The 57,671-nt window shown below is 60.0% G+C and carries 40 protein-coding genes and 1 pseudogene; 22 read left to right on the forward strand and 19 right to left on the reverse strand.

From position 1 onward, the window contains the following. The first annotated feature begins 224 nt into the window (after positions 1-224). The 6 genes from AAEO81_RS05460 to AAEO81_RS05485 all read left to right on the forward strand — a co-directional run bounded on the left by AAEO81_RS05460 (position 225) and on the right by AAEO81_RS05485 (position 6,625). The gene (locus AAEO81_RS05460; protein WP_341962143.1) at positions 225-560 is read left to right on the forward strand and encodes a DUF3649 domain-containing protein; all 336 of its coding nucleotides are present in this window, start codon (positions 225-227) and stop codon (positions 558-560) included. Continuing rightward, a complete protein-coding gene (locus tag AAEO81_RS05465; protein WP_341962144.1) occupies positions 557-2,143 on the forward strand; it encodes a PepSY-associated TM helix domain-containing protein in 1,587 nt (528 codons plus the stop codon). The genes AAEO81_RS05460 and AAEO81_RS05465 overlap by 4 nt, the downstream gene beginning before the upstream one ends. Continuing rightward, the gene (locus AAEO81_RS05470) at positions 2,143-2,475 is read left to right on the forward strand and encodes a DUF3325 domain-containing protein (RefSeq protein ID WP_341962145.1); all 333 of its coding nucleotides are present in this window, start codon (positions 2,143-2,145) and stop codon (positions 2,473-2,475) included. The genes AAEO81_RS05465 and AAEO81_RS05470 overlap by 1 nt, the downstream gene beginning before the upstream one ends. 7 nt (positions 2,476-2,482) lie before the next feature. Beyond that, positions 2,483-3,091 (forward strand): RNA polymerase sigma factor, encoded by a 609-nt coding sequence (locus AAEO81_RS05475; RefSeq protein ID WP_341962146.1) that lies wholly within the window; start codon positions 2,483-2,485, stop codon positions 3,089-3,091. Further along, a complete protein-coding gene (locus AAEO81_RS05480; RefSeq protein ID WP_341962147.1) occupies positions 3,088-4,089 on the forward strand; it encodes a FecR family protein in 1,002 nt (333 codons plus the stop codon). Before AAEO81_RS05475 ends, AAEO81_RS05480 begins: the two co-directional genes overlap by 4 nt. A 142-nt stretch (positions 4,090-4,231) precedes the next feature. Next, a complete protein-coding gene (locus AAEO81_RS05485; protein ID WP_341962149.1) occupies positions 4,232-6,625 on the forward strand; it encodes a TonB-dependent receptor in 2,394 nt (797 codons plus the stop codon). A 316-nt stretch (positions 6,626-6,941) separates the two neighbouring features. Here AAEO81_RS05485 and AAEO81_RS05490 read toward each other — a convergent pair whose 3' ends face one another. Next, positions 6,942-7,814 carry an AraC family transcriptional regulator gene (locus AAEO81_RS05490; RefSeq protein ID WP_341962150.1) on the reverse strand — a complete coding sequence of 291 codons (873 nt, stop codon included), beginning with the start codon at positions 7,812-7,814 and terminating at the stop codon, positions 6,942-6,944. Positions 7,815-7,959: 145 nt separating this feature from the next. Here AAEO81_RS05490 and AAEO81_RS05495 point away from each other — a divergent pair, with 145 nt between their 5' ends. Continuing rightward, the gene (locus AAEO81_RS05495) at positions 7,960-8,859 is read left to right on the forward strand and encodes a DMT family transporter (protein WP_341962152.1); all 900 of its coding nucleotides are present in this window, start codon (positions 7,960-7,962) and stop codon (positions 8,857-8,859) included. Between the two features lie 177 nt (positions 8,860-9,036). Here AAEO81_RS05495 and AAEO81_RS05500 read toward each other — a convergent pair whose 3' ends face one another. Together AAEO81_RS05500 and AAEO81_RS05505 are read right to left on the reverse strand one after the other, a co-directional pair. Then, entirely contained in the window at positions 9,037-10,011 is a 975-nt protein-coding gene (locus AAEO81_RS05500; protein ID WP_341962153.1) for a D-glycerate dehydrogenase, read from the reverse strand. Positions 10,012-10,224: 213 nt separating this feature from the next. Then, positions 10,225-11,172, reverse strand: a complete 948-nt coding sequence (locus AAEO81_RS05505; protein WP_166597163.1) for a LysR family transcriptional regulator — start codon at positions 11,170-11,172, stop codon at positions 10,225-10,227. Positions 11,173-11,353: 181 nt separating this feature from the next. On the opposite strand from AAEO81_RS05505, the gene AAEO81_RS05510 reads away from it, so the two are divergent. The 4 genes from AAEO81_RS05510 (at position 11,354) to AAEO81_RS05525 (ending at position 16,277) form a co-directional block, all read left to right on the forward strand. After that, complete coding sequence (locus tag AAEO81_RS05510) at positions 11,354-12,865, forward strand: efflux transporter outer membrane subunit (protein WP_341962155.1); 1,512 nt, start codon at positions 11,354-11,356, stop codon at positions 12,863-12,865. Between the two features lie 160 nt (positions 12,866-13,025). Further along, positions 13,026-15,212: an FUSC family protein gene (locus AAEO81_RS05515; protein ID WP_341962157.1), complete on the forward strand. Its 2,187-nt coding sequence runs from the start codon at positions 13,026-13,028 to the stop codon at positions 15,210-15,212. Next, positions 15,202-15,402: a DUF1656 domain-containing protein gene (locus tag AAEO81_RS05520; RefSeq protein ID WP_341962159.1), complete on the forward strand. Its 201-nt coding sequence runs from the start codon at positions 15,202-15,204 to the stop codon at positions 15,400-15,402. The genes AAEO81_RS05515 and AAEO81_RS05520 overlap by 11 nt, the downstream gene beginning before the upstream one ends. Before the next feature lie 17 nt (positions 15,403-15,419). Continuing rightward, positions 15,420-16,277, forward strand: coding sequence for an HlyD family secretion protein (locus AAEO81_RS05525; protein ID WP_341962160.1), 858 nt, complete (start codon positions 15,420-15,422; stop codon positions 16,275-16,277). 105 nt (positions 16,278-16,382) lie between these two features. Here the strand turns inward: AAEO81_RS05525 and AAEO81_RS05530 are convergent, their stop codons facing one another. Continuing rightward, complete coding sequence (locus AAEO81_RS05530; protein ID WP_341962161.1) at positions 16,383-17,207, reverse strand: SDR family oxidoreductase; 825 nt, start codon at positions 17,205-17,207, stop codon at positions 16,383-16,385. Positions 17,208-17,236: 29 nt separating this feature from the next. After that, on the reverse strand, positions 17,237-17,701 hold the full coding sequence (locus AAEO81_RS05535; protein ID WP_341962162.1) for a multidrug transporter: 465 nt from the start codon (positions 17,699-17,701) through the stop codon (positions 17,237-17,239). 158 nt (positions 17,702-17,859) lie between these two features. Here AAEO81_RS05535 and AAEO81_RS05540 point away from each other — a divergent pair, with 158 nt between their 5' ends. Together AAEO81_RS05540 and AAEO81_RS05545 are read left to right on the forward strand one after the other, a co-directional pair. Further along, entirely contained in the window at positions 17,860-20,640 is a 2,781-nt protein-coding gene (locus AAEO81_RS05540; RefSeq protein WP_341962164.1) for an RHS repeat-associated core domain-containing protein, read from the forward strand. 54 nt (positions 20,641-20,694) lie between these two features. Beyond that, a complete protein-coding gene (locus AAEO81_RS05545; RefSeq protein ID WP_341962166.1) occupies positions 20,695-23,451 on the forward strand; it encodes an RHS repeat-associated core domain-containing protein in 2,757 nt (918 codons plus the stop codon). 96 nt (positions 23,452-23,547) lie between these two features. On the opposite strand, the gene AAEO81_RS05550 is transcribed toward AAEO81_RS05545, so the two are convergent. The 12 genes from AAEO81_RS05550 to AAEO81_RS05605 form a co-directional block, all read right to left on the reverse strand. Continuing rightward, positions 23,548-25,002 (reverse strand): mannose-1-phosphate guanylyltransferase/mannose-6-phosphate isomerase, encoded by a 1,455-nt coding sequence (locus tag AAEO81_RS05550; RefSeq protein ID WP_166597156.1) that lies wholly within the window; start codon positions 25,000-25,002, stop codon positions 23,548-23,550. A 197-nt stretch (positions 25,003-25,199) separates the two neighbouring features. Continuing rightward, entirely contained in the window at positions 25,200-25,856 is a 657-nt protein-coding gene (locus AAEO81_RS05555; RefSeq protein ID WP_166597155.1) for an alginate O-acetyltransferase AlgF, read from the reverse strand. A 38-nt stretch (positions 25,857-25,894) separates the two neighbouring features. Then, a complete protein-coding gene (locus tag AAEO81_RS05560; RefSeq protein WP_341962168.1) occupies positions 25,895-27,088 on the reverse strand; it encodes an alginate O-acetyltransferase in 1,194 nt (397 codons plus the stop codon). Between the two features lie 10 nt (positions 27,089-27,098). After that, on the reverse strand, positions 27,099-28,664 hold the full coding sequence (locus tag AAEO81_RS05565) for an MBOAT family protein (protein ID WP_341962170.1): 1,566 nt from the start codon (positions 28,662-28,664) through the stop codon (positions 27,099-27,101). Positions 28,665-28,879: 215 nt separating this feature from the next. Then, positions 28,880-30,016, reverse strand: a complete 1,137-nt coding sequence (locus tag AAEO81_RS05570) for a mannuronate-specific alginate lyase (RefSeq protein ID WP_341962172.1) — start codon at positions 30,014-30,016, stop codon at positions 28,880-28,882. A gap of 7 nt (positions 30,017-30,023) precedes the next feature. Next, positions 30,024-31,463 carry an alginate O-acetyltransferase gene (locus tag AAEO81_RS05575; RefSeq protein ID WP_166597151.1) on the reverse strand — a complete coding sequence of 480 codons (1,440 nt, stop codon included), beginning with the start codon at positions 31,461-31,463 and terminating at the stop codon, positions 30,024-30,026. Positions 31,464-31,476: 13 nt separating this feature from the next. Further along, positions 31,477-33,108, reverse strand: a complete 1,632-nt coding sequence (algG, locus tag AAEO81_RS05580) for a mannuronan 5-epimerase AlgG (RefSeq protein WP_341962177.1) — start codon at positions 33,106-33,108, stop codon at positions 31,477-31,479. Positions 33,109-33,135: 27 nt separating this feature from the next. Then, positions 33,136-34,641 (reverse strand): alginate export family protein, encoded by a 1,506-nt coding sequence (locus AAEO81_RS05585; RefSeq protein WP_341962178.1) that lies wholly within the window; start codon positions 34,639-34,641, stop codon positions 33,136-33,138. Beyond that, positions 34,638-36,053 (reverse strand): alginate biosynthesis TPR repeat lipoprotein AlgK, encoded by a 1,416-nt coding sequence (algK, locus tag AAEO81_RS05590; RefSeq protein WP_341962179.1) that lies wholly within the window; start codon positions 36,051-36,053, stop codon positions 34,638-34,640. The genes AAEO81_RS05585 and algK overlap by 4 nt, the downstream gene beginning before the upstream one ends. Positions 36,054-36,055: 2 nt before the next feature. Next, a complete protein-coding gene (locus AAEO81_RS05595) occupies positions 36,056-37,228 on the reverse strand; it encodes a PilZ domain-containing protein (RefSeq protein WP_341964469.1) in 1,173 nt (390 codons plus the stop codon). Between the two features lie 53 nt (positions 37,229-37,281). Then, on the reverse strand, positions 37,282-38,763 hold the full coding sequence (alg8, locus tag AAEO81_RS05600) for a mannuronan synthase (RefSeq protein WP_166597147.1): 1,482 nt from the start codon (positions 38,761-38,763) through the stop codon (positions 37,282-37,284). A 127-nt stretch (positions 38,764-38,890) separates the two neighbouring features. Next, positions 38,891-40,207, reverse strand: coding sequence for a nucleotide sugar dehydrogenase (locus AAEO81_RS05605; protein WP_341962180.1), 1,317 nt, complete (start codon positions 40,205-40,207; stop codon positions 38,891-38,893). An 891-nt stretch (positions 40,208-41,098) separates the two neighbouring features. Here AAEO81_RS05605 and AAEO81_RS05610 point away from each other — a divergent pair. From AAEO81_RS05610 to AAEO81_RS05625, 4 genes are all read left to right on the forward strand, one after another. Then, a complete protein-coding gene (locus AAEO81_RS05610) occupies positions 41,099-42,802 on the forward strand; it encodes a ShlB/FhaC/HecB family hemolysin secretion/activation protein (RefSeq protein ID WP_341964470.1) in 1,704 nt (567 codons plus the stop codon). Positions 42,803-42,832: 30 nt separating this feature from the next. After that, positions 42,833-49,222, forward strand: a complete 6,390-nt coding sequence (locus tag AAEO81_RS05615; protein ID WP_341962181.1) for a DUF637 domain-containing protein — start codon at positions 42,833-42,835, stop codon at positions 49,220-49,222. 1 nt (position 49,223) lies between these two features. Further along, positions 49,224-49,649: a hypothetical protein gene (locus AAEO81_RS05620; RefSeq protein ID WP_341962182.1), complete on the forward strand. Its 426-nt coding sequence runs from the start codon at positions 49,224-49,226 to the stop codon at positions 49,647-49,649. Positions 49,650-49,961: 312 nt separating this feature from the next. Beyond that, a complete protein-coding gene (locus AAEO81_RS05625; protein WP_341962184.1) occupies positions 49,962-50,582 on the forward strand; it encodes a hypothetical protein in 621 nt (206 codons plus the stop codon). Between the two features lie 49 nt (positions 50,583-50,631). Here the strand turns inward: AAEO81_RS05625 and yaaA are convergent, their stop codons facing one another. After that, complete coding sequence (gene yaaA / locus AAEO81_RS05630) at positions 50,632-51,411, reverse strand: peroxide stress protein YaaA (RefSeq protein WP_341962185.1); 780 nt, start codon at positions 51,409-51,411, stop codon at positions 50,632-50,634. Between the two features lie 300 nt (positions 51,412-51,711). Here yaaA and AAEO81_RS05635 point away from each other — a divergent pair. From AAEO81_RS05635 to moaE, 5 genes and pseudogenes are all read left to right on the forward strand, one after another. Then, a pseudogene (locus tag AAEO81_RS05635) lies at positions 51,712-52,818 on the forward strand (polysaccharide deacetylase family protein); the annotation flags it as partial. A 470-nt stretch (positions 52,819-53,288) separates the two neighbouring features. Continuing rightward, on the forward strand, positions 53,289-54,683 hold the full coding sequence (locus AAEO81_RS05640) for a PhoH family protein (protein WP_166596385.1): 1,395 nt from the start codon (positions 53,289-53,291) through the stop codon (positions 54,681-54,683). 124 nt (positions 54,684-54,807) lie between these two features. After that, positions 54,808-55,290: a cyclic pyranopterin monophosphate synthase MoaC gene (gene moaC / locus AAEO81_RS05645; protein ID WP_341962187.1), complete on the forward strand. Its 483-nt coding sequence runs from the start codon at positions 54,808-54,810 to the stop codon at positions 55,288-55,290. A gap of 5 nt (positions 55,291-55,295) precedes the next feature. After that, complete coding sequence (locus AAEO81_RS05650; RefSeq protein WP_341964471.1) at positions 55,296-55,541, forward strand: MoaD/ThiS family protein; 246 nt, start codon at positions 55,296-55,298, stop codon at positions 55,539-55,541. Positions 55,542-55,543: 2 nt separating this feature from the next. Next, positions 55,544-55,999: a molybdopterin synthase catalytic subunit MoaE gene (moaE, locus tag AAEO81_RS05655; RefSeq protein WP_341962188.1), complete on the forward strand. Its 456-nt coding sequence runs from the start codon at positions 55,544-55,546 to the stop codon at positions 55,997-55,999. Between the two features lie 116 nt (positions 56,000-56,115). Here moaE and rhlB read toward each other — a convergent pair whose 3' ends face one another. Beyond that, complete coding sequence (rhlB, locus tag AAEO81_RS05660) at positions 56,116-57,585, reverse strand: ATP-dependent RNA helicase RhlB (RefSeq protein ID WP_341962189.1); 1,470 nt, start codon at positions 57,583-57,585, stop codon at positions 56,116-56,118. Between the last annotated feature and the right edge of the window lie 86 nt (positions 57,586-57,671).

Raw genomic sequence — 57,671 nt, forward strand, 5'->3', positions numbered from 1 at the left:
CAGAGCAAGGCTTTGGCTGTCGGTCGAAACCACCGGAAAAGCCCATTTTGTTAGAGTTCTTTGCACATGAGAATATTTATCATTAATATTGCGTTCTTTTAAGCGCGCCGGGTGTGTCAGGCCTGTGCGTCGCTTGGTTTCAGGATGATCCGGCTCATGTCGATTGCTTCAACGACCCCCTCCATTCCCGACCCATGCATCGCAGCGACCCTGTGATGGAGGCGATGTCGGTGACTGTGCCCGCGCCTGGAAAAAGGCCGAAAAAAAACCGTTCACATGGGGTATCGCTGAAAGGACGGCTAGCGGTGGCTTCTCGCGTGGTCGCGGCTTTGGTCGGCGGTTACCTAGTGACGGCGTTGTCGAGCATTTGTCTGGCGCAGTTTCTACCGCTGGCTCGCGCCGAGGCTGTGGTGCTGGCGATGACCCTTTCATTTTTGGTGTACCTGATCGCGGTGCTCTGGTGTTTCGCCTGTCGCTCGGCGTGGCGCGCCTGGTTCGGATTACTGCTGCCGAGTGCGGTTCTGGGCGCGATGTACGCCAGCGCGCGGTGGCTGTTGTGAAAGAGGGCTTTCGTCAAGCGATGGCCTGGTTGCACACCTGGGCGGGGTTGCTGTTCGGTTGGCTACTGTTCGCGATTTTCCTGACCGGCACGCTGTCCTACTTCAAGAACGAAATCACCCAGTGGACCCAGCCGGAAATCGTGCCTCATGAGGTGACGGCGGCGGATGGCGTCGCCCGCGCACAGGCGTGGCTGCAACTTAATGCGGCGGGTGCAAAACGCTGGTTCATTACCTTGCCGGACGAGCGCACGCCGGAGCTGAGCGTCGGTTGGAGCGATTCGGACGATCGCTATACGGAACGATCCCTGGACACCCTGAGCGGCACGCCGGTGCAGGCCCGCGAAAGCATGGGCGGCGAGTTTTTCTACCGCTTCCACTTTCAGTTGCAGATGCCTTACCCATGGGGCCGCTGGCTGGCGTCGCTGGCCGCGATGGTGATGTTCGTCGCATTGATCAGCGGCATCGTGACCCACAAGAAAATCTTCAAGGAGTTCTTCACCTTTCGTCCGCGCAAGGGCCAGCGCACATGGCTCGACGGCCATAACGCGGTTGCGGTGCTGGTGCTGCCGTTCCACCTGATGATCACCTACAGCAGCCTGGTGATTTTCATGACGATGATCATGCCGGTGAGCATTCTGACGACTTACGGCAAGGACACGCAGGCGTTTTTCAACGACCTGTTTCCGGCCTACAAAAACACCCCGGCAGCGACCGAAAAGGCGCCGATGGCCGCCATTGCACCGATGTTCGAGATCGCCGCCGACAAGTGGCCCGGCAGTCGCGTCGGCATGATCACGGTGAACAATCCGGGCAGCGCCAACGCCTCGGTGACGCTGACCCGGCACGTCGCCGATCACATTCCCCATGAGCCCGCGACCACGCTGGTGTTCGATGGCGTCAACGGCGCGTTGACGGACCAGAGCACGATGAGCGCGGCGTCGCTGATGTTGGCGGGCGGCCTTTATGGGCTGCACATGGGGCATTTCGCGGGGCCGTTGCTGCGCTGGCTGTATTTTCTGGCGGGCATCGGTGGCACGGCCATGATTGGCTCCGGCTTGGTGATCTGGCTCGGCAAACGCAAGCTCAAGCACGCCAAGGCCAGTGTGATGCCCTTTGGTCTGAGGCTGGTGGAGACGCTGAATGTCGCCAGCATGTCGGGGCTGATGCTGGCGGTGGTGAGTTTCTTCTGGGCAAACCGACTGCTCCCCGTGCGCCTTGCCGGGCGTGGCGACTGGGAAGTGAAGGTGTTCTTTTACGTCTGGGGCGCCGCCCTGTTGCACGCTTTTTTGCGCGTGTTTTTTCGCGACGGCCGCAGTGCGTGGCGGGAGCAACTGATACTGGGTGCGGCGTTGTATTGCGCCCTGCCGCTGTTGGACATGGCGACAGCGGGCGGCTATCTGCTGGCCTCGTTGAAACAGGGACACATGACCCTGGCCGCGTTGGATCTGACGGCGCTGGTGGCGGGGATTTTTCTGGTGTGGGGCGCCTACAGGTTCCGACGTGGCGCCAAACCCGTCATCGCGAATACGCCGCTCCCTGCGGTTTCCGGTCGTGAACCACGCACGGTCCGGGAGGCCAACTGATGCTCCTCGCGACCTTGCTCTGCTACCTCGGTTTCACGGCGCTGTGCCTGTCAATGAGCCGCCACTACTTGGACCTCGTCGGCGGTGTGCTGTCTCAGACCCGGAGCAGGGGATTGAAGCTGTTCGGCTGGGTCGCTTTGCTGGTGTCGCTGTGGGTAGCGCTGGTTTCAACCAGCATCGGCCAGGCCTTGGTGCAATGGTTCGCCGCGTTGATGAGCAGCGCATTTTTACTGATTTTCGTGATGTCTTACTGGCCAAGGCTGGCCTTGTCGTTGGCGGGGATCGGAGTGTTGCTGGCTCCGGTGGCCGCTTGCCTTCAACTGCTGGCCTGAGCCCGAGATGATAGACCTCACCCCACCGACGCCCGATGCGTCCTCACCCGATGGTGATCCGGACGCGCCCAAGGCCACCCGTGCGCATTTCCTCAAAGTGTTCCTGTCCCAGCGTCCACAGATGGAGGCGCTGGTGAACCGACGCGTCGGTTGTCGGGCGACGGCCGCGGACCTGGTTCAGGACCTGTTTTTGCGCTTCTGGCGGCGGCCGTTGGTGCAGGTCGAAGAACTCAACACGTACTTGCTCCGTTGCGCGGGCAACATCGCCATTGATCATCTGCGCAACGAAGGCGCCCGGGCACGGCTCAATGAAGGGCTGATGCCTGACGGAGCAACGCTGCACACCGACGAACCTCAAGCGGCGCTGGAAGCCAGCAACGACCTGCGTCACATCGAAGCGGCCCTGCGCGGGCTGCCAGAGAAGACGCGGCAGATCTTTCTGCTCAACCGCATCCACGGGCGTAAATACGGCGAGATCGCCAAGGCCGTGGGGCTTTCGCAAAGCGCGGTGGAAAAACATATGATGCGCGCCTTGCAAGCCTGCAAGGCGAGTCTGGATCAGGACGGTGCGCGGGTCATTCCCCTGCGTGCGAAGTCCGAGGACGCTCGTCGATGAAAGCGTCTCTGGATTCCACTCTGATGATCACCCCCGAACAACACGATGCCGCGTTGAGCTGGCTGAGCCTGCTGCACGACGCGCCGAGCGCGGCGGATCAGGTGCGCTTCAGCCAGTGGTTGCAAGCCGATCCTGCTCACGCCGAGGCGTACGCCCAGGCGCAGGTGATGTGGGAAATGAGCGAGGAACCGGCGGCGAAGCTCGCCGTAGAGGACGCTGTCGCGCTGCAAGCTTTGCTCGCGGCAATGGACGCACCGGTTTCCCGAAGGCGTTCGTTGCCGCGATGGAGCGTCGGGCTGGCGATGGCGGCGTGTCTGGTGATGATGGTCGGCGTTGGGCTGGGGTGGCAGCCGCAGCGTTGGCTGGATGATGTCGGCGCGGATTACGTGTCGGCACCGGGCCAGGTCCGCACGGTGACGCTGGTCGATGAGTCGCAGGTGACACTCGACGCTGACAGCGCGATCGCCGTGCATTTCGCCAAGGGCGAACGCCACGTGCAGCTGCGTCGCGGTGCGGCGTTCTTTCAGGTGACGCACACCGGCGAGCCATTTGTGGTTGATGGCGGGCGCGGCGAAACCCGCGTGCTTGGCACTCAGTTTGAAGTGCGTTTGCAGCCCCATGGGGCCCAGGTCACGGTGTTGTCAGGGCGCGTGGGCGTGAAGGCTGACGCCGACCTGCCGCAGCAGATTCTCACGGCGGGGCAGCAAGTCAGTTATGACCAGACCCGCACCACCGACCCTCGAACTGTCGACAGCGACAACCCGCTGGCGTGGCGTCAGGGCTGGCTCAATTACTACCGCACCCCACTTGCCGATGTAATCAACGACCTGAGCCGCTACTACCCCGGCCGCATCGTTGTGCTGAACGATCGACTGGCTGCGAAAACCGTCAGCGGCAGCTTCCCCAGCAAAGACCCGGTGGCGGTATTGGCGGCGTTGAAATCCGTGGTGGGGTTCGAGCAATACGAAGCGTTTGGACGGGTGATCGTGATTCGCTGAGTGAGTCCGCAGCCGGGGTGTATCCCTGTGGGAGCGAATGCATTCGCGATGCGGTGGTACAGCCGACCCATCTCTATGGTCTGCCCTATTTTTCGCGAATGAATTCGCTCCCACAGGCGAAAGTGCCAGTGCCCTACAAAGCATGCACATCAACAGGAGGCACATTGGGGTGAACGTCTGGCTCGGCCTATCCATCCTCACCGCCTGGACCTCATGCGTTCAGGCGGCGGAGCCTGCCTATGACTTTTCGATCCCTGCCAAACCCTTGCCCCAGGCCCTCAGCGATTTCAGTCGGGTCACCGGGCAAAGCGTCATTTACACCCAGGACACGCCTTACGGCATCGAAGCTCCGGCGCTGAACGGCTTGTTCAGCGCCGAACAGGCATTGCGGCAGTTGCTGAACAACTCCGGGCTGAATTTCCGCCGTGCGACCGACACTACGTTCACCCTCGAACCTGCCTCCCATTCCGGCGCAATCACCCTGGGCCTGACGCAGATCGACTCGCGCCGCAATGCTGCTGAAAGCTATCAAGCGCCCGCCATCTTATCGGTGACGCGCACCTCGACGCCGCAGCTGGAAACCCCTCAGGCCATCAGCGTCGTGCCTGCCCAAGTCCTGCGCGATCAGGCGCCGCGCAACCTCGACGATGCGTTGACCAACATCAGCGCCGTGACCCAGGGCAACACCCTCGGCAGCACCCAAGACACCCTGATGAAACGCGGCTTCGGCGACAACCGTGACGGCTCGATTTTGCGCGACGGCATGCCGGTGGTGCAGGGGCGCAGCCTCAACGCCACCGCCGACCGGGTCGAGGTGCTGAAGGGCCCGGCCTCGTTGTTGTACGGGATTCAGGACCCCGGCGGGGTGATCAACGTGGTCAGCAAACGTCCGGAATTGCAGTCGCACCATGAACTGACTGCGCGCGGTTCAAGCTTCGGTTCAGGCAAGAATGGCAGCGGCGGCACGCTGGACAGCACCGGGGCGCTCGGTGAGTCGGGCCTGGCCTATCGCATGACCGTCGATCACGAAGACGAGGATTACTGGCGCAATTACGGCGTGCACCGAGAAACGCTGGTCGCGCCGTCGTTGGCCTGGTACGGCGAGAACACGCAATTGCTGGGCGCCTACGAGCATCGCGAATTTCTCTCGCCGTTCGACCGCGGCACGGCCATCGATCCGCGCACCAACCGTCCGCTGGACATCCCCGTCACGCGGCGTCTGGACGAGCCGTTCAACAGCATGGAAGGGCGCTCGGACCTCTACCGCATCGAGGCCGATCATCAATTCGGCGACAGCTGGAAGGGCCATCTCGGCTACAGCTACAACCGCGAAACCTACGACGCCAGCCAAGTGCGGGTGACGGCCGTGAACCCGGACAACGGCACGCTGACCCGCTCGATGGACGGCACCGGCGATGCGTTGAGCACGGATCGGTTCACGACGCTGACGTTGAGCGGCGACGTCCGGATGGCGGGCATGCAGCACGACCTGCTGTTCGGCGCGGACGATGAATATCGCAAGATTTATCGCGGCGAGCTGATCCGGCAAAAGAGCCGCACGACCTTCAGCTATGTGAATCCGGCGTATGGGCAAGAGCCAGAAGGGACGCAGGTCAGCGTCCCGGACAGCGATCAGGTGGACATCCTGCGCAGCGACTCGCTGTTCGCTCAGGATTCGGTGCACCTGACCGATCAGTGGATTCTCGTTGCGGGGGCACGCTATCAACTGTTCGACCAGCAGGCCGGGAAGGGCACGCCGTTCACCCGCAACACCGACCTCAACGGCCAGAAATGGGTGCCCCGCGCCGGGTTGGTGTACCGCTACACCGACGCGCTGTCGTTCTACGGCAGCTACACCGAGTCGTTCAAACCCAACGCCAGCATTGCCCCATTGGCTGGGGGCACGGTGCTGGATTCGGCGACATTGCCGGAGCAGTCCAGGGCGTGGGAACTGGGCGCCAAATGGGACGTGGATGATCGCATCAGCGGGACGCTCGCACTGTTCGACATCCGCAAGCGCAACGTGCTGGTGGCCAATTTCGATTCGCTGACCGCCAATACCGTGTACTCCACCGCAGGCGGAGTGCGCTCGCGGGGGGCCGAACTGGACCTGAGCGGGCAGCTGTCGGAGCGATGGAGCGTGATCGGCGGTTATGCGTTCACCGACGCGTGGGTAGTGGAAGACCCGACGTTGAAGGGCAATCGGTTGCAGAACGTGCCGAGGCACAGCGGCTCGCTGTCGGCGGTATACGACGTCGGCAGCCTGATCGGCGGAGACCGTTTGAGAGTGGGGGCGGGCGCCCATTACGTCGGCGAACGCGCGGGCAATCCTGACAACGATTTCAACCTGCCGGGCTACACCGTCGCCGACGCCTTCGCGACTTACGAGACGAAGCTGGATGGGCAGAACGTGAGGTTTCAGCTCAACGTGAAAAACCTGTTCGACCGCACGTATTACAGCTCGGCGGTGAGCCGGTATTTCGTGTCGATGGGGGATTCGCGGCAAGTGATCATGGCGACGACGCTGGAGTTTTGAGATCCAAGACCTGATCGCAGATCCCCTGTGGGAGCGAATTCATTCGCGAAAAATAGGGCAGACGACAGAGATGCGCCTGCTGCACCACTGCATCGCGAATGAATTCGCTCCTACAGGAGATAGAGTGAGACCGTGACGGCGGCGGTGCGCTGGGGTTTTGAGGTACGTCACAAATCCCCTGTGGGAGCGAATTCATTCGCGAAAGAACGTCCAGACGCTGAAGATGTATCGCCCGATCTACCGCATCGCGAATGAATTCGCTCCCACAGGAGATAGAGTTGGACCGTGAAGGTGGGTGAGCACGCCGAACGTGGTTTTACTGAAACGCCAATCGATACGCCCGCGGCGTTGCGCCCATGGCCTGTTTGAAGGTGTTGCTGAAATGACTGGCGCTGGCAAAACCGCAATCCAGCGCAATGTCACCGAAGGGCAGGCGTGTCGTGCGCAAGAGCTGACGGGCGCGGTTCATGCGGCGGGCCAGCAGGTATTGATGGGGTGGAAAACCAAAGCTTTCGCGGAACATGCGGGCGAAGTGATATTCCGACAGCGCGCACATCGCCGCCAACTGGCCAAGGCTCAAAGGCTCAGCGAGGTTCGTCTCGATGAACTCCACCAGCCGCCGACGCACATGGGGCGCCAGCCCGCCTTTCAGGCGCAGGCCATCGCGCAGTCCCACCTGATTCAACATCATGTGGTCGAGCAGTTCGTGGGCCAGGGTGCTGGTCTGCAAGCGCTCGCCGGGCTCGCTCCAGTTCAGGCGAATCAGGCGATGAAACCGCTGCGCCTGCTGCGGATCGTCGATGAAGGTGTTTTCTTGCAGCACCATTTCCCGAGGCTCACGGTCCAGCAGCATCAGGCAATTGAGCGCGAACTGTTCAGGGCTGATGTAGAGGTGCGCCAGGCGAATGTCGCCGTTCACCACCCACGAGGATTGATGCCCGGCGGGGAGAACACAAATCTTGTCCGGTGCGCCTTTCAGGTCGGGTCGGTCGCGGCGGTAGGTTTCGGTGCCACCCCCGATGTAGCACGACAGGGTGTGATGACTCGGCCCGTGATAATCCTGAGCGTCATGCCGGTTGTTCCACAAAGCTGCCACAACGCCATCGCCCAGGGATGCGCTCTGCTCCAGCTGCGCGTGGGGCGAGCTGTTGAGCGATTGAAACACCTGGATTTGATCGAGTGACGACATGGGGTTCGGCAAGGCTGATGTTCTGTGCCTCGCATCCTACTCCGTAGACGGGGTGCTGCCACCGGGCCACCGATCAAATGCGCAAGATTTTGCAAATCATGTCAGCCGCGCAGGCCCAGACTGCAGGCTCATTGAGGAGCCTGTCATGAACATCTCGCTGTATCTGCTGACCGTTTTGATCTGGGGCACGACCTGGATTGCCCTGAAACTGCAACTGGGCGAGGTGGCGATTCCGGTGTCGATCGTCTATCGCTTCGGCCTCGCGGCGCTGATTCTGTTCGTCATGCTCCTGGCCAGTCGCACCCTGCAAAAGATGAATCGTCGTGGGCAACTGATTTGTCTGGCCCAAGGCGTCTGCCTGTTCTGTGTGAACTTCATGTGCTTCTACACGGCGAGTCGCTGGGTTCCCACCGGGCTGGTGGCGGTGGTGTTCTCCACGGCGACGTTATGGAACGCCCTCAACGCTCGCATCTTCTTCAAGCAGAAAGTCGCCCGCAACGTACTGACCGGTGGCGCGCTGGGGTTGGTGGGGTTGGGTTGCCTGTTCTGGCCCGAACTGTCAGGCCACAGTGCCAGCCGCGAAACCTTGATCGGTCTGGGTCTGGCCTTGCTCGGCACGCTGTGCTTCTCGGCGGGCAACATGCTGTCGAGCCTGCAACAGAAAGCGGGTCTGCGCCCGCTGACCACCAACGCCTACGGGATGTTGTACGGCGCGGCGATGCTTTGCGCGTATTGCGTGATCAGCGGCACGCCATTCGCCTTCGAATGGAATGCGCGGTATGTGGGCTCGCTGTTGTACCTGGTGATTCCGGGGTCGGTGATCGGCTTCACCGCCTACCTGACGCTGGTCGGCCGCATGGGCCCTGAGCGCGCCGCGTATTGCACGGTGCTGTTCCCGGTGGTGGCGCTGAACGTCTCGGCGTTTGCCGAAGGCTACCAATGGACCCTGCCCGCGTTGATGGGGCTAGTGCTGGTGATGATCGGCAACGTGCTGGTGTTCCGGAAGCCGAAGGCGGTGGTGCCGGTCGAGGCGAAGTTGGCGTAAAGCTGGTCGCTGGACTGCTTGAATTGTGATCATGCTCATGCCTGAGTGGGCATGATCAAAGAAGCATCGCGAGCAAGCTCACTCCTACAGGTCTGTGTCGAGCGCGCATTTCATGAACGACGCAATTCTGTAGGAGTGAGCTTGCTCGCGATTGGATCTCCCAGGCGATGACGTTGATCAGCCCTTCCACACCTGCTGATTCACCAAATCCTGCGGCTTCTCGCCCAACAACGCAGCGCGCAGGTTGTGGTACGCACGATCTGCCATGGCCTGACGGGTTTCGTGGGTCGCGGAGCCGATGTGTGGCAGGGTCACGGCGTTGCTCAGCTGGAACAGCGGCGACTCGGCCAGCGGCTCTTTCTCGTACACGTCCAGGCCCGCGCCGCGAAGGGTGCCGTTCTGCAACGCTTCGATCAGCGCCGGTTCGTCGACGATCGGGCCACGGGCGATGTTCACCAGAATCGCGCTCTTCTTCATCAGCCCCAGTTCACGGGTGCTGATCAGGTGTTTGGTTTTTTCGCTCAACGGCACGACCAGGCAGACGAAATCCGACTCGGCCAGCAACTGATCCAGCGTTCGGAATTGCGCCCCCAGTTCCTGTTCAATAGCGGTCTTGCGTGAGTTGCCGCTGTACAGGATCGGCATGTTGAAACCCAGACGACCGCGACGCGCAACGGCACCGCCGATGTTGCCCATGCCGACGATGCCCAGTGTCTTGCCGTGAACGTCGGTACCGAACTGCGGCGCTTCGATGCTACGGGTCCACTTACCCGCCTTGGTGTAGGCGTCCAGCTCCGCGACGCGACGGGCGCAGCTCATGATCAGGGAGAAACCAAGGTCGGCGGTGCTTTCGGTCAGCACGTCCGGGGTATTGGTCAGCATGATGCCGCGCTCGGTGAGGTAGCCGACATCGTAGTTGTCGTAACCGACCGAGATGCTCGACACCACTTCCAGCTGTTTCGCGCTTTCCAACTGTTCGCGGCCCAGCTTGCGACCGGCGCCGATCATGCCGTGGCTGTGGGGCAAGGCTTCGTTGAACTGCTCGTTCAGATCACCCTTTTTCGGGTCCGGGATGATCACGTTGAAGTCTTGCTGCAGGCGCTCGGCCATTTCCGGGGAGACGCGGCTGAAGGCAAGGACAGTCTTTTTCATCGGATAGCTACTCTCGGGCGGTTCAGAGGAAAAGTGCGTAGCACGCTAACATTCTTGTGGCGGGATTGGCAGGGCTGCCGGAGGAATGACATCGGAGTGAGATCTGTGGGAGCGAATTCATTCGCGAAAGACCAGTGCAGTCAACACATCTGCGTGGACTGATCCTTTTTTCGCGAATGAATTCGCTCCCACAGCTTCGCGGGTGTTTGCGAGCTACACGGTCTCCGGCAACACATGCGTCTGCAAATCCGCCTCATGGGCCGCCATGATTTCCGGCAGGGAACCGCGCAGGTATTCGACCCAGGTCTTGATCTTGGCATCCAGGTACTGACGCGACGGATAAATCGCATACAGGTTCAGCTCATGAGAGCGGTATTGCGGCAGCACGCGCACCAGCGAGCCGTTGCGCAGGCCTTCGATGGCCGAGTAGATCGGCAGAATCCCGATGCCCATGCCGCTGCTGATCGCCGCTTTCATAGCGTCGGCCGAGTTCACCAGAAATGGCGAGTTGCCGATGGTCACGGTTTCCTGGCCTTCCGGACCGTCGAACGCCCATTTCTCCAGCGGAAACACCGGGCTGACCAACCGCAGGCACGCGTGATTCAGCAAGTCGGCGGGCTTGTAAGCCATGCCGAACGCCTTGATGTACGCGGGCGAGGCACAGACGATGCTGTACGTAATGCCCAGACGCTGGGACACGAAACCTGAATCCGGCAACTCGCTGGCCAGCACGATGGAGACGTCGTAGCCCTCTTCGAGCAGGTCCGGCACCCGGTTGGTCATGGTCAGGTCGAAGGACACGTCCGGGTGATTGCGCCGGTAGCGGGCAATGGCGTCGATCACATAATGCTGACCGACGCCGGTCATCGAGTGCACTTTCAGCTGTCCGGCCGGGCGCGCATGGGCGTCGCTGGCCTCGGCTTCGGCTTCCTCGACGTACGTCAGAATCTGCTCGCAGCGCAGCAGGTACCGCTTCCCGGCCTCGGTCAGCGCGATGCGACGGGTCGTTCGGTTGAGGAGTCGGGTTTGCAGGTGTGCTTCTAGATTGGAGACGGCGCGCGAAACGTTGGCGGTGGTGGTATCCAGCTGAGCTGCGGCAGCGGTGAAGCTGCCCGCCTGTGCCACGCAACTGAAGGCGCGCATGTTTTGCAGAGTGTCCATTGGCCGTTCTCTGGAGAGATAGCAAATTGTGACATGAAGTTACTGATCCATGTCAGCCATACCAAAGGATTATCTCTGGTTCCGTAATAAAGATTCACAGAAGTCCCAGCTTATCGCCGTAACGGGCGCCACCTAGAATCGCGGCTCGATCCCCATCCTCCTCATTCGGGTAATTGCAGCTGTGCCGCGTCGCATCGTCAGAGGGCTGAAACCCCTCAGTGTCTGGGCTTTAACGTTACTCATCAGCGGCTGCATCGGAACCGGCGGAATCGCACCTCAAGGCACCTCGATGTCGCCAGACGCATTGGCCACCGACGACGCCATCAAGGCCGCGGCCAAGGACGCCCATTGGCCGGACGGGCAGTGGTGGCGCGCCTACGGCGACGACCAACTCAACCACTGGATCGAACTGGCGGCTCTGGGCAGCCCAAGCCTGGCCATCGCCGCTGCGCGCGTGCGACAGGCCAAGGCCATGGCGGGTATCGCCGAGTCGGCGGAATCCCTGCACGTCAATGGCGAGAGCACCCTCAAACGCCACAATTGGCCGACGGATCAGTTCTACGGGCCGGGCGAGCTGTCCAACACCAGCACTTGGGACAACAACGCCTCCCTTGGCTTGAGCTATTCCCTCGACCTCTGGGGCCGGGAAAGCAACAACACCGAGCAGGCACTGGACCTGGCGCACATGAGCGCCGCCGAAGAGCGCCAGGCACAGTTGGAATTGCAGGACAACATCGTCCGCGCCTACATCCAGCTGTCGCTCAACTATGCCCAGCGCGACATCGCCGAAGCGACCCTTGCCCAGCAACAGCAAATTCTCGATCTGGCGCAGCGTCGTCTGAAAGGCGGCATCGGCACGCATTTCGAGGTCAGTCAGGCTGAAACGCCGCTGCCCGAAACCCATCGTCAGATCGATGCGCTGGACGAGGCCATTGCCCTCAGCCGCAACCAGATCGCCGCGTTGGCAGGGGAGGGGCCGGGAGACGGCGCGAGCCTGCAACGCCCGACACTGTCGCTCAAGACGGCGTTGACCCTGCCGTCCGCCTTGCCCGCGCAATTGCTCGGCCAGCGCCCTGACGTCGTCGCCAGCCGTTGGCGCGTGGCGGCACAGGCCCGTGGCATCGATGTCGCCCACGCCGGTTTCTACCCCAACGTCGATCTGATCGGCAGCCTGGGCTACATGGCCACCGGCGGCGGCATGCTGGAATTTTTGACCGGCAAGAAATTCAACTACAGCGTGGGTCCGGCGATCAGCCTGCCGATTTTTGACGGCGGCCGTTTGCGCTCGGAACTGGGCGTGGCGTCGGCGGGGTATGACACAGCCGTTGCGCAGTACAACCAGACGCTGGTGACCGCGCTCAAGAGCATTTCCGATCAGTTGATCCGTCGTGAGTCGATGAACAAACAGCAGGTGTTCGCCGATCAATCGGTGGCTGCGGCGCAGAAGACCTACGACATCGCGATGGTCGCCTACAAACGCGGCCTGACCGACTACCTCAACGTGCTCAACGCGCAAACCCTGTTGCTCCACCAGGAACAGGTGCAGCAGCAGGTTCAGGCCGCGCGTTTGACCGTGCACGCAGAATTGGTCGTCGCGCTGGGCGGCGGGCTGATGGCAGGCAATGATTCGCCAGCGGCTGACAAGACCGTGGCGCCGAAACCCCCTGCTTTGTTGAACGTGCTGAGTCGGTGATCCAGATGCGCATCTGTGGCCTGGTCGGGCGCTATCGCGAGCAAGCTCACTCCTACAGGTTATGTGGCGGGTCGCTGATTTCGCTCACGACGAATTTCGGCTGTAGGAGTGAGCTTGCTCGCGATAGCCGTCCTGCGGCCAATGCAGGTCTTGAATTGAAATGACCCAAGCCCTGCACTGGCTCAAATCCCTCGAATTTCGTCGCGAGCTCAACGGCTGGGCGCGCAGCGACGGGGTGACGTGGATTTACATCTTCAAAGTCCTGATGGCCGCGTTCCTGACCTACTGGGTCGCGATGCGTCTGGAACTCCCGCAACCGCGTACGGCCATGATCACGGTGTTCATCGTCATGCAGCCCCAGAGTGGCCACGTGTTCGCCAAGAGTTTCTATCGCCTGATCGGCACGCTGGCGGGCTCCGTCGTGATGGTCACGCTGATGGCCCTGTTCGCCCAGAACAGCGAGCTGTTTCTCGGCAGCCTGGCCATCTGGGTTGGCCTCTGCTGCGCAGGCGCCGCACGCTACCGAAACTTCGCCGCGTACGGTTTTGTGCTCGCCGGCTACACGGCGGCGATGACCGGCCTGCCTGCGCTCGCTCACCCTGAAACTTCGTTCATGGCGGCGGTGTGGCGGGTGCTGGAAATCTCCCTCGGCATCGTCTGCTCGACCTTGGTCACCGCGGCGATCCTGCCGCAAAGCTCTGGCGCGGCGATGCGCAACGCGCTGTATCAGCGCTTTGGCGTATTCGCGCAGTTCGTCGTGACCGGGCTGCGCGGTGAGGGCAATCCGGCGGCTTTCGAAGCCAGCAACGTGCGTTTCATCGCCGATGCGGTCGGGCTGGAAGGCCTGCGCGCTGTGACGGTGTTCGAAGACCCGCACATGCGCCGGCGCAACGGTCGCTTGAACCGCTTGAACAGCGAATTCATGACCATCACCACGCGCTTCAACGCCTTGCATCAATTGCTGGAGCGTCTGCGTAGTCGTGGTGTGACGCCTGCCGTCGCGGCCATCGAGCCGGGCCTCAATGCCTTGGCCGAGCTGCTTCAGGGCTTCGCCGGTCGTGCGCTGACCAACGCCGACGCCGCGCTGCTGGCCCGTCGGCTGAGCGACTTCAAGGCCGACCTGCCTGAACAGGTGCGCAGTCTCCGCGCTGAATTCCTCAAGACCGCGCCCAGCGACAACGACCTGCTGGATTTTCACACCGCCTACGAATTGATGTATCGCTTCGTCGATGACCTGCACGACTACGCCGAGACCCACGCCTCGCTGGCCGACCATCGTCACGAGCGGGAGAACTGGGTCGAACCGTTCGTCTCCACCACCAACTGGATGTCGTCTGTAGCGTCGGGCGTTCGGGCGACGTTCATTCTGGGCGTGATGTCGGTGTACTGGGTCGCGACCGCCTGGCCCAGCGGGGCCTCAATGACATTGGTGTCAGCGGCGACCGTTGCCTTGTCGGCGACCACCGCGAACCCTCGGCGCATGTCGTTCCAGATGGCTTGCGGCACGTTTTTGGGCGCGCTGCTCGGCTTCTTCATCACCTTCTTCGTGCTGCCCCGCATCGACGGCTTCCCCTTGCTCTGCATGGTGCTGGCGCCGGTGTTCGTGCTCGGGACATTTCTGACCACGCGCCCGCAGTGGGTCGGCTATGGGTTGGGTTTGCTGATCTTCTTCAGCATCGGTTCGGCGCCAGACAACCTCACGGTCTACAACCCGTATACGTTTATCAACGATTACATCGCGATGGTCATCGGCATGCTGCTGTGCGCAGCGGCCGGGGCAATCATTCTGCCGCCCAACAGTCGCTGGCTGTGGCAACGGCTGGAAGGGGATTTGCGTCAGCAGGTGGGATTTGCGATCAGCGCGCCGTTGCGTCGGATTCGTTCGAGTTTCGAGAGCCGCACCCGCGACCTGATGCATCAGGCCTACGGTCTGGCCGCAGGCAAACCCGAGGTGCAGCGCAACCTGCTGCGCTGGATGCTGGTGGTGCTGGAAATCGGCCACGCGATCATCGAATTGCGCCGCGAGCAGGACGTGCTGCCTGTGCATCCGAGCTATGCGGAATCCCAGCCGTGGCGTCAGGCGATCCGCGCCATGGGCCGCTCGCTGGTGCGCCTGTTCCTGCAACCCGACCCCCACAATCTGGCGCGCAGCCTGGCGGCCGTGGACCACGCGATTGTCTGCGTGCAGAACACCGACGAGCCGTTCGCCCCGCATTTCGACACCTCGGCGCTGCGTCGAGTGAAAAGCTACCTGCACTTCATCCGCACCTGCCTGCTCGACCCGCAATCACCGTTGGCCTCGTCGCCCCCCGAGCACGCCGTGCAAGGACTTTCCCATGCCACGTGAAATCGCCTTCCACGGCGTTTACATGCCGACCGTGACGCTGATGTTCCTGGTCGCCATGGTGCTTTCCTGGGCGCTGGACCGCTTCATGTCTGGCCTCGACCTGTACCGTTTTTTCTGGCATCCGGCGTTGCTGCGCCTGAGCCTGTTCAGCTGCATTTTTGGCGCGATGGCGCTGACCGTTTACCGTTGAGGCACATGTAACCCGAGATGAAAAAGCTCATCAGTCTGATCGCGACGTTATTGATTCTGGCGCTGGCCATCTGGATCGGCCGCCTGCTGTGGATTCACTACATGGACACGCCCTGGACCCGCGACGGCCGCGTGCGCGCTGACGTGATCAACGTTGCCGCCGATGTCAGCGGCGTGGTCATCGACGTGCCGGTCAAGGACAACCAGCCCGTGAAAAAGGGCGACCTGTTGATGCAGATCGACCCCGAGCATTACCAGTTGGCGGTCAAACAGGCCGAAGCGCTGGTCGCGTCACGCAAAGCTACGTGGGAGATGCGCAAGGTCAACGCCGCCCGCCGCAAGGACATGGACGCGCTGGTGATTTCTGCCGAAAACCGCGAAGACGCTTCCAACGTCGCCAACTCCGCTCAGGCCGATTACCAACTGGCCGTGGCGCAACTGGAGGCTGCGCAACTCAACCTGCAACGCACCAAAGTGCTGGCGGCGGTTGATGGCTACGTCACCAACCTCAACGTGCATCGCGGGGATTACGCACGCATCGGCGAAGCAAAAATGGCGGTGGTCGACAAGAACTCGTTCTGGGTGTACGGCTTCTTTGAAGAGACCAAGCTGCCCCACGTGAAAATCGGCGACCCGGCGGACATGCAGTTGATGAGCGGCGAAGTGATGAAGGGCCACGTCGAAAGCATCGCCCGTGCGATCTACGACCGCGACAACCCGGAAAGCCGCGAACTGATCGCTGACGTCAACCCGACCTTCAACTGGGTGCGTCTGGCCCAGCGCGTTCCGGTACGCATCCACCTGGATAACGTACCGGACAGCGTGGTGTTGGCGGCGGGGATCACCTGCACGGTGATCGTGAATCCGCAGCCGTGATCAAACACTCTCGGGAAGCGGTGGCTGGACGGCCGCCGCCTTGCGCGAGGTCGATCTGGAGGAACGGTGCTTGGCGATCTGCGGGTGTATCCGATGCGAGATGGATTACAAAGGCCCCTGCAGTTTGAAGCGCTTGCTTAGAATCTTCTCCAGCAGCGACTTGGGTAGCAGTCGTGCCATCAACGGCAACGCACGGCTGCCGTTGCCCGAGCGCAACAGGCGAGGCGGATTTGGGTGTTGCACGGCGTTAAGCACATCGCGGGCAAACTCGTTAGCGGGAGTGGGATGAGTCTGCGAAGCATTGGCGCGGGCGCGGATGCCTTCACGCAACGGCCACCACGGCGAGCCTTCGTGGATAACCTGCTCGGCTTCATGGCTGGCATTCTTGGCGAATTGAGTATCGATGGCGCCGGGCTGTACCTCCATCACGCGGATGCCAAAGGGCGCCAGTTCCATCCGCAACGCGTCGCTCATCGCGCTGACTGCCGCTTTCGACGCGCAATAGGCGCCGCCGAACGGCGTGACTAACACCCCTGAAACGCTACCGATGTTCACCAGCAGCCCCTTGTTGCGGCGCAGCAGGGGAAACAGCGCGCGGGTGACGCCGACGATGGAAAACACGTTGGTTTCGAATTGCCTGCGGATGGCTTCGACGCCGCCATCGAGCAGCGGCCCGATGCCGCCGTAACCGGCGTTGTTGATCAGCACATCGAGCCCTTTGCCGTGCGCTTCGAATTGAGTGGCGAGGCGTTCCAGTGCAGCGCCGTCGTTGACGTCCAGTTCCACCGCGTTGAAGCCCGCCGCAGTCAGTGCCTGCACATCGGCTGGCTTGCGCGCCGTTGTCCAGACTTCATGGCCTGCGCCCTTAAATGCGTTCGCCATGGCGCGGCCGATGCCGCTGGAACAACCGGTGATCAGAACGACAGGCATGTTTCATTCCTTGAAGAGTGAGTGACGGTTCAATCGGAAAATGTGCCTTGGAGGCGCTCGGCGCGGAATTCCAGGGTTTGCGCGCGATAGCCGTTACGCAACGGCGGCAGCGGCAGGCAGTCCTGCCATTGGCTGCCTGGCAACAGTTCGCCGGGCCCGCGATAGCGCGGCGCGGTGTAGGTGTCGTCGGCGAGATTGACCGTATCCCCCGATGCGTACGCCGCGACTTTCCAGCGCAATTCCTTCAGGGGCACGTCGTTGCTGTTATCGATCAGCACCAGCAAAGGTTTACCCACAGGGCACTGCTGCGGCGCGTAATTCACCCGCAGTTGGAGTCGCTCCAGTCGCGATGCGTCACGCTTGTCTTCCCACACCACGAACCCCGCGACAACGGCCAGCCCGATGGCCGCCGCCAGCGAAACCGGTAAGGCTTTAGCGGGGTAACGTAGCAGCAGAATCAGCCAGGTGAAGATCAGTACGGCGCCGATGATCATCGTTCGATCTCGAAAGGGCAGGTGAGCTGCATCGTACCGAAAGGGGAGCAGGAGACCAACGGGCGATTGGCCATTCATGTGACTGACCAGCGGTCCTGTGTGGAGCTGACGGCCCACTAGGCTTCAGAAACAGAACATCGCAATGGAATGCACCTGTCATGTCTCCGTTCTCGTCCGCTCACCTGAAAACGCCTGCCCTGAGTGTCGTCGATCCTCGCGGCCTCGCGGTGCGTCAGGTTGCGTTCTACCGTGCCGATGCAGCGAACTTGCCGACCGAGCGGGTCAATCGATCCGCCTACGATACCGCTGGCCGACCCGTACGGCGCTGGGACCCGAGGCTATGGGGGGCAGCGAATAACGATGCCGATGCCCCGGCGAATCTCGACGCCATCTATTCCCTTACCGGGCAAACCCTGTGCACCCAGCATTCTGACCCAGGGTGGCGTGCTGAATTACTGGGTGAGGCAGGGCAGCGTCAGGTTCGCTGGGATGCCGAGCATCGCAGGCAGCGCGTTGAATACGACGTTCTGTTGCGCGCGCTCGCGGTCTTCGCAACACATGAAGGTCAAGAGACGTGCCTTGAGCGGTTGATCTACGGGGGCCCTGATGAGCGACATGCCAATCGATGTGGGCAATTGACTCGTCACGATGATTCGGCCGGTTCAGTGGTCAACGCTGCGTTCAGCCTCACTGGGCAGGCGAACGAACAAACGCGGCGTTTCTTGAGTGAACTCATTCCTCATGAATCGCCTGAAGTTGAGGGCAAGCGCGATTGCGCACTGGAGCATGGTTCAGCATCAATGACTCGCTGGCGATTCGATGCAACCGGTGAAGTTATTGAACAGACCGACGCCATGGGAAATACACAGTGCGTTAATCACACTGTTGCAGGTCAACTCAAGCGCACACGCTTGCAGTTGCGAAATCAGGATTTGAGAACGCTGGTCAGCGACATCCGCTACGACGCTCATAACCGGATCGAGTCGGAAACAGCGGGAAATGGCATCGTCACCACCCTCGATTACGACTCTGTCGATGGCCGCTTGCGCAACTTGCGTACGGATAACGGGCGGCTTCAGGATCTGGATTACCGCTATGACCCTGTCGGCAACGTCGTGAGTATTGAAGACCGTGCTCAGCCGACGCGGTACTTCGCCAACCAACAGGTCGAGCCACTACGAACATTCGTTTACGACTCGCTTTCTCAACTGATCGAGGCGACGGGGTACGAGTCGTCTACGGCGAATAAAGGCCCAACCGGCCAGTCATTCGCTACGGCCGATGCGTTGAGCAATTACACCCAGCGGTACGAGTACGACGCTGGCGGCAACCTGCAAAAGCTGATTCACAGCGGTACGCGTCATCACACTCACCACTTCGCGATCGCTCAATTCAGCAATCGCTCGCTGCTGCAAACAGGCCCTCATTTACCAACAGAAGAACAGATTGCAGCGGGTTTCGATGCCAACGGTAATTTGCGCGAGCTGTCGCCGGGGCAGGCCTTGAGTTGGACTCCGCGCAATCAACTGAGCGAAGTCACGCCCGTGGAACGTGAGACGGGCGCGAATGATCAGGAAATCTATCAATACGATGCCGCTGGCAAGCGTGTTCGCAAGGTGCGTTTCACACTAACGAAGGCTCTGATTCATCTCAGCGAAGTACGTTATTTACCAGGGCTGGAAATCCGCAGCCGCGAAACCGGTGAAGTGCTGCACCTACTGACTGTGATCGCGGGGCACAACCCCATCCGTGTACTGCACTGGGAGGCTGGGCAACCGGCTGAAGTTGATCATCCCCTGATTCGCTTCAACGTTGTCGACCCTATTGGGTCCTGTACGCTGGTGCTTGATCAGGGTGGGAAGTTGATCAGTCAGGAGGTTTATCACCCCTATGGCGAAACAGCGTGGTTTGCTGGTAGAAGCAAGGTGGATGCCGTGTACAGAACGGTTCGCTATTCCGGAAAAGAGCGAGACGCGACGGGACTTTACGATTACGGGGTGAGGTATTACGCCCCGGTTTTGATGCGATGGTTGAACCCGGATCCCGCAGGCGATATCGATGGTTTGAATCGTTACGCCTTCGTCACGGCAAATCCAGTCAGTGGATATGATTCGAATGGCGCCATGTTTACGTGCGCGAGCCGCTCACGCGACACCTTGATCTCAGCTCTCAAGTCCGACGGTTATCGGGTGCGGTATCAGGGTGTGGACAAAATGAAAAAGGCTTCTGAGACCGACCTCGTTTTTGCCATTGACGCTGCGTTAAATTTAGCCAGGGAGCTCATACAGCTAGAGGTAGACAGTTTCAAAACGGAAACTGACCGTCTGGAGGCATTTCTCGCCTTGGCACCCCATTCGCTCCCTGAAGGGATGGCGGTTGCGGTGAGCGAAAACTATCAGTCGATCGCAAAGGGTCTGTCCAGTTATCAGCAGGGCGGCCATTTGCGTAACCGATTGATTTACGTTGAAACAACTAACGCAACGCCCCTTACGTTCGCATTTATCCAACCCGGTGACCTCAAAAAACGCGTGTTCATAACCGATCATTTTCGCCGGCAAAGTGTCATTGCCAACGCTTCAGTGCTCGTTCACGAGATGTCCCACAGCGTCTTGAAGACTCAGGATTATTTTTATTATGAAAACTGGGGGCTCGGCGCTGAACAGGTGCCTTGCTACCTCAAAAGCCGACTCGCACTGCTGTCCGAACTTGCGGTAGGCAAAAATGGAGAACTGCGCCGGACCGCGACTTCAAACACGATGCTGAACTACCCCAAACACGTACTGAGCAACGCGGATTTCTGGGGGGCTTATCTTCTATCCCGCCCTTTGTCTCTCGCCAGGCATGAAGCCCTTTACCTTGATGCGCGGGGGCAACGCGAATGGATGGATCGTGAAAGAAAAGCATCGTCTCGATCACGCCATCCCAATCAGTTCAGCTGAGATAGCGGCATCTGGTTGCATCTGTTGGGTGTGAACGCAAAGGAGTGAAAAATCATGGCTGAGATCTGCGCCTTTCACGCAAAAACTCCAACGCTGACCAGCCTCGATGCGCGCACATTGCGGGTCCGCACGATTGATTTTTATCGGGCGCACGCCGATGAGCTCCCTTCTGATCGAGTTGACCGCTTGGCTTACGACTGCGCAGGCAGGCGTGTCAGTCGCTGGGATCCTCGGTTGTGGGCAGCAGCGAATCAATGGCCGGATACGCCAGGTAATTTGAGCACCGTGCATTCTCTGTCAGGCCAAGCGCTTTTCACTGAAAGCGCAGATGCCGGATGGAGCGCCGAGTTGCTGGGTGACGGCGGGCAACGGATTTGTCGATGGGATGGCGCAGGGCATTCGCAGTGGGTTGAGTATGATCAGTTGTTGCGAGCAAAAGCTGTGTTTGAAAACGATGGCGCTCGTGAACACTGCACCGAACGACTCATCTACGGCGGCCCTGATAACGCCTCTGCCAATCAATGCGGACAGCTGATGCGTCACGATGACCCCGCAGGCTGTGTGATCAGTTCAGCCTTCACCCTGACCGGGCAAGTGGCCGGACAAACGCGCTGTTTTCTGAACGAACTTGCTGGACCTGACTGGCCTGTACTTGAAAACGAGCGTGATTCATTTCTTGAACCAAGTGCGGGAGCCACAACGTGTTGGCGATTCAATGCATCTGGGGAGGCAGCAGAACAGGCCGACGCTGTGGGAAATACGCAGCGCTTTGGTCACACCGCTTCAGGTCAGCTGAAAAACACTCAACAGCAGTTGCTGAGCCAGTCCTTGCAAACCGTCGTCAGTGATATTCGCTATGACGCTCGTAACCGGATCGTGTCGGAAACAGCGGGAAACGGCATTGTCACCACACTCGATTACGACCCTATCGATGATCGCTTGCGTAATCTGCGCTCTGATAACGGACGACTTCAGGATCTGCATTACCGCTATGACCCTGTCGGCAATGTGGTGAGTATTGAAGACCGTGCTCAGCCAACACGGTACTTCGCCAATCAGCAGATTGAGCCTCTTCGAACGTTTGCTTACGACACGCTTTATCAACTGATCGAGGCGACGGGTTATGAGTCGGCCGATGAAAATAGAGGCCCTGCAGCTCAACCTTTTGCAACTGCCGATACGCTGCGGAACTACACCCAATGCTACGAGTACGACGCTGGCGGAAACCTGCAAAAGCTGATTCACACCGGCGCCCGCAATCACACGCGGGTTTTCGCGACAGCGCGATACAGCAACCGGTCGTTGCTGCAAATAGGCGATAACCCACCGACAGAAGAGGAAATTGCAGCGAGTTTCGATGCCAACGGGAATTTGCGTGAGCTGTCGCCGGGGCAGACGTTGCGTTGGGATTTACGTAATCAATTGAGCGGGATCACGCCGGTCGAGCGGGCGTCTGGCGTCAATGATCGAGAGATTTATCAATACGACGCTGCGGGTGCGCGGGTTCGGAAAGTGCGTTCAACCCAAACAAAAATGCTGACCCATCTAAGCGAAGTGCGCTATCTGCCGGGGCTGGAAATCCGCAGCAACAGCGCAACCGGCGAACTGCTGTACGTGGTCATTGCAAACGCGGGGCGCAGCGATGTACGGGTATTGAATTGGAAAACGGGACGCCCGACCGATATCGAAAACACTCAAGCGCGTTACTCCCTCATCGACCACCTCGGCTCAAACACCCTCGAACTGGACCAGAACGGGCAACTTATCAGCCACGAGGTCTATTACCCCTATGGAGAAACGGCTTGGTTTGCGACGCGAAGCGAGATAGAGGCCAAGTACAAGGCTGTCCGTTACTCAGGTAAAGAACGCGATGCGACGGGGTTTTATTACTATGGGTTGCGGTATTACGCGCCGTGTTTGATGAGATGGATGAGTCCGGATCCTGCTGGGGATGTTGATGGCCCTAACCGCTTTGCATTTGTGAAAGGTAATCCGATCACTGCATATGATTCGAAAGGCACGATGCTCCGATGGCTAAATGATCTCAGCGATCCCCCCATTCTCAAGATGGACGCTGAGGGGTACAAGGTGCCTTACCGCAGTGTTGATGAAATACTCAAAGCTCACGAAACCGGTTTGGTGTTTGCCGTGGATACGGCCCTGAGCACCGCCAAAGAATTGATTGAGGAAGAATTACAGTCGCTGGAAAACGGCAACACTCAGCGCCTAAATGAGTTCCTTGCGATGGAGCCCGGCGCTGTGATCCCCGAAAGTGTGGTGGAAGGGGTGAAGCACGGCTATCAAAAGATTCACCATGAACTCTCCAGGTATCAACATGGAGGTGACCTGCGCAGTGAGCTGAATCTAGTGAAGCCTCACTCGCAAACGGCGGTCAAAGCTTTCGCTATGGTCGTTCCCGGTGATCAAAAACGAAGGATTTTTTTGACTGATTTGTTCCAGACCAGAAGCGTGATCGCAAATGTATCCACGCTGGTTCATGAGATTTCCCATATCGTCATGGATACGAAGGACGAGTTCTACTACCGCAAAGGGAATCTGGCTGCCGAGCGCGAGCCCGCTGAAATCAAAAGCGAGCTGGATACCATCGCTGCTCGTGCTATCGCGAGGAACCTAGAGCACCGCAACCAGCGCACATTTGCTGACTTCGGCTATAAAACGCTGGAGTTATGGACGCTGGGGACCGCAGACTTTTGGGGGCACTATCTGATTGCCAGACCTTTAAGCGATGAGCGACATCAGGAGTTTCATTTGTATTCCACAGGTCAAGGTCGCTCCTCCCGTAGAAACTAAACCAAGCGATAAGCAATAAAAAGCCCCCACCCACCCCCTGCGGATGGGGATACGCAGGAGGCGGGCGGGGGCAGTACAACGGGTTTAGCGGATGTATCAGCGTGCGATGGTCTGGGTTCTTACACCGGCTTCAATGCCCGGCGTCGAGCGGCCGTAGACGTCTTCGAAGCGCTCGATGTCGTCTTCGCCCAGGTAGCTGCCCGATTGCACTTCGATGATTTCCAGCGGGATCTTGCCTGGGTTGCGCAGGCGATGGACCGAGGCGATCGGGATGTAGGTCGACTGGTTTTCGGTGAGCAGGAACACGTTTTCGTCGCAGGTGACCTGCGCGGTGCCCGACACGACGATCCAGTGTTCGGCGCGGTGATGGTGCATTTGCAGCGACAGGCTGGCGCCCGGTTTGACCGAGATGCGCTTGACCTGGAACCGGCCGCCCATGTCCACGGAGTCGTACGAGCCCCACGGGCGATAGACTTCTAGGTGGTTCTGGGTTTCGGTGCGGCCCTGCTCGTTGAGGGTGTTGACCATCTGCTTGACGCCCTGAACCTTGTCTTTGTGGGCGATCATCATGGCGTCTTTGGTTTCGACGACCACGATGTTGTCCAGACCGATCACGGTGACCAGTTTGCCGTTGCCCTGAATCATGCAATTGCGGCTGTCCTGAATGACCACGTCGCCTTTGGTGACGTTGCCGTTTTCGTCTTTTTGATGGACGTCCCACAGCGAAGACCAGCAACCCACGTCGCTCCAGCCGGCTTCCAGCGGAACGACGCAGGCGCGCTGGGTTTTTTCCATCACGGCGTAGTCGATGGAGTTGTCCGGGCAGCAGGCAAAGCTGGCCTGATCCAGTTCGATGTTGTCGCCGTCGTGCTTGCTGCGCTCAAGGGTCAGCAGGCAGTTGTCGTAGATGTCCGGATCGTGCTTTTTCAATTCTTCCAGGTAGCGGCTGGCGCGGAACAGGAACATGCCGCTGTTCCAGTAATAGCCGCCCGCGTCGACGAATTCGGCGGCGCGTTTTTCGTCAGGTTTTTCGACGAACTGGGCCACGCGGCTCACGCCTTCCGGCAGCAGGGCGTCGGCGGTGGACTTGATGTAGCCGTAGCCAGTTTCCGGCTTGGTCGCCGGTACGCCGAACAGGACCATCTCGCCACGCTCGGCGGCGACGGTCGCCAAAGCCAGTGCGCGTTGCAGGGATTTCTGGTCGTCGATGACGTGGTCGGCCGGCAATACCAGCATCAGTTCGTCACGGCCTTCGTTGGCCAGCATCATCGCGGTGATGGCGACGGCAGGGGCAGTGTTGCGACCGAACGGCTCCATGATGATGGCCTGAGTGTCCAGGCCCAAAGCATCGAGCTGCTCGCCCACGATGAAACGGTGATCCTTGTTGCAGACCACGACAGGGTGCTGCATGCCATCGAACTGCAAGCGCTCGAGGGTCTGCTGGAAGAGGGTGTGTTCGCCGGTCAGCGCCAGGAACTGTTTTGGAAACTGTTTACGCGAAAGAGGCCAGAGTCGGGAACCGCTGCCACCTGACAAGATCACTGGAATCATTTTGTTTCTCCAAAATTTCGATAGCGTTTGTTTGGGCTATACGTCGGTTATGTCTGTCGTTTCGGGTGTTTCTAGTTGTGCTGATTCCTGTAGGAGTGAGCTTGCTCGCGATAGCGGTGTGTCAGTCGAAACTGAAGCGTCTGGGAGGACGCCATCGCGAGCAAGCTCACTCCTACAGGGGGGTAAACCGAGTTGCCTTACTGAGTCGACGTCGGGCGCTTGACCCAGACTGGCGACAGGTTGCTGCCGTTGCCGGTGATGTACAGCACCGCTGCCTCACCACGTTCCAGCGCGACCGGTTTCAGGTCGCTGACTTTCTTGTCGCCGTCGAACAGCGCGAAGCTGACTTTCACCGGGTTGATTTCGCGCTCGCCGGTGCCTTTGGCTTTTACCGAATCGACCACGGCGGTCTTGCCGTCGGCGGTTTTCAGGGTCAGCGGCTTGTCGCTCAGGTTCTGCACACGCACCAGCGACTTCTGTTTGTTCTTGAACGGTGGCTCTTCCACCAGTTGCGGCGCGCCGGAGGTGTTGTTGACGATGGTGTAGTAGTGATCGCTCGCCAGTTTCACCGGCAGGGTGTTGCTGCCGATCTTGGCGCTGTAGTCGCCCTGCGGCATGAAGCTGAAATCACTGCTGGCCAGCGGGCCGACTTCGTTGAGGCTGGTGTTGCCGACACTGGCGCTGACTTCCGCGTTGCTGGCGTTGTAGACACGCACGAAGGCCGAGCCTTTCGGAGCGGTCGGGCCGTACAGGGCGGCGTCGCCACCGGCGAAGGCCGAGAGTGATACGAAGCCAAGGCTGGCGGCCAGGACGCAGGTTTTCAGCAGACCGGTTTTGGCCGAACGGGTAGGCATGCGAGTTGGGTTCTGTAAGGTCATTTTGGGTAGTCCTCTCAGTTTTGCGCCCGATCGGGCGACTCGGAATTGACGTTGGAGTTAGAAGCGTTGGCGTTCTGAGCCAGATTTTGTTGAGGGTCACGGGCCTTCTTGAGTTCGGCGATCCACTGCGGATCGAACTCGGTCAGGTCGTTGTGGGCCGGCAGATAGCGCTCCGGGAATTCCCAGATGAGCACCTGCGGTGGGCTGCTCTTGAAGGCATCGGTTTGCAGATATTTGAGCATCGGCAGAATCGGGCCGTGGCCGTCTTCGGCGTAATTCACCACGTCGCTGTGCAGGGCCTGTTTAAGCGCACCGGCGAAGTTCCAGTTTGGGTTGGCGCTGTAGCTGGTGCCGACCAGACCGACCGCCACCGAGTTGTCCGCAAACAGCGCATCGCCACCGTCACCCTCGGCTTGCGCCGGATTGGTGCTGCGCTGTTGCAGGTCATCCGGCTTGGGCAGCAGGTTGCTGAACAGCGGGTCCAGCGGCAGGAAGTTGGTCAGGTCGCCCTTGTACGGCGAGGTGGTTTTGGCTTCAGTGATGAAGGTCTGTGGGTCGCCACTGAGCGGAGCTTCTTTCGAGATCGCCTCGCCCAGTTGCTGCGCCACGACTTCAGCCCCCATTGGCGTCCAGTGGGTGTCGGTGCGCAGGAAGACCTGGCCCTTGTCCTTGGCGCTTTGCAGCGGTGCCAGCAGGTCAGGGGCGAAGATGCCGGCCTGGCTGACTTGCGCGTGGAACTGTTGATACAGGTCGGTGTGCAGCGCAGCAGGTTTGTTGTCGCCGACGTGCTCAGGGTACAGACGGGTCTTGGCCGGGACGATGGCGAGCACCAGCTGCGTGCCCTGTTTTTTCAGGGTGTCACGCACGCCTTTGATGATCGCCAGGTTGTCGGCTTCGTTCTGCTCGCCGTTGGCCACCGCGTCGAATTCCTCGTCGGTGTACAGCCACTGGTCCTTGCCGAGAATCACCCCCGGACGACCTTCGTTGAACACCTTATAATCCAGCGCGGCCCAGAGGTTGGTGCCCAGGCGCTTGATCGGAAACGCCTCGTCGTAGTGGGTTTCCACGGCCTTGGTCCAGTGACCGTTGAGGACCGTGGTTTCCTTGGATGTCGAGAAGCCGATGAAGCTGCGCAGCGACCACAGGCCCAGCGCCAGCAGGATGGCCAGGAACAGGAAGATGTAGAGGAAACGTAATGAACGGGTCATATCAGGCTCCTCAGAACTGGAAGTACAGGAACGGCGAGAAACTGGCCGCCGAGAGTTTGAGAATCGAGGCCACGAACATCAGCAGGATCAAGGCGCGCATGACGTAGCGCGACCAATCGGCGGTCCAGTACGCAGGCTGAACCTGCGCATCGGTGCCGACGATGTAACCCGGTTGATGAATGCTCCCCGGCGTGTTGCCCGGTACGGCTTTGATCAGGCCTGGCACTGCCGAAGCAGGGCCGTCGGTTTGAACAGGCGCATCGCTGTTTGGTTTCTCCGGTGCGCGGTTGCGGTAGAAATCGCGCAGACCGAAGAACGCCAAAGTGATGTACGCCACGATCAGCGTCGCCACTTGCAGGCCGGTGAGGCTGGCGCGGTTCAGGTCCGACAGCTGCCACTCGCTGAAGCTGAACATCGCGCCGTACATACGGGCGGCGACGTGCAGGTTCTCGGCGCGGAAGATCACCCAGCCCATCACCACCAGCAGGAAGGTGAAGGCCCAACGCACGACGTTAAAGGTCTTGGGCGCCGTGTTGATGCCCAGCGCTTTTTCGATCGCCAGCCACACGCCGTGCCATGCACCCCAGACGATGTAGGTGATGTTGGCGCCGTGCCACAGACCGCCCAGCAGCATGGTCAGGAACAGGTTGCGGTAGGTGGCGACCTTGCCGCCACGGTTGCCGCCCAGGGTGATGTAGAGATAGTCACGCAGCCAGGTGGACAGGCTGATGTGCCAGCGACGCCAGAACTCGGTGATCGACTGGCTGACATAAGGCTGCTTGAAGTTTTCCATGAAGCGGAAACCCATCATCAGGCCCAGGCCGATGGCCATGTCGCTGTAACCGGAGAAGTCGAAGTACAGCTGCGCGGTGTACGCCAGTGCGCCGAGCCAGGCATCGCCCGTGGTCGGGTTTTGCAGGGCGAAGCAATGGTCGGCAACGACGGCCAGGGTGTCGGCGATGAAGACCTTCTTGATGAAACCCTGCATGAACCGCGTGCAGCCTTCGCTGAACTTGTCCAGGGTGTGGGTGCGGTTGTTGAACTGGTCCACCAAGTCGCGGAATCGCAGCACCGGGCCTGCGATCAGGTGCGGGAAGATCGCCACGAACGCAGCGAAGTCGATCAGGTTGCGGGTCGCCGGCGTGTCGCCACGGTAGACGTCGATGATGTAGCTGATGGACTCGAAGATGTAGAACGAGATCCCGATCGGCAACAGCACGTGGGTGAGGATGAACGGCTCAAGGCCGATCGACGTCATCATCGCGTTGATGCTGTCCACGCCAAAGTTGGCGTATTTGAAATAGCCCAGGATGCACAGGTCAACTGCGACACCCAGCAGCAGCCAGCGCTGCGCGGGTTTGGTCCTGACCCCGGCTGCACCGACGCGCAGGCCGATCCAGTAGTTCCACAGCGTTACACCTGCGAACAGTGCCAGGAAGTCCACTCGCCACCACGCGTAGAACACGTAACTGGCCACCAGCAGCAGCAGGTTGCGATAGCGTTGCCCGCTCAAGTAGTACAAGCCGAGAAACACCGGCAAGAACAGGAACAGGAACACGTTGGATGAGAAAACCATCCTTATCTCTCCGTTTGTCCAACATCAAGGGCCGCAGCCCCCCCAAACCCCCCATGAGAAATGGAGGGGTGAAACATATCCAGCCTCACCGCAGCCCTGTAGGAGTGAGCTTGCTCTGGGCGGCATTCCGACGATTAGCGGTGTGTCAGGCTCATCATGTTGATCGGGCTGACGAAATCGCGAGCAAGCTCACTCCTACAAGGGAGGTGGTGTTTTTAAGAACCGCCTTTCTCACCCTTCTCATGACTCGGGTCATACGTGCGAGTCATGTCGCCGCCGAGGCGGAAGTTCTTGAACGGTTGCATCTTGTGCTTCTGTTCCAGGACATCCGGGCCGCAGTCATAGAGCGAGCAGTAGGGTTCCAGCCAGGCGAATTTCATGTCGGTCTTCAGGTCCGTCATGTCTTGCTTATCGCCATCTTTGGCCTGGAATTCGTTACCCGAATCCTTCACGCCTGCCAGCACCCGATCACCCAGACGCTTGAGTGCGCCGTTGTTTTCAGGACGCAGATCGACGCCGTTGGCCTGGGCGAAACTGGCGATCATCGCCAGCGGCGGCAGGGCGTAGTTGTGGTACGCCAGTGCGCGCTGCTTACGCTTGAGTTCGTTCGGCAGGAAGCCCTGTTGGTCGACCTGATTGGCCGCGACCTTGAACTCCTTCACCGACCAGTCGAACAGGTCCTTGCGGTTGGTCGCCACGGCGGTAGACATCACCGACCAGGCCGCCCAGTACGAGTGGTTGTTGGTCTTGTCCAGCGGCAGGTTGTTCCAGTCGCTGACCACTTGGTCCGCCAGCTTGCTGAACCAGGCTTCGATCACTTGCGCGTCCTGCTGACGGGTGGCCAGCGGGTGCGACTCGGAGAATTTCAGGCGCAGGTAGGACGAGGACATGCTGCCCAGTGCCCATTTGCGCATCGACTTGCCGGTGTGGTTGAAGTCCTTGGACTCCAGCGCATCGGCCTTGGCCCACGTGGTGAGCATGCCGAGTGCGCAGTCGAGCTGTTCAGGACGCCCGTCACGCATGTACTGCATCACCACTTTGCTGGTGTTGCGCTCCATGGTGGTGATGTCCTTGGTCGTGTCGCGGAAGGCTTTTTCCGAGGCCACGTTCAGTGTTGCCCGGGCTTTGTCCGAGCCTTCGTACTTGCTGCGAAATTGCAGCGAGCCGGTGTAGGGCTGCGGCGTGGCATCACAGCTGAATTTGCCTTCGCTGCTTTTGTATTTCTCAACCCCTTCGTAGTACCCCTGCGGCGGCACGAGCGTGGACGCTGCGCTGGCGCTGGTGGCGAACGATGACGCGGACAACATGGCCAGCGACAGAAGGGTAGGGAGCATCATTTTTGGAGTGTGCATAGGAGCCTCATAACCCGGCTTGCGCGGTTTGATGCGCGACATTCGGGAACACGTTGCGTTTGCATACTTTCGCTTCGACTTCCTGCGGCGCAGTGCCCGCTTCAGGACCCTGCACTTCCACGGCGAGCAGTTGCTGGTCAGCCCAGTCCTTGTCGTCGCGCAGTTCGAAGGCGAAGCGCCCGTCGGTTTCGGATGTTTCAGGTTTTTCGATCTTCAGGTCTTCGTGGCGACCGTTCATGTACCAGAGGCGCGCATGAAGGGCTTTTACCGAGGTGTCAGCGAACTTGATGTCGACCTGATTACTGCCGTTACGCACGTCCTTGATGCCTGTTTTGCCGTTGACCAACAGCTCGTTGGTGCCTGGCTTGAGGGAGGTTTTGGTGGTCATCAGCGCGGGCTTGCCCTCGCAACCGTTGTCCAGCAGCGACATCATCTGGCGATAGATGGTCTCCTGGTCCAGGCGGTATAACGGCGAGAATTCCCAGATGAGAATCTTCGGCGGATGTTTCTGGAAGTCGTCGCTGCCCAGGTACTGCAGCATCGCCCCTTCAAGTCCGCCGCCAGGGAAGGCGACGTTCAACACGTCAGCACCCATGTATTCCTGCAAGAAGCCGGCGAAGTTGTAGTTCTTGCCGCTGTGACTGGTACCGACCAGGGTGATTTCCGGGGTGCCGGAATCGCCAAACAGGTCGCCGTCGGCTGCTTCGCCTTTCGGTTCGGTCTCGAACTGATCCATGTACTGGATGGCGTAGCTGGAGCCGCACAATTGACCGGCCATATTGTGCAGAGTGCCCTTCTTGCCCATGCGACCTGACAGATGGGTCTCGAATTCGCGCTTTGGAATGCCCGCGAACTCAGGCATTTTCTTCACCGATTCGGCGACGATTTTCGCGGTGCGCTGGGCGCCGTAGGGGGTCCAGTGCTGGTCGCCGCGGAAGTAGAAGTCGTGGACCTGCTGCTCGTTGGTCAACGGCGAAAGGTCCGGCACGGTGTAGCCCATTTTCGCGAAACGACCGAGCATGGCCTGGTAGTTACGCAAGGCGGTGTTGTAGTCGAACTTGTCGCGGTCGGCCGGGAACAGCTTGTTGCGGTCCACCAGCCCACGGGTCGGTTGATACACCACAACCAGCTCGACGCCCTTGCTCTTGAACGCGTCGTGCAGCTCTTGCATGCGACGGTAGCCTTCAGGCGTGGTGTCGAATTCGGTGCGCAAATCTTCGCGGGTCCGGAACAGCCAGTCGCCCTGGGCCTGCACCAGCGTGGTGAAGTTCTGCTGGTAGCGGGTGACGTAGTTCTTCTCGTCATGGGCTTCCGGGCACAGGCTGCAGCAAGGCTCGGCGGTAAACTTCGGCGCGCTGGCGTCGTCGGCGTAAGCGGCGTTGCTGGCAGCGAACAGTGCTGCGGTCAGGCCGGAGAGGCTGAGTAATTTAATCAAATGTGCGTGCATAGAAATGGCTTCCTCAGTCCCGGAGTTGTTTCTGGCTTTCGACCGGGTCGATCAACACGGCTTTTTGTTGGCGCACCAGCAGATCGAGGATTTCGTCCTGACGATCACCGAGCACGCCGTTGAAGCTGATCCCAGTGCTCTTGGTTGGCGCGAGCATCGACACCTTGTACAGCTCGACGCTGAGCGGCGAGTCGATGGAGAGCGGGCCGGAGCCGTTGGAGGTCAGTTCGCCACCGACCATGATCAGCGACACTTCGGCGTCGAACGGGTCGAGCTTGATGTCGCGGTCGGTGTCGGACAGGTCCTTGATGTGGCCGTAGACGCCCATCAGGCCGTTGCCGATGGCCAGGTTCTCGTACAGCTTGATGTTGGTGCTGTTGCGAACCCGAATGCCGTGGCGTTTGTTGGCGAAGACACGGTTGCCCCACAACAGGTTGTCGGCGCTCTCGTACAGCGTGATGCCGTCGGAGTGGTTGCGGTAAATCTGGTTGTAGGCCACCAGGTTGTTCACGCTGTTACGGTCCAGCACGATGCCGGAGAGGTGATTCTCGTAGCTCTTGTTGTTGATGATGAAGCTGTCGTTCACCTCACGGGAAACGATGATCCCGTGCTTTTTCTTGGTCCCGTACACCGTGTTCTCGGCAATGATCAGACCGTGTGAACGGTCATGCGGGTCGATGCCGTAGATGATGTTGTCGCGGTAGGTGTTGCCCTTGACCACGAAGTCACGGGTCTCATAGCAGTAGTAGCCGTACCACATGTCCGAGAACTCGGAATTGACGATCCAGCCGGTCGGGTCCGGGCGGTTCATCTTGACCTTCGTCATGGGCGTGTACTGCGAAATACTGACGCCGTACGACTTGCTGTTGTTGTAACCCATGCTCGCCATCTTGGTGTTGAAGATGTAGGTCTGGGTACCGCCCCAGGACAGCAGGAACGGACGGAATTCCTTCGGCGCCTTGAACGTCGACGGCCCATTGGCTTTCTCGCTCCAGCCGGTCAGCTTGGTGTCCTGCATGAACAACTGGTTGTCGTTGATCAGAAACGCACCGGCTTCCTGAGACAGGCGCAGTTCGGTGGTTTTCTTGTCGACTTCGAAGATGCCTTTGTGGCCGACCACGATCGGCAGTCGCGCCAGAAAAACGCCCGGTGAGGTTTCGCTCAAATACTGCTTGGGTACTTTTTTCGCCAGGTCCTGAAGGGTCATGTAGCCGTCGTCGACAAAGATCGCCTGGGGGATGCCGTGCTGGCGTGCCACCCATTCGGCCATCTTGTTATCGCCGCCAATGAACTCCTTGAGCGAGTCTTCCTGCATCATGCGGCGGATCGACACCTTGCCCGGCTTGCTGCGCACGATCTTTTTCTGCATCGCCTGCTGGGTGTAGCCCGACAGGTCCGGCAATTTGGGTTTGTCCATCTTCAGCGGCCCGGCGTCGGGGCTGCTGATGGTGTACGTCTTGGCCTGATGCAGGCCCTTGACCACTTCTTCGCCACTGGCCGGTTGCGCGGCAGCTGCGGTGGGCAAAGGCACCGGGGTGTTCGCCATGGCCTGGGTGCTGGCCAGCAGCAGTGCGCTGCTGAGCACCGCGCTTTCGAGCAGGGCGTGGGGCCATGCCCGATGCCGTAAGTTCGCTTGGCTGTTCATCTCATTGCACTCCTATAGCGGCTTGCATCAGAAGCGCCAGATGACGTCGACGATGGCGCGGTGCATGTAGTTGTCCACGCCGCTGCCATACGCATCGCCGGGTTTGAACACGCCCGCACGCAGGCGAACCAGCGCCGACGGCTCGTCGAAGGACTGGCTGACCGAGGTCGGCAGCAGGCCTTGGTTGAAGTATTTGGTGACCACCAGGTCCATCTCCTGACCCAGGTCCTTGTTGCCGTCTTGCAGCGGCAAGGACGTGAAGGTGGAAACGCCATCGGCGTCGACACTTTCGCTGGCCGGGTTGATGCCTGCGCCACCGATGCCTGCATGGCCATCGACACGACGGAACTTGTGGTAGATCAGCGAGGCGTCGTACTCGTCCTGCATTTGCCAGGATGCGAACAGCGAGCCGGATTCCACGTTGGCCATTTCGCCCTGGAAGGCTTCACCGAAGCGATGCACGCGTGAGCGGGTGCCGGTCCAGTTTGAGCGGTTGCTCTCAAGGCCGTTCTGCTCGTAGTTCTTGCTGGCGCGGGAGTAAGCGCCGCCGACCTGCCATTGCGGGTCGAGACGGAAACGCAGGCCCAGATCGGTCGCCCAGCCATTCACGTGACTGCTGTCTTTCTGACCGGCCAGGTATTGATCGGTGGCGGCGTCGTAGGTCGAGCCGATCTGATCGCGATTACCGGTCAGCCAGGTCAGGCTGCCCCAGTAATTGACGTTGTTCAGGTTGCGGTAGTTGTACGCATCGCTGTTGGCCTGAAGGCCGAGCCAGGTGAGGTCGCCACGGCTGGTCTTGTCCAGATCGTCGATGGCTTCGCCCTGATGTTTCAGGCTGCCGTCGTCGTGGGTGTGGTGCGCACGAATGCCCGCCCATTGGCCCGGCATCCATTGGTACTGCACGTCGCCGAACAGGTGTTGGCGATCTTTGTCCTGGGCCGACAGCTCGGTCAGGTCGGTGCGGTATTCGCTGAAGCGTTGCGCCGCGCCGAGTTCAGCCTTGAGCAACGTGGTGTCGAAGGTCCAGTTCAGGGCTTCGATGTTGGTGTCGTGCCACTGGCCATCGTCGTTACGCAGGCGCTGGCGACCGAATTTCAGAATCTCGCCGGGGTAAGGTGTGAAGCCGCTATAACCGATCCAGAACTCACGCAGCGCCGCGTAGCTGTCGTCCACTTCGCGGCTGCTGGAGGTCTTGCGGGCACGCTGGCTGGACTGGCCATCGGCATTGTTGACCTGCTGGTCCAGCGGGTCGGTCTGGATGGTGTCGGTGGCCGTGACCACTTGCCCCATCGCGTAGCCGCTCCAGTTGCCCCATTGGCCATAAGCCCATGGACGCAGGTCCAGACCGAGACCGTTGACGTCGCCACCGCCACGGGTGCCGAGGTCGCGGTCATCTTCCATCTGGCCGGTCGCCTTCACTTCGATGCCGAAATTCTTTTCTTCGGTCAAGGCCGCCAGGGTCGGTGTGGCCCAGATCAGGGTGAAGCCCAGGCCAAGCCCGGCCGCCATCAGAGGGTTCAACTTAAGCTTCATAGAGGTGCGTCCTCGCCGTCTTTTTCTTCTTGCAGGGTCTGCAAGGCCAGCGCGTTTTGCGCTGAGGTCCCACGGACCTGCTGTTCGCGTTGGAGAAGACTCTGTGCCTGGGCACGCTTCTCAGGCGGCAATTGATCGTTCAGCTGCTGCATCAGGTCCGCCGCCTGCGGGGTGCCCTGACTTTGCGCGAGCTGACCGAAGACCCAGGCATTCACCGGGTCGGGTTTGATGCCCTTGCCGCCGGAGAACAGCTGCGCGAGGGCGAAGTCGGCGCTGGCCTGACCGCCACGCGCGGAGGTCAGCAACTCGTCTACGGCGCGCTGGGCGTCGGGGTGGCCAAGGTAGCCACGGCGGTACAACTGACCGAGGTAGTAATGCGCGGAAATCTGCGTCGGCGCGGCCTTGGTCAGGTGCTCCTCGGCTTTCTTCGCATCCGGCAGGACCAGCTTGCCCTCGTAGTACAGCTTGCCCAGCAACAGCTCGGCACGGGGCTGATCCGCCGCACGACCGTTGTCCAGGTATTCCATCATCTTGTTGACGTCGCCCAGTTCGGGGTAGTCGTACAGCAACTGAGCGAGGCTGACCCACGAGGCCGGATAGCCCGGGGCAACTTTTTCCAGCAGTCGCTGAGCGGTCTTCTCGTCAGGCTTGCCGAGGGTCGCGTCGGCCAGCACGCGGGCGACGGTGTCGACCCGCATGGCCGGGACGCTGCCGCTGGAATAGCCGCTTTCCATCTGCTTCAACAACGCCGCCTGTTTGTCGGCGTCGCCGCGTTTCTGATAGACCGTGGCCAGTTCCATGTAGCAAACGTCGTTGGTGCGCAGGGCCTGTTTGCAAATGCTTTCGACGTCAGCCAGATGCTGATCGTAGGTGCCTTGGGTGCGATACAGCAGCACCTGCGCCAGACCCGCTTCCGGATAACCCTGGGCACGCCATTCATCGATCTTCTGCTGCGCGTTCACGTTGGGGAACGTGTGCGGGTATTGCAGATAGAGCAGCGCCAGCGGCACCAGCGTGCCGGCTTCACCGTTGGCGAAGGCTTTCTTCAACAGCCCCTCGGCCTCGTGTTGCTCGGCCGGGGTCGAGTTGGGCTTGACCGCCAGCAGCTTGCCCAGGCGCGATTGCGCGCGAGGCGAGGTTGCAGCGGCGGCGCGGTAAGTCGCTTCGGCCTGTTTGATCAGTTCCGGGTCGCGGGTGCCGACCTGAATGTCTGCAAGACCGACCTGTGCATCGCTATAACCCAGGTCCGCCAGTTGCCGATAGTTTTGCTCCGCCACGGCGGTATCGCCGCGTTGCAGGGCTTCATTGGCCAGGCGCTGGTCGGGCAGGTTGATGCCACAACCCCCCAGACCCAGGGCAATCGCCAGGCTCAACAACGTAGGGGCTGACAAGCTTCGTAGTGGGCTAGCCATGTTTAGAGACCTGCGGCCGTGGCTTTGTCGATCAGCCAGTTCAGCGAAGGACCGCGATCACTGACCACTTCCACCGGCAGACCGGCGAGGCTGCTGTTCAGCGATTCGTCAGGCTGGATCTGCACCCGAATGTCGGACGACAGATCGGCAGGGCTCAACGCGGTGGCGCTGACGATCTTGCCGCGATGGGTAGTGTCGTCGCCTGCAACGGTGAAGTTCACGCGAGCACCCGGCTGAACGTCGGCGAACTGGCGATAGGTGAAGCGGGCATCGACGTTGGCGGCGATGTTGCGAGGGATCATCTGGAAGATCACCTGGCCTTTGCTGGCGTATTGACCGTCGGCCACCAGTTGCTTGCCGATGATGCAATCGCAAGGGCTGGTCATGGTCCCGGCCAGTTGGCGACCGAACAACTCTTCGATTTTCGCCGGTTGCATCTGATCCGGGTCGAGGTTGCCCTTGAGCATGTCGAGCATGCTGGTGTTGAACGTGGCCAGTGGCGCGCCTTTGGCGACCGGGCTATTCGGGGCGACGAGGCTGGTCAGGGTGCCTTCGCGAGGCATGGTCACGTCCATGGAAGGAACGCTGACCAGACCGGACGTGGAGTGGCTGACGAAGTACATGCCGTACACCGACTTGGCCACGAAACCGAACGCCACCAGACCGACCACGAAGATACCGGCGCTGAAAGTGACTGCACGCAGACGACCGAAGGCGCTCAGGCCGCTGCCGCTGTCCTTGACCTTGCGCGCCTTGGTGAAGTTGTCGCGCTGCAGGGTCGCCAGCACTTCGCCCATGCTGACGATGTCGCCGGACAGATGCGAGGTGATCAAGTGACGCAGGGTCGCGATGTCCTGGGCTTCAAGGTGCTGGAACTGGCAACCGACGCGACCACTGGCGGCGTCGTAGGCGCGAATCTGCAATTCGACGTCCATCGCCAGGCCGAGGTTGTCGACCAGAAACTGCAGGCGGGCCTTGATGACCTCACCGACAGTCGGCTTCAGGTTTGCTGGCGTGATGTAGCTCAAGCCGCCAGCGGACAGGTCTTCGACGCGCACCAGTGGGGCATTGGGCTGACCATTGAGCAGGCGCAGCTTGGCGGGAATTTTGATCCGGGCATGCTGACGCTGAGCTTCGGATTCATGGACGACGTTTGCATTCACGGCTGGGTTCATGGCTGTGTTCATGGCGTAGTTTCCTGAGTAATCGAGTTGATCCATTAGTGCGGTCAGACCATTGTCAGCAGCACGGCAACGAAGATGCTGCCAGCCGAGAAAGTCATGGTTCGAGACGACCAGGTGTTGAACCAACCCTGGAAGCTGGCCATGTCGCGGCTCAGTTTGGTGTCTTGGCGGGTCCAGGACTGGCGGTCGAGGCGGAAGAAGACGTAGATCTTCATCAGCGCGCCGACGATCTGGTTGTAATAAAGAATCGCGGGGTAGGCCGGGCCAATGGCGTGTCCCGAGCAGGACAGCAGCAGCGTCAGGATCAGGCGGGTGATGCCGATCCAGAGCAGGTAAGCGAGCAGGAAGCTCACACCGTATTTGAGGCTGGCAAGAATCGCGACGGTCAAGCCGAGGATCGACGTCCACATCGACACACGCTGGTCGAACAGCACGATGCTGGTGAATACGCCAAGGCGACGAACACCCAGGCCCAGTGCACGAGAGTTCTGACGCAGGTTGTTGCCATACCAGCGGTACATCAGCTTGCGGCTGGCCTTGAGAAAGCTCTTCTCGGGCGGGTGCTCGACCGTGTTGATGGCGGCGTCCGGCACGTAGAACGTGTCGTAGCCGAGGCGCATCAGGCTGAACCAGCTCGACTTGTCATCGCCGGTCAGAAACTTGAAGCGGCCCAGGCGCCAGTGTTGCAGCGAGTCGCTTTCAACGTCGGCGATGAAGTCGGGGTCGGTCACGACCGTGGCGCGGAACACCGACATCCGGCCGGTCATGGTCAGCACGCGTTTGGACAGGGCCATCGAGCACATGTTGATGTGGCGCTGGGCGAAGCGCAGCTTGTGCCACTCGCTCATGATGTAGCCGCCGCGCACTTCACAGAATTCGTTGGTGGTCAGGCCGCCGACATTGCCGAACAACTGGAACCAAGGGACGGTTTTCTTCACCACGCCTTCCGCCAGCACGGTGTCGCCATCGATCACGGCTACGACGGCACGGTCGTCCGGCATGTGGCGCGAGATGGCGCGGAAACCGAAGGCCAGGCCATCGCGTTTGCCGGTCCCGGCGATGCGCACGAAGTCGAGGGTCACGTGCGGCGGCGGGTTGTGTTTGGCCCACAAGGCCTTCACTAGCAGTTCATCCGACATCTCGACCAGCGAGCAGACGACGGTGGTCGGGTAGCCGCAAGCGATGGCTTCCTGGATGACCGAGCTGTAGACCTGCGCGGTGGTCAGCGCGTCGATACGAAAGCTCGTGACCATCAAGAACACGTGAGACGGATCAGCGGCCTTGCCCAACTTGCGAACTTTGCGGCGCAGGTGGGGATAAACGATGTAGAGAAAAATCATGCCGCGCACAAAGTGCGTTGCGCCCATCGAGTAGCGCCAGATACCGACGATACCGACCAGGAAAATAAAGTCTTTCGACTGGGAGTCGAACAATGTCGCTGGCAGTGCCATCGCAATGGCCGCCAACACACACAAGTAAAACAGCCAACCGGCGGCTTGAAGAAAGCCGTGTCTTAGCCCGTTCATAATCTGCATCCCTAAATCAGTTGCAAGCCGCAAGCTTCAAGCCCCAAGCCCAGGCAGAATGCGCTGGACTCGAGACCTGGAGCTGGCCATTAGCTTGTCGCTTGAAACTTGCAGCTCGCCGCTGCTCTTACCAGCAGATGCCTTCGGTCTGGCCGTTTTCGGTGGTGGCGCCGGTCATGAAGCCGACGAGGTCGATGACCTTTTTACCGGCCGGGGCGTTGTTGGCCAGCGCGCGGAAACGCTCGTCACGGTTACCGAGGATGATGACGTCAGAGTTGTCGACCACGGCGTCAAAGTCGGAGTTGAGCAGGGACGAGACGTGGGGGATTTTCGACTCGATGTACTCTTTGTTCGCGCCGTGAACACGGGCGTACTCGACGTTGGCGTCGTAGATGCTCAGGTCGAAACCTTTACCGATCAGCATTTCTGCCAGTTCGACCAGTGGGCTTTCGCGCAGGTCGTCGGTGCCGGCCTTAAAGCTCAGACCCAGCAGTGCCACTTTGCGGTTGTCAGTGGCCGCAACGATGTCGAAGGCGTTCTGCACCTGGGAAACGTTGCTGCGCATCAGGGAGTTGAGCAGTGGCGCTTCGACGTCCAGTGAGCTGGCGCGGTAGGTCAGGGCGCGCACATCTTTCGGCAGGCAGGAGCCGCCGAACGCGAAGCCTGGACGCATGTAGTACTGCGACAGGTTCAGGGCTTTGTCCTGGCACACCACTTCCATCACTTCACGACCGTCGACACCGACTGCCTTGGCGATGTTGCCGATTTCGTTGGCGAAGGTGACCTTAGTCGCGTGCCAGACGTTGCAGGTGTACTTGATCATCTCGGCAACGGCGATGTCCTTGCGGATGATCGGCGCGTCGAGTTCTTCGTACAGGGATTGCAGGACGTCGCCGGAGGCTTTGTCGAACTCGCCGATAACGGTCATCGGTGGGTGATCGTAGTCTTTGATCGCGGTGCTTTCACGCAGGAACTCAGGGTTCACCGCCACGCCGAAATCAACACCCGCCTTCTTGCCCGAGCAGTCTTCCAGAATCGGGATGACCACATTGGCGACGGTGCCCGGCAACACGGTGCTGCGCACGACGATGGTGTGGCGAGAGGTTTTCTCACGCAGCACGAAACCGATTTCGCGGCAGACGGACTCGATGAAATCCAGCTCCAGGTCGCCGTTTTTCTTGCTTGGCGTGCCGACGCAGATCATCGACAGGTCAGTGGCGCGAATCGCTTCGGAGAAGTCAGTCGTACCGCGCAGTTTGCCGGTCTTGATCCCGTTCTCCAGCAGCTCGCCCAAGCCCGGTTCCACGATTGGAGACTTGCCCTGATTGATCAGGTCGATCTTGGCGCTGGAGATATCCACACCGACCACATCATGACCACGTGCCGAGAGGCAACCAGCACATACTGCACCGACATAGCCCAAACCAAAGATGCTGATATGCATCGTAATCTCCTCGATTTTTACGCCATTAGTTGGCTGGATATAAGTACTGTCTTTCAACTTTCGCGCACTCGTCCGCACGGCAAGTTAATGTCGTGACACAAGCACAGGCAGAATTTAATAGGGGCGGCGTCGTGTTAAAGGCGGGCCCGAATATTACAGGTTACAAGCGTCGAGTGACCCATACATATGTATGTGGGTTCCCGATCTGGGATATGGCATAACACTCCACCGGATGATTGTGAGTCGCTGCCGCGCCTCTGGCTCAGGGCTTTTGGCCATGATTCAGTATGGTCCTGCTCGTCAGTGGCTTTACAGCACCCGATTGGTGCTTGCTCGATCTACTTCAACTAGTTTGGTGCGTTCTCTCCTTGCACGTACCACATAGACCGACGGGTCTAACTACGTTGACTAGTAACTTCCAGATCTGTCCTTATGCCATGTAAGAGATGTCTCACAAGGTGGACGAGAATTGTTACGGGATGTAGGAGCATGAGGTTTCCCCAGAAGTTCCTGGCCGCTCGTCCTCTTTTCGAGAATTTTCGATACAGGTTCGTTTTTTACGGTAATTGCACTTTGATAGCACTTTCGATTTAGTCCTTTATATTAAGGGGTTTGCGGCGACAACATGTAACTGTGCCACTAGTACAAAAAAGCGATAGGCCACTACAAAAAAATGTTGTTAATTTTTTGAGAAAAACCAGGCGGCATTTGCGGGTGATCATAAATTGGCGCCAATAACATGGCCTTTAAACCGTTCGTCTGCCAGAACAGTCCTACGGGAACTTCAAAAATCGTCCTACGTGTTTCCTTTCTTCTGTGGATCGAGATGCCCTCTGATCGCGCGCACTCTTCGCGCCTTCATTTTTTGGGGCATTTTTCTTGGGTATCTGGATGCGAACCGGGCTGGTCATTGCCGGTTTAGGGTTAATCAGCACGGCATATGCCGCACCGGGCGCTAACCCTGGCGACCGAAGCGTTATCACCGACCGGCAGGAACGGCTGCTTGAGGACCAGCGGCGCAAGTTGGAGCAGCTCCAGCACTTGCAGACGCCGACCATTACGCCGACACGCCAGTCAAAACCGACTTCCAGCGCTTGTTTTCCCATTCGGCGTATCACGCTGAAAGGCGCGGCTCATTTGAGCGTTGCGGACCAGCGACGGCTGGTCGAACCCTTTCATAATCAGTGCCTCGGTGCCGCCCAGCTCGATGGCCTACTTCGCGGCGTCACAAACCATTACCTGAACAAGGGGTGGGTCACCAGCCGGGCGTATTTGCCTGAGCAGGACCTGTCCGGTGGGACGCTGACGGTGCAAGTCGTCGAAGGTCAGTTGGAAGCGTTGGGCGCAGAGCAGGGCGCCTTCACTGCGCAGGAATTGCGCATGGGGTTTCCGGGTCAGGCTGGTGAAATCCTGGATTTGCGAACGCTCGAACAGTTGGTCGATCAACTCAACCGTCTGCCCTCGAATCGGGCGCGACTGGAACTCAAGCCCGGCAAACAGGTGGGCGGCAGCGATGTTCGCGTGCTCAATGAGCCACTGAAACCGTGGCGCGCGCAGCTCTCGCGCAGCAATGCCGGGCAAAAAAGCACTGGCGAGCAGCAATGGGATTTGGGGCTGGAGTGGGACAATCCGCTGGGCCTCGCCGACCGTCTCAATCTGCGTAGCGGCGCAGATGCGGTCAGTGATCACCAACGCCATTCTGAAAGTTCGATGCTGTATTACGAACTGCCCTATCAGTGGTGGAACGTCAGCTACGCACAGAGCCGCAGCCACTATCGATCCTGCGTTCAGGCGAATGACTTTGCCTTCGCGCAGACCGGGGACACGGTCAGTCATCAGGTGCATGCCGAACGCGTGTTGCACCGTGATGGCGTCGGCAAAACCTCACTGCAACTGGGCGTCTCTCATCTGCGCAGCAACAGCTATATCGAAGGCAGTCGCCTGCTCGGCAGCAGCCATCGTCTGAGCGAACTGCAAGTGGGGCTTAGTCACGGACGGCGCATCGGCTCGGTCTTCACCAACCTTTCGCTGGGCATGCAAAAAGGCGTCGGTGCATTCGGTGCGCAACGTACGACGCCGAATAATCCTGCGCGCCCGGACGATCGCCAACCCCAGTCGCGGTACCGCAAATACGGCGCGACGCTGAGCGTGCTCGCGCCGTTTCAGTTGGCAGGCGAGGCGTTCATGTTCAGCAGCATGGCCACCGGTCAGTACAGTCAGGACGTGCTGTTCAGCCCACAGCGCATGAGCTTGGGAGGCGAGTCGTCGGTGCGGGGTTACAAGGAGCAATTCCTGTCCGGCGACAGCGGCGGTTACTGGCGCAACGACCTGCGCTGGACCCGGCCCGTGAACGTCGATTGGCTGCGTCCGGTGGTCTCCGGCTACGGCATCAACCTCGGCTATGACCGGGGCGTCATCCGACATCACGGGTTTGACGGCGGCCAGCATGGTCGCCTTTCGGGGCATTCCACCGAGCTGTTCGCCGGTGGTGAACATGCCTCGCTCAGCCTGACATTTGCTCATTCCCTCGAACGGCCCGACGCCCTCGCCGAGCGCGAGACCCCGGTTTACCTGCGCCTGAAACTCTTCCTGTAACCGCATTCGTTTCTCTGGATTTTTTTGAACATGGATTTTCGCCACCTGCTTTTTCTGGCGCGCCAGCCTTCGGCCGCGCTGACCCCTCGTGACCGTTTCTGCGGTCTTCCCAAGCGCGGCTTGGCGCTGGTTCTGGCCAACGCGTTGTTCTGGCAACCGCTCTGGGCACAGGCCCAGGGCATCGTGGGCGGTCCCGGCCAGCAACAGGCGGGCAACGGCGTGCCCATCGTCAACATCGCCGCGCCCAACGCGCAGGGCCTTTCCCACAATCAGTTTCGGGACTACAACGTGGGCCCCGAGGGGCTGATCCTCAACAACGCCACCGGCCCGATCCAGTCCACGCAACTGGGCGGGCAGATTCTGGGCAACCCCAATCTGCGCGGACAAGCCGCCGGGGTCATCCTCAACGAAGTCACCGGCAGTCACCCGAGCCAGTTGCGTGGCGCCACGGAAGTCGCCGGGCAAGCAGCCCATGTCATCGTCGCCAACCCCCACGGCATCACGTGCAGCGGTTGCGGTTTCATCAACACACCGCGCGCGACGTTGACCACAGGCACGCCGGTGATCGAAGGCGGCACTGTCGGACGCTTTCAGGTCGAACAGGGCGAAGTCGCGGTGGACGGCGCGGGGCTGGACGCAACGGCGGTGGACCGCTTCGACATCATCGCCCGCTCCGTGAAGATCAACGCGCAGATCAACGCCCGCGAACTCAACGTCGTGGCCGGTCGCAATCGAGTCGATGCGCAAAGTCTGGACGCCCAGGCGCTGCCCGACGATGGCAGTGAAAAGCCGCAGGTCGCCATTGACTCCTCGGCGCTGGGCGGGATGTACGCCAACACCATTCGATTGGTGGGCACCGAAGCCGGGGTCGGCGTCCGTCTGGCAGGCGATGTGGCCGCCAGCGCCGGGGATCTGCACCTGGACGTGAACGGCCATCTGACCTTGGCCAACGCCTCGGCGGCGTCGGCGATTCGCGTGCAAGCCCAGGACGTGGCCCTCGAAGGCGAGCGGGTCAACGCGCCTATCGTCGAGATTCGCAGTGCCGGGGAAGTGACGAATCACAGCACACTCACCGCGCGCGACCGGATCGCAATCACCGCCCAGAAGCTTAAAAACGAAAGCGACATCCGCGCCACCGATGTTGCCGTCAACAGCAAAACGCTCACCAATCGCAAGACCCTCGCGGCCGAGCGCGCCCTGACGGTCAATGCAGAGCGCGTTGACAACCAAGGCGGCACGTTACGCGGTCAGCAGATCGGAGTCGTGAGCCGCGACCGTCTCGACAACCGGGGTGGGGTGATTGCGGGCAGTCAGGTCTCGGTGTCGACCGCGCTGCTGGACAACGGGCGACTGGGCGAGGCCGCCGGGCAACTGACGAGTCTGGTCGATGACCTCGTGCTGTCCGTCGATACGCTGCTCAATCAGGCCGGTTCGATCTTCGCCAAGGGCGCGCTGCGTTTCGAGGGCTCGACCTTCGACAACCGCGAGGGTCAGGTCGCGGGTGGAACGCTGGACCTGAAGGTTGGCGAACTCTTGCTGAATCAACGGGGGATTATCGAAGCCAACGGCGATTTTAGCCTGCGCGCCGCCGCACTCGACAACAGCGGCGGAATGATCAACGGCCTGGGCGACAGCCATCTTGCGCTGGGTTCGGTGACGGCGCTGGGTGTTGTGCAATTCGCAGGCACGTCCCGCTTCGACGCCGAACACGATCTCACGTTGAATGCCGGAGAGCGCCTGTTCAGTGGCAATGGCTTGGCGCTGTCGGCCGCACGCTTGAACAACGCAGGCGAGATTCTGAGCGACGGCGATCTCAACCTCGCGTTCCTTGGGGACCTGCGCAACAGCGGCCTGATTCAGACGCTGCAACGCCTGACCCTGTCCGCTAGCGATTTGCAGCAGACCGGTGGCCGCCTCGCCAGCGCGGGAGACGCGACGCTCACGCTCAGCGGTCTGCTCAATAACCTCGGTGTCCTGACCGCCAGCCAAAGCCTGCGGATCAACGCTGCGCAAATCGACAACCACGGCACCCTCGGCGCTCAGGGCGCGGTGACGCTTCAGGCGCAAACCGGCATCACCAACCACGCTGACAGCCTGCTGTTCAGCGGCGGCGACATGGCCTTGTTCGGTCCGCGCTTCAGCAATCTGTATGGCGACGTCTACAGCCAGGGAGACCTCCATTTCAGGGGGCTGGACGGCGGTTTTGCGGAGGCGTTCAGCAACCGCTCCGGCACGGTTGAAAGCGAAGGCAATCTCTCGCTCAAAGCGCGACTGGTGGAAAACGCCAAGGCCGAATTCGAACTGGGACGCGAGCTGGTGGCCGGTGACCTGGACTGGGTCTGCGGCCAGCACTGCGGCGGCCACGACAGTTTCAAGCGCGGCCTGATCACGATTCTGCAAACCTGGATCGAGCGCGCCATCGAGGATTCGGCATCGGCGCGTTTGGTTGCCGGGCAATCGATGAACATCGAGGCTGATCGGGTCGAAAACCGCTACAGCCTGATGGCCGCGAATGCGGATCTCACCATCACGGCACAGCACCTGCTCAACCTCGGCGCGAGTGCCCGCATCGGCGAAAACATCACGCAGATCGGCACGCCAGGACAGATCGACACCGCGTACTGGGACCAGATGGAGTTCATCGACATTCCTGCGTTCAAGGCCGCATTGGCTGCCGGAAATTTCGATCTGGCGTGGTTCGAACTGCTCAAGTCACGCTCCGGCGACGACCGATTCGAAGAACTGAGCAACATCATCGAATGGCGCGACAGCGGCGAGACCTACGCTGCGATGCTGCAATCGGGCGGCAAGATGACGCTCAACGTCGCCCACAGCGTGCAGAACGGTACGGTCCGGGAAAACACCCTTGCGCAGTTGACCGGGCAGGTCGGCGACGACGCGCTGGGTGCCGTGGACATCGATTTGAGCAAGCGCGTTGCGGATGGCGACGTACTCAATACAGCAGGTTTCGACCCGACCTCGGCCAGCGGTTTTCGCCTGCCTCAAGGTGACTACGGTCTGTTCATCAAGAGCCAGGACCCGAGCGCCCGGTATCTGGTGGAGCGCAACCCGAACCTCACCGACCTCGGCCAGTTTCTCGGTTCCGATTACCTGCTCGGCCTGCTGGGCTACAGCGCGGACGGGGCGTGGCGTCGACTGGGCGACGGGTTTTACGAGTCGCGTTTGATTCGTGACGCAGTGGTGGCGCGCACCGGTCAGCGCTTTCTCTCGGATGACCTGACCAGCGATGAAGCGCAGTTTCGCCACCTGATGAACAACGCCGCCGCGAGTCAGGAAGCGTTGAAGCTGAGTATGGGCGTGGGGCTGTCTGTCGAGCAGGTCGCTGCGCTCACGACCGACATCGTCTGGATGGAAAACCGCGTTGTCGATGGCCAGACCGTGCTGGTGCCGGTGCTGTACCTGGCGGATGCCGAGAAGCGCAATGTGCGTGGCAACGCGCTGATTCAGGGACGCGACGTTGAGTTGCTCAGCGGCGGTGATTTGCTGAACACCGGCACGTTAAGAGGCCAGGAAAATCTTGCCGCGAGGGCCGGTGGCAGCCTCTACCAAGGTGGGCTTGTCGAAGCGGGCGAGCACCTGACGCTGCTGGCTCAGGACAGTATCCGCAATGCCTTGGCCGGAGAAATCCGTGGCAGCGACGTCAGCCTCTTGGCCATCAGCGGCGACATCGTCAACGACCGCACCGCGATTCAGGTTCGCGACGGCGCGGGGATGCGCACGGTCATTGACGGACCAGGCGTCATTCAAGCCAACGCTGGCCTGTCGTTGATCGCGGGGCAAGACATCAGCAACCGGGGCACGATTCGGGCGGGCACCGATGCGAGTCTTCATGCCGGTCGCGACATCAACCTGCTCGCCACGGTCAGCGCGCGTGAGCGACATGACCTCGCGGACCGCGGCCATCGCTACACCGTCCGCACCGACATCGAAAACCTCACCTCCACGCTCCAATCGGGCGGCCACCTCAACCTGACCGCTGGGCGCGACATCAACGTCGTCGCCAGCCAGGCCAACGCCGCCAACGACCTGACCCTCACCGCCGGTCGCGACATCACGGTTGCTTCCGCCGCCGACGTCCATAGCGTGGAAACCCGCAGCAAGGACGGCCACACACGCATCACCGAACGCGACGAGCGTCAGACCCAGGTCGGCAGCCTGCTGCTCGCCGGTCAGGACGTTCGCTCTACCGCTGCTCGCGACACCACGCTGATCGCCAGCCAGATAGAAGCGGGGCGCGACGTCCAGATTCACAGCGGTGGACGGCTCGACCTGATCGCCGCGCAAAACAGCACATCGACCCTGTACGACATGCAGGAGAACGGCGGCTGGGGCGCCAAGAAAAGCCAGCGCGACGAAGTCACCAACGTCACCCACGTCGGCAGCGGCATCAAGGCGGGTGGCAACCTCAGCCTCGTCAGCGGCGGCGACCAGCGCTACCAGCAGGCAACGCTCGACGCAGGCGGCAACCTGACCCTCGACAGCGGCGGGGCGGTGACCTTCGAAGCGGTCAAGGACCTGCAGCAGGAAAGCCACGCCAAGAGCAAAAGCGATCTCGCCTGGTTCAGCATGAAAGGCGAGGGCCGCACTGACGAAACCCTTCGCCAGAGCGAGCTGACCGCCAAAGGCGCAGTGGTCATCAACGCCGTGCAGGGCCTCAAGATCGATGTGCAACACGTCGATCGGCAAACCGTCGGTCAGACCATCGACGCGATGGTGGCGGCCGACCCGCAACTGGCCTGGCTCAAAGCGGCCGAGGCGCGCGGGGATGTGGATTGGCGGCAGGTGGCCGAGATCCACGAGTCGTTCAAGTACGACAACTCGGGGCTGGGGCCTGCGGCGCAGATTGCCATTGCGATTCTGATGGCATGGGCGGTGGGGCCTGCTGCGTTTGCTGCCGTTGCCGAAGCTGGCGCTGCCGCGAGTGTTGCTGCAGCCGCAAGTGCCGTCGCGACCAGTGCCAGTACGACGGCCGCTGTTTCGGCCGTAAACAATCGCGGCAACCTCGGCGCAGTGTTCAAGGACGTCACGTCCTCCGACAGTCTCAAAAACTATGCCGTCGCGGGCCTTACCGCTGGCCTGACGTCCGGGTTGTTCAACGAGTGGACCGGCACTCACACCGACCCCGTCACCGGGAAGGTCACCGGCCCCGCCCTCAACACTTGGCAAGGCATCGGCCAGTTCGCCGCCAATCAATCCCTGCAAAACGTCACCTCCGCCGCGCTCGCCAAGGCACTGGGGCAGGGCGGGAACGTCAGCGACGGTCTCAAGAGCGCGCTGTTCAACACCCTCGCTGCTGCCAGTTTCAACCTCGTCGGCGACTACACCACCGGCGCCCTCGAAACCGGCAGCGCCAGCAAAATCGCTATCCACGCCATGGTCGGCGGCCTGCTGGCCAAAGCCACCGGCGGCGACTTCAAAACGGGAGCCCTCGCCGCTGGCGCCAACGAAGCCCTCGTCGGCCACCTCGACGGCCTCGTCCAGGGCAATGAGGCGCTGCTGACCCTCAGCAGCCAAATGATCGGCCTCCTCGCCGCCGCCGCCCAAAAAGACACCGACGCCGAAAAACTCCAGCAAGGGGTTTGGGTGGCGAAGAACGCGACGGAGTACAACTACCTCCTGCACAAAGACCTGGAGGCCATGCGCGGCGAACTGGCCACCAGCAAAACCGACGCTGAAAAGCGCCAGATTCACGAGAAATACGCGCAGCAGAACGAAGACAAAAACGCCGCGCTTGCCAACCTCTGCAAAACCTCGCCAGACACCTGCCGACAGATCTCCGCACAGCTCGAAGCCGACGACCCGAAGCTCCAAGCCCTGGCCAAAGAGCTTTACGCCCAAGGCGAAATCAAGGAAGGCACCATCATCGCGGCGTTCTTCCAACAGGAGAACCTGACCGCAAGGCTGGAAATCGCCAGCGAACTCGGCGCGATCAAAAACGGAGAAGGCAGCCGGTTCTGGAACGAACTGGGCGCGGTGATGCTGGGGGCCGGGGGTGGAAGCTCGACGGCGAAGCCCGGCAAGACGAATGATGGCCGGGCTGACGCTTCGGGCGGGGCACACCGAGATACCTCGCGACCTGTTAATGACGGCTTCGATTCTCATCATTGCCCGGCACATGCGTGCTACTCCGGCGCTCCCATCAGTAAGTGGGATGGTCCCGCTATTAAGATGGACCCACGTGACCATGTGCAAACAGCGAGTTTCGGTAATTCGGCAGATGCAAAGGCGTATCGAGCGCAGCAACAAAAATTAATAGAGTCTGGGCGAGTGAAAGAAGCCATTGAAATGGATGTTGCTGATATTAGGGAGAAGTTCGGATCGAAATATGACGACGCAATTAAGCAAATGGAGGCTTATGCTGATAAGCTTGATGCTAGCAGTTTCATAAAGGGTAGGTAGGATGGAGTTCTTTTATTCCGATCAAAACTTGCTCACGGCTTTTGATGCAGGTTTGACACGTGATGAAGTCAGGCAAGCTTTGGGATGGCCATCGAAGGTGCTTCCTAAGACTCCGTTTAATAAGAATGAAGTTGATGTATTTGGCGCAGCTATGATGAGAGTTTGGTATGACGAGAAATGGACAGTAGAAGAAGTTGAGTTGTATTCGCCCGCTGCTTCGCTTGTCTACCGAGGGGAGCAGGTTCTCGGAGTTAGCATGGGATGTCTCAAGTTGGCGCTGTCGAGCATTGGCGAAGAATGGATAATAAGCGAAAGCGATGAGTGCCTTACAATTGCGGGAGGGAGGATTAAATTTACTGTTCCCGATGTCGCTGAGGATGCATTGAGTACTATCGTGCGAGCAGTCTGTATTTCAATAACTCCATGACGCGAGTCGCTGTGGAATAAAAGTGGCACAGTTATTGTAGGGTGACGTAGTGACTTGCCCTAATGTTCTCCGTGATGCATTACATCGGAGTGACGCAGTCATAATGGCCTGCTTCTAAAGCCGCGTTAAAGTGGACGTTGAAGCAGTGCTGGTCGGGTGCTGCTGTCGGGGGAAGTAAGAACTTGTAGATAGGGCGTTTGAGGCTGTTGTCAAGTATGAATTTTATCTTTTCAAGGGGGGGAGCACGCTAACAACAAGGCACGGACGCAGCACCAACGAATACTAAAACGTTAAAAAACATTAAGGATCGATGTGAAAAAATTAATCGCTGTTCTCTTCTGCGCGCTCGTACTCACCGGCTGCGCCGGGCAGAAATTCTCGGCTGAGCACCGAGCGCAAATCAAAACGGTGAAAGTGCTTCCCGTCCAATGGCAACCTGGCAACATCAGTTATTTCGGTCGTGCCCAAAATACCGGAATGGCGTTCGGCGGTGCATTGGGGGTTGCCGTCGCAAATATGCTTTCAACGTCCCCACAAGCGGAGATCGTCGAAATGGTCGATAACGAGAAAATCGATCTGGGTGAGCTTGTGAAACAGCATTTTGTTGCGGAGCTGGCCAAGAACTCTTCGTTCAAAGTGGTGGACGATGACACGACTGCCGATGCAAACATTCAGCTGACGGTTGACCACTGGGGGTTTCATATATCCCATGGTTTCAGCAGCGTGATTTATCCGGTGGTCAGAATAAACGCCGTAATGAAACGTGGAACGGAGCGCGTCTGGCAGCATGCCGAAGGCGTATCGCCATTCACTGCCGGAAATGATCATGGTTATGAGCCGGACAAACTCGGCACTGACGCCGAAATCTCACGCTTGGCGCTCGACAAGGTCAGCGAACTGGCAAGTCAATCGCTGGCGAAAGAGCTGTTGTAACGCACTCATATGAAGGGGCCAGTCATTCAAACACCGGCCCCACCGCCCCTCACTCCGCCCCTTCATCCCGCAAGAACACCAACTTGTCCGCCGTCGACAGTTCCTTCGCGTAGCGATACCCCTGCACATCGAACTCCTTCAGTTGTTCAGGCTTTCCAATGCGTTCGGAGATGACGAAACGGCTCATCATGCCGCGGGCTTTTTTGGCGTAGAAGCTGATGATTTTGTATTGGCCGTTTTTCTGGTCGCGGAATTCGGTGTCGATGACGCGGGCTTTGAGGGTCGGGCGTTTGACGGCGGAGAAGTATTCGTTGGAGGCGAGGTTGAGCAGGACGTCGTCGCCCTGTTCGGCCAGCGCTTCGTTGAGCCATTCGCTGATGCGGTTGCCCCAGAACGCGTAGAGGTCTTTGCCGCGGCTGTTGGGCAGTTTGGTGCCCATTTCCAAGCGATACGGCTGCATCAGGTCCAGCGGGCGCAGTAGGCCGTAGAGGCCGGAAAGCATGCGCAGGTGTTGCTGGGCGTAGTCGAGGTCGGCGTCGGCGAGGGTTTCGGCGTCGAGGCCGGTGTAGACGTCGCCTTTGAACGCGAGGATAGCCGGCTTGGCGTTCTTCGGTGTGAATGCCGGGGTCCAACTGCCAAAGCGGGCGGCGTTAAGGCCCGAGAGTTTGTCGGACAGGTGCATCAGCTCGCCGATCTGTGCCGGGCTGAGTTCGCGCAGCTGGGTGATCAATTCCTGGGAATGATCCAGGTATTGCGGCTGGGTGAAGCGCTCAGTCGTCGGCGGCGTTTCAAAATCGAGGGTTTTCGCTGGGGAAATCACCATCAGCATGCGGTCGTCTCCTTTAATCGTGGGGGCGATTCTAGGGGTTGCGGGCGGAGGACTCCAGCTATGGTCGTGATAGGCCGCATCGGTGGGGGGGATTTTCTGTGGGAGCGAATTCATTCGCGAAAAAGGGTACAGGCGATAAAGGGGCGTCGGCAGTACCACCTATCGCGAATGATTTCGCTCCCACCGGGGTTCACGGCAGGCCCGAAAGCGGGGTATCAAACAGAATGCCGGGCCACTCAAATCCGCTATAGTGCCTCGCCGGTTTCGGCTTCTTCGTTCAAGGATTGGGAGCACGTCGTTTTGCGCATGTTGTTATTGATCGGCGCCTGCTTGTTGGGCCTGAATGCCCAAGCGGCGACCGGGGATATCGCGACGATGGATCGCAGTGTCTGGCCCGAGGTGTTGGAAACACCACAGTTATTCGATGTGGCGTCCCGTGCCGAGATCCTGAGTTTCGCCCATCAGTTGCTGGAAAGTGAAAACCTCAGCGACGTTCAATTGGCGGATCGGCTAGGGCTGCGGCAGCTCAACCTGGCGTCGATGAACCTGATCCGCAACCGGATGTGGATACGCCTGTTCGAAAACTGGAAGGCCGCCGAGCAATCCTGTGAGGCCGATGCGTCGTTCTGCGTGTTGGTCGATGACGTGCCGATGCTGCGTCAGCGTGCGGCGGAATACAAAGTCGCCGACGATTCCTTCTATGCCCGCTGGGCAGCGCCTGCCGATGCGTTCAACCAGCGCTACCTGAGCGAACTGTTGCGCATGGCCGCGCTTTTTCCTCAGACCAGCAGCGAGATCGAGCGCTACAACTCTGACGAGTTGAGTGGCGACGAGATGCCGGATCGCACCTTCCTGCTCAATTTCGAGAGCGGTCCGACAGTTGCTGATGGCGCCACCGACTGGCTCGCGGATTTCATGCGCCAGCAGAAGATCAACGCCACGTTCTTCGTACTCGGCAAGAACCTGCAAAACCGCATTGACAGCAGCTCACCCCAAGCGCTGCAAACCCTCTATCGCCAGCAATGCGTGGGTTTGCAGGGCTGGGAGTATCGCTCCCACGCGCACTGGAACGGCTGGCAGGATTCCATTGAGCGCAGCGCCGCGCTGGTCCAGCAAATGCTGCCGGACAACTTCGTGCCGCTGTTCCGTCCGCCCTACGGTCATCGTCGCGCCGACAGCGGGCAGTTTTTCCGCGACCAGCAGCTGCGAGTGTCGCTGTGGAACATCGACTCCCAGGACGCCACCGGTCGCATCAGCGTTGAACAAACCGCCAATCGCGTGCTGACCCTGATGCTGCTCTGGCGTCGTGGCAATGTCGTGTTCCATGACAGCACCGACAAGGCGCAGCAAGCGGTGCCTTGGTTGATGGCCAACACCGCGCAGACGGGAATTGTCTGGGAGGACTGTCATATCTATCCGCAGCAATTGTCGGACGAATCCGATCAGGACGAGCCCGAGGATGAGGATACCGACGAGCCTGCCGACGAGCCATCTGCGAATCAGACGCAGGAGTCCGCCGAACAAGCTGAAAAGCCCGAAACACAGGGAGAGTAGGGCGTTTTACGAGGGGCGCGGTGGGATTTTTCCGAGGATTTCTCGCCGACCGGACTTCCGACTGTAAACGCGTGAGGGGCATCCGCCAAGGGCTATTCGTCATGCTGTGAAATAAACTTCAAATTCCACTCAAAACGCTTTTTTATGTCATCGGTTTTGCGGTATTACGACAACAGACCGCCGAACCCTGCAACACAGGTGGCGTCCCCCAGACTCCACTTTGCGCAATTTCCTCCTGCCTCAAGGGGGAAGCCTCGGCGGCCTTTTCGTAGCGCGGCATCACTGTGTGTCGCGTTATCTGGCTACTACAAAGGTGAGCGAGTATGGATGACCACGGACGCACCCCTTCCTCTAACCAGCCAATCCTCTATGTGCTCGATACCAATGTATTGATTCACGATCCAAACGCTCTGCTGAATTTCGAAGAACACCACGTTGCAATCCCCATGACGGTCCTCGAAGAACTGGACAAGCTCAAGGCGGGCAAGCACTCGGTCGCCGCAGAATGCCGCCAGGCTATTCGGTTGATCGACAAGACACTCGGTGAAGCGACCCCGGAGGAGGTCGAACAAGGCGTACCGATCGATCGCGGTACAGGTGTATTCAAGGGTTATCTGTCCATCCTGATGAGCAAGCGCGAAGAGCCCAACAGCCTTCTGCCCGAGCACCTGAACGACAACATCATCATCAACCAACTCATCGACATGCACGCGCGCAGAAAGGAAGTGCGCATCGTGCTGGTCACCAAAGACATCAACATGCGCCTCAAGGCGCGCGCCTGCGGCATTGAGGCTGAGGATTACAGCACCGACCAGTTGGTCGACGACGTATCGATGCTGTCTCGTGGCTATCACACCATGACCGGCTCCTTCTGGGACCGCGTGAGCAAGGTCGACACCCGTCAGGATCACGGCCGGACCTGGCACAAAGTGCAGATGACCGAGCAGATCCCGGCGGTCCACATCAACGAGTTCATCATCGACGAGCAGGGTTTCGTCGGCTGGGTCAAAGGCGTCAAGCCTGATGAATTGCTGCTGCTGGACATGCACCAGGAACCCTTGCTGCATCAGGAAGCCTGGGGGCTGAAACCACGGGATATCTATCAAGGGCTGGCGCTGTTCGCGCTGCTCGATCCTGATATCCATCTGGTCAACCTGTCTGGCGCGGCGGGGTCGGGCAAGACCATTCTGGCGCTGGCGGCTGCCATCGAGCAGACCATGGTCAGCAAACGTTATCGCCGCATCATTGCCACGCGTAGCGTGCAGGGGCTCGACCAGGAGATCGGCTTCCTGCCCGGCACTGAGGCGGAAAAAATGGAGCCATGGCTCGGCGCGATCACCGACAACCTGGAAGCGCTGCACATGGATGACGAAAACACCCATGGCAGTGTCGATTACATCCTCAGCAAAGTGCCGTTACAGTTTAAATCCCTCAACTACATACGGGGTCGCAGTTTCCAGCAGAGCCTGATTCTGATCGACGAGTGCCAGAACCTGACGCCGCACCAGATGAAAACCATCATCACCCGTGCCGGTGCCGGTTCCAAGGTGGTCTGCCTGGGTAACCTGGCGCAGATCGACACCCCTTACCTGTCGGCCACGAGTTCCGGGCTGACCTACCTGACGGAGCGCTTCAAAGACTTCCCGAATGGCGTGCACATCACCCTGCAAGGGGTGCCTCGTTCTATCCTGGCGGAGTACGCAGAAAGCCATCTGTAAATAGCGTCGAGCTTTGAGTTTCAAGCTGCAGGTGTTGGTCCGGCGTAGGGCTAATGCTTGCAGCTTGTAGCTCGAAACTCGCGTCTTGCCGCTATAATGCGGGCTCCTGTCCAGGAGTCATCCCGTGCTTACTCATCTCGATTCCCAAGGTCGCGCCAACATGGTCGACGTCACTGAAAAGGCCGTGACGTCCCGTGAAGCCGTGGCTGAAGCGCGCGTGCGCATGCTGCCCGAAACCCTGCAAATGATCGTCGCCGGAGGCCATCCGAAAGGCGACGTGTTCGCCGTGGCGCGTATCGCCGGGATTCAGGCCGCTAAAAAAACCAGCGACTTGATCCCCCTCTGCCACCCGTTGATGCTCACCAGTGTGAAGGTCGAGCTGAACGCCGAAGGCGCGGACATCGTTCACATCGTTGCCCGCTGCAAGCTCTCCGGTCAGACCGGCGTAGAAATGGAAGCCCTGACGGCGGCCAGCGTCGCGGCGCTGACGATCTACGATATGTGCAAAGCCGTGGATCGCGGCATGGTCATCGAACACGTTCGGTTGCTGGAAAAGCTCGGCGGCAAGAGCGGGCATTTCGTGGCCGATGAGACGGTGGGCGCGTAATGAGCATTCATGTGCAGGTCCAATATTTTGCCCGGTTTCGCGAGACGCTCGGCACCGAAAGCGAAACCCTCGAAGGCGAGTTCGCCACCATTGACGCAGTGCGTCAGCATTTACTGCAACGCGGCGGTGTGTGGGACGTATTGAGCGAGCAAAGCATCATGTGCGCGCGTAATCAGGAACTCTGTTCGTTGAATGAGCCGGTTGAACAGGGCGACGAAGTGGCGTTCTTCCCGACCGTCACCGGAGGCTGAACATGGCCATTCGAGTGCAGGCCGGTGCGTTCGATCCGGGCGCTGAGGTCAACGCCATGCACGACGCTGATGTGGGCGTCGGTGCGGTCGTGACGTTCGTCGGCTACGTGCGCGACTTCAATGACGGCCGCGAGGTGTCGGGGATGTTTCTGGAGCACTATCCAGGCATGACCGAGAAGGCGTTGGGCAAGATCACCGACGAAGCGCAGCAGCGCTGGCCGTTGCTCAAGATCGAGGTGCTGCATCGGGTCGGAGCGCTGGAGCCGGGCGAACCGATTGTATTCGTCGGCGTGGCCAGCGTGCATCGTCAAGCGGCATTTGAAGCCTGCGATTTCGTGATGGATTATCTCAAGACCCGCGCGCCGTTCTGGAAGAAGGAAAACACGTCGCAGGGCCCGCGCTGGGTGGAAGGGCGGGAGAGCGATCACCAGGCGGCGGATCGCTGGAAGTCACGTTGATTCACCGCTGGGCCCTGTAGGAGCCAGCTTGCTGGCGAATGCGTCAGGTCAGTCACATCATCGTTGATTGACACGACGTATTCGCCAGCAAGCTGGCTCCCACAGTTTAGCGGCCGTTATTCAGATTCGGCCGCAGGCTGTGCCTTTTGCTTGCGCACCACCGCTCTGAGCAACTCGGTCGGCGGCATTTCGCAGCTGATCTTGCGGCCCAGTTTCTCTTCGATGGACGGCAACTGGTACGAATCGTCCTCACCCGCGAAGCTGATCGACACACCGTCGGCGCCAGCACGGCCCGTACGGCCAATACGGTGCACGTAGTCGTCCGGCACTTCCGGCAGGGTGAAGTTGATCACGTGGCTGATGCCATCGATGTGAATGCCGCGACCGGCAACATCCGTGGCCACCAGCACGCGAATCTTGCCCTCGCGGAAACCTTCCAGCGTCTTGATCCGCTTGTGCTGCGGGACGTCGCCCGACAGCTGCGCAGCATTAACGCCGTCGCGCACCAGACGCTCTTCGATGCGGCGCACTTCGTCCTTTCGGTTGGCGAACACCATCACCCGCGACCAGCCGTTGTCGTTGATCAGGTTGTACAGCAGCTTGTATTTGTCGGCCGCAGCGACCGCGTAAATGTGCTGCTCAACGTTATCGCTGGCGACGTTCACGGATTCGATTTCGACAATGGCCGGGTCGGTGGTCCACTGCTTCGCCAGGTTCATGACGTCATCGGTGAAGGTCGCCGAGAACAGCAGTGTCTGGCGCTCGCCTTTGTGCGGTGTCTGACGAATGATCGAGCGGACTTGCGGGATGAAACCCATGTCCAGCATGCGGTCGGCTTCGTCGAGCACCATGACCTCGACCATGTCCAGGTGCACTTCGCCGCGCTGGTTGAAGTCCAGCAGACGGCCAGGGGTGGCAACCAGAATGTCGCAGTGACGGGCTTCAAGCTGCTTGAGCTGCTTGTCGAAGTCCATGCCACCCACGAAGGTCATGACGTTGAGGTCGGTGTATTTGGTCAGCGCGGCGGCGTCTTTCGCGATCTGTACCACCAGTTCACGGGTCGGCGCGATGATCAGCGCACGGGGTTCGCCCATGTAGCGTTCTTTTGGCGGCGGCGTCTGAGTCAACTGCGTGATGATCGAGATCAGGAACGCGGCGGTCTTGCCAGTGCCAGTCTGTGCGCGACCGATGGCGTCCTTGCCCTTGAGCGTGAAGCCCAGGACACCCGCCTGAATCGGCGTGCAGTAAGGGAAGCCCAGGTCCTGAATGGCGTGCATCAATTCTGGGGCGAGGGGGAAATCATGAAAGCGGGTCTTGCCATCTTGGGGTTCCACCACGAAATCTTCGATTTTCCATGGCACTGCGACAGGCTTGGGAGCGCGTTCACGGCGTGGACGCTCGGCCTTGGGACGTTGCGGAGTGGGCTCGTCGCTGGCGTGCGATGGCGCGGATGGCGCTACCGGTGTAGAGGCTTCCCGAAAAGCGCTTTCAGTCGGACTGGCGGAGGCGGGGAGAGGCGCAGCGGGCGCGAGCGGCCCAGCCTCGCTTTTACCGAACATTTTTTTAAGTGCTTTGAGCACGGTCATCTCATCGATTGATTAAGGAATGTACGCCGGGCAGTGTAATGCAAGAATCGGGCGCGGCGTAGTGCCATACCAAATTCGCCAGACAA

Origin of the sequence: Pseudomonas sp. RC10 (genome assembly GCF_038397775.1) — a bacterium.
GTDB classification, from domain to species: Bacteria; Pseudomonadota; Gammaproteobacteria; order Pseudomonadales; family Pseudomonadaceae; genus Aquipseudomonas; species Aquipseudomonas bambusae.

What these genes read in the sequence shown, in the direction of transcription:
- AAEO81_RS05460 (WP_341962143.1), top strand. Translation starts at nt 225, where the DNA reads ATGTCGGTGACTGTGCCCGCGCCTGGAAAAAGGCCGAAAAAAAACCGT.
- AAEO81_RS05470 (WP_341962145.1), top strand. Translation starts at nt 2,143, where the DNA reads ATGCTCCTCGCGACCTTGCTCTGCTACCTCGGTTTCACGGCGCTGTGC.
- AAEO81_RS05475 (WP_341962146.1), top strand. Translation starts at nt 2,483, where the DNA reads ATGATAGACCTCACCCCACCGACGCCCGATGCGTCCTCACCCGATGGT.
- AAEO81_RS05480 (WP_341962147.1), top strand. Translation starts at nt 3,088, where the DNA reads ATGAAAGCGTCTCTGGATTCCACTCTGATGATCACCCCCGAACAACAC.
- AAEO81_RS05485 (WP_341962149.1), top strand. Translation starts at nt 4,232, where the DNA reads ATGCACATCAACAGGAGGCACATTGGGGTGAACGTCTGGCTCGGCCTA.
- AAEO81_RS05490 (WP_341962150.1), bottom strand. Translation starts at nt 7,814, where the DNA reads ATGTCGTCACTCGATCAAATCCAGGTGTTTCAATCGCTCAACAGCTCG.
- AAEO81_RS05495 (WP_341962152.1), top strand. Translation starts at nt 7,960, where the DNA reads ATGAACATCTCGCTGTATCTGCTGACCGTTTTGATCTGGGGCACGACC.
- AAEO81_RS05500 (WP_341962153.1), bottom strand. Translation starts at nt 10,011, where the DNA reads ATGAAAAAGACTGTCCTTGCCTTCAGCCGCGTCTCCCCGGAAATGGCC.
- AAEO81_RS05505 (WP_166597163.1), bottom strand. Translation starts at nt 11,172, where the DNA reads ATGGACACTCTGCAAAACATGCGCGCCTTCAGTTGCGTGGCACAGGCG.
- AAEO81_RS05515 (WP_341962157.1), top strand. Translation starts at nt 13,026, where the DNA reads ATGACCCAAGCCCTGCACTGGCTCAAATCCCTCGAATTTCGTCGCGAG.
- AAEO81_RS05520 (WP_341962159.1), top strand. Translation starts at nt 15,202, where the DNA reads ATGCCACGTGAAATCGCCTTCCACGGCGTTTACATGCCGACCGTGACG.
- AAEO81_RS05525 (WP_341962160.1), top strand. Translation starts at nt 15,420, where the DNA reads ATGAAAAAGCTCATCAGTCTGATCGCGACGTTATTGATTCTGGCGCTG.
- AAEO81_RS05530 (WP_341962161.1), bottom strand. Translation starts at nt 17,207, where the DNA reads ATGCCTGTCGTTCTGATCACCGGTTGTTCCAGCGGCATCGGCCGCGCC.
- AAEO81_RS05535 (WP_341962162.1), bottom strand. Translation starts at nt 17,701, where the DNA reads ATGATCATCGGCGCCGTACTGATCTTCACCTGGCTGATTCTGCTGCTA.
- AAEO81_RS05540 (WP_341962164.1), top strand. Translation starts at nt 17,860, where the DNA reads ATGTCTCCGTTCTCGTCCGCTCACCTGAAAACGCCTGCCCTGAGTGTC.
- AAEO81_RS05545 (WP_341962166.1), top strand. Translation starts at nt 20,695, where the DNA reads ATGGCTGAGATCTGCGCCTTTCACGCAAAAACTCCAACGCTGACCAGC.
- AAEO81_RS05550 (WP_166597156.1), bottom strand. Translation starts at nt 25,002, where the DNA reads ATGATTCCAGTGATCTTGTCAGGTGGCAGCGGTTCCCGACTCTGGCCT.
- AAEO81_RS05555 (WP_166597155.1), bottom strand. Translation starts at nt 25,856, where the DNA reads ATGCCTACCCGTTCGGCCAAAACCGGTCTGCTGAAAACCTGCGTCCTG.
- AAEO81_RS05560 (WP_341962168.1), bottom strand. Translation starts at nt 27,088, where the DNA reads ATGACCCGTTCATTACGTTTCCTCTACATCTTCCTGTTCCTGGCCATC.
- AAEO81_RS05565 (WP_341962170.1), bottom strand. Translation starts at nt 28,664, where the DNA reads ATGGTTTTCTCATCCAACGTGTTCCTGTTCCTGTTCTTGCCGGTGTTT.
- AAEO81_RS05570 (WP_341962172.1), bottom strand. Translation starts at nt 30,016, where the DNA reads ATGCACACTCCAAAAATGATGCTCCCTACCCTTCTGTCGCTGGCCATG.
- AAEO81_RS05575 (WP_166597151.1), bottom strand. Translation starts at nt 31,463, where the DNA reads ATGCACGCACATTTGATTAAATTACTCAGCCTCTCCGGCCTGACCGCA.
- algG (WP_341962177.1), bottom strand. Translation starts at nt 33,108, where the DNA reads ATGAACAGCCAAGCGAACTTACGGCATCGGGCATGGCCCCACGCCCTG.
- AAEO81_RS05585 (WP_341962178.1), bottom strand. Translation starts at nt 34,641, where the DNA reads ATGAAGCTTAAGTTGAACCCTCTGATGGCGGCCGGGCTTGGCCTGGGC.
- algK (WP_341962179.1), bottom strand. Translation starts at nt 36,053, where the DNA reads ATGGCTAGCCCACTACGAAGCTTGTCAGCCCCTACGTTGTTGAGCCTG.
- AAEO81_RS05595 (WP_341964469.1), bottom strand. Translation starts at nt 37,228, where the DNA reads ATGAACCCAGCCGTGAATGCAAACGTCGTCCATGAATCCGAAGCTCAG.
- alg8 (WP_166597147.1), bottom strand. Translation starts at nt 38,763, where the DNA reads ATGAACGGGCTAAGACACGGCTTTCTTCAAGCCGCCGGTTGGCTGTTT.
- AAEO81_RS05605 (WP_341962180.1), bottom strand. Translation starts at nt 40,207, where the DNA reads ATGCATATCAGCATCTTTGGTTTGGGCTATGTCGGTGCAGTATGTGCT.
- AAEO81_RS05610 (WP_341964470.1), top strand. Translation starts at nt 41,099, where the DNA reads ATGCGAACCGGGCTGGTCATTGCCGGTTTAGGGTTAATCAGCACGGCA.
- AAEO81_RS05615 (WP_341962181.1), top strand. Translation starts at nt 42,833, where the DNA reads ATGGATTTTCGCCACCTGCTTTTTCTGGCGCGCCAGCCTTCGGCCGCG.
- AAEO81_RS05620 (WP_341962182.1), top strand. Translation starts at nt 49,224, where the DNA reads ATGGAGTTCTTTTATTCCGATCAAAACTTGCTCACGGCTTTTGATGCA.
- yaaA (WP_341962185.1), bottom strand. Translation starts at nt 51,411, where the DNA reads ATGCTGATGGTGATTTCCCCAGCGAAAACCCTCGATTTTGAAACGCCG.
- AAEO81_RS05640 (WP_166596385.1), top strand. Translation starts at nt 53,289, where the DNA reads ATGGATGACCACGGACGCACCCCTTCCTCTAACCAGCCAATCCTCTAT.
- moaE (WP_341962188.1), top strand. Translation starts at nt 55,544, where the DNA reads ATGGCCATTCGAGTGCAGGCCGGTGCGTTCGATCCGGGCGCTGAGGTC.
- rhlB (WP_341962189.1), bottom strand. Translation starts at nt 57,585, where the DNA reads ATGACCGTGCTCAAAGCACTTAAAAAAATGTTCGGTAAAAGCGAGGCT.